Genomic DNA, 57,671 nt, shown 5'->3' with positions numbered 1-57,671 from the left:
ATTATTTGAGCACCCATAATCTTCTTTTGGAATTCCGAAGAAATTAGTATCCATTTTGTTGTTGTCATTTTCATCATGAAAAAATGAAACTGCATATTCACCTTTTGGAATATCTTTTAAAGTATAGGTAACTTTTTTGTTGGTAATTTTTGACATTCCGCCTTTAAAGCCTTTTTTTAAAAACTGACCTTCTTCATTATATAAAGCAATTAAAACTTTTCCTTTGTTAGAGCTTAGTCCAGAAATATTAATGGTTAAATCAAATGTTGTTTCTTGTGCATTGGTTGCGAAAATACCTCCGAAAATAATGGCTAAGGTTAAAAGTAGTTTTTTCATAATTTTTTGTTGTTCTTGTTTGATGATGTAAATATCGTATGTTTTTTAAAAATTAAAACAAATAACATACCGAATTGTAATTTTTAAATGATGAATTGTATTTTTATTAAGTTTCAAAGTTTCAAAGTTTCAAAGTTTCAAAGTTTCAAAGTTTCAAAGTTTCAAAGTTGAAATAAGTCTTTCGTTAATATAATTAGTTAACAAAAAAGGTTAGCCTTGATTGAAACGACATCCTTTTTATGCTGAACTTGATTCAGTATCTGTTACTCTATTTCATTTATTTTTTAAAAAAAGTAAGATGCAGAAATGAATTCAGCATAAAAGATATAGTGGAAAGCAGGAAATAGCTTCAAATAAATATTATAAATTATCTAACTGGTTTGATTTATTATCGTCGCTAATTGTCCAGAAGAAACCTACGAAAAAGAAACTATCTGCATTGGGAATTCTTGCTTGTCTTTCGAAATTTCCATTCATGTTTGGAGTGTTTTTATAGTTATAACCAAAGATGTTTTTTGTGCCTAAAACGTTGTTTACAGAAAAATATAATATTTTTTGTTGGTCTATTAAATATGCCCAATTGAAACTTAAATTGTTGAAATTTTTTGTTTGACTGTTTAAAAAACCTGCTTCGTTCGGGTTTGTGTAATTTCTACCTGAAGCAAATTGATAACTGAAACCAATTTGACTTTTCCAATCTTCAATCCAATGTTTTGTTACAATAGATAAATTGTGTTTTGACGCAAAGTTTGGTTGTGCTGCATTAGGGTAATTTCTATAGTCTCTTTCAGTATCTAGATAGGAGTAAGAAATCCAATAATCTGTATTTTTAATTTTACCATTTTGCCTCCAAAAAACATCTATCCCTTTTGCAAATCCAAATCCATTATTGTTGAATGTTGAATTAAAGTTAGGCTGATTGTCATTAAAACTTGTTGAATTATTATCGAACTTTACCAAGCTATTATAATCTTTATAATAAGCTTCGATTCTGAATATTTGACCCTGTTTTACTGATTGATAATTAGCAATTAAATGTGATGTGTTTTGAGCTTTTAAATTTTGTGTAAATCTTAAAAACTCATTATTTGGATTTTGATAAAACTGACCATATGCCAAAGAAAATTGTGAATTTTTACCTGATTTGTATGAAATTGATGCTCTTGGAGATACTGTAAATTCGTTTAACAATTCAGAATTTTCTGCCCTTACGCCAACTTTTGCAGCCAAGTTTTTAGAGAAGAAAATATCGGTTTCTACAAAAGAGGCAAAAATATTATTATCGAAACCATAATCAAATTTATTGTTGTTAGTTGGTGTGTAACTTTCATCATAATTTGTAATAAAATATTCTGCTCCAAAATTTAAACGAAATCTACTTGAAAAGCGCTTTCTTAATTTTGCTTTAAAATGATATGAATTTTCATTACTTTTAATTTGATCATCTATAACTTTAATGTTAGAATTGTCGTTTGTGTAACTGATAGCAGTTTCATATTTCCAATTATTACCGAATTTATTTTTATAAGAAGCATTAAAATATAAGTTTCTGTTTTGTAAGGCAAAACGTAAACCGTCATCAAAATTAATGTCATCTTGTATCACATCAAAATCTGAATAACTATAAGCACTGTACAATTTTAACATGGAATCGTCTTTAAATTTTTGTCTAAAAACCATTTCGCCATTGGCAGATTGAAAAGGTTTGTTCCAAGTATTTCTGTCTTTAAATACGGCATTATAAGGTGCCAAATTTATATAAGATGTGTTAATACTAAATGAGCTTTTTTTCCATTTTTGAGTGTTTCCAATACCTAAACCAACTGTCATTAAAGAAATATCTGTTTTTTCCTGATCAGGTTCATCAATAGTTGATAATGCTAAAACACTAGAAAGAGCTTGTCCATATTCTGCAGAATAACCACCTGTAGAAAATGTTATTCCTTTGAATAAAAATGGTGAATATCTTCCTCTTGTAGGAATGTTGTTTGTAGTTGGTGTAAATGGCGTAAAAACTCTTGCTCCGTCTATAAAAATTTGAGTTTCCTCAGCTTCTCCACCTCTTACAAATAAGCGCCCATCTTCGGCAACTGCAGCAGTACCTGGTAAAGTTTGTAAAGCGCCAACAAAATCACCTAAAGCACTAGCTGTGGTCACTACATCTAAAGGTTTTAAAACAGTAACTTTTCCTTTTTCTCCAGCTTCAAAAGTTCCTGCATTTATAACTACTGCATCTAAAGAATTTACATCGTCTCGTAATTTTATTTTTAATTTATTGAGTGTTTTTACATTGGCAGTTTTAATATAGGTTTCAAAAGAAATGAAAGAGACTACCAAAGTTTGTGTACCTGTTTCTGCTGTTTTAAAAGTAAATTCTCCTTTTTCGTTTGTTGAGGTTCCATCATAAGTACCATCTAAATACACATTTGCTCCTAAAATAGGAACGTTTTTAGAATCGGTAACTTTTCCTGAAACGGTAGTTTGTGCAATTAAAGAAAACGGGTAAATAGTAAATAGTAAAAATAGAATGCGTTTCATCGTTTTGATTTTTTGATGGTACAAAGATGAAATAGTTTATTACTGAAAAATAAAAACAAATACCGAGTTGTATTTTTTTTGTGATGAATTGTAAATAATAAAAAATCACTTTTTATTTTATTGCTTTTTGCAAAAAAGTATGATTTGTTTTTTATAAAATAGGAATACACAAATCTACAAGAAACTTGTTTTCTGGATGTTCTGTAGCATTATTGTAATAAATTTCAAAAGGTGCAGTTTCCGATTTTTTGTACCCTTTTTCTATCATCCAAGCAAAAGAAGATTCCCAAGCTTGCTGGAATTGAAAAGGAGTAATTTCGAAACGAGAAACAATACATTTAGTAGGTGATAAAATTTTTAAACTAACTTCTCCATCAATTTCTATTGGATCATTTAAAATGATACAAGCACTCATTCTTAAATTATTTGGGTCTGTAATTTTAGGACTATCATGATAAATGGTTAGCATTCGTGTCTCTTCATTTATAAAACCTTTTGGAGTTGCCCATTTTACCAGTTTATTATAAACACTACCAATTGCTTCCATTTTTCCTTTATGAGAAATGTAAGCTACATCTAATCTCGGAATTTTTTTAATCGTTGTTTCTGCATTCATTTGTAACCACTTTAAAGCATTATTAACATTGCAAATGTATTGTTCAAAAGTAACTTTAACTTGTCCGTTTTTGCTTTCGGTTTTGCAAATCTTGCTAAACTTTTCTGGACTTTCTTCTTTAAATTTATTTGGAGAAATGCCATAAAATTTCTTAAAAGCTTTCGAAAATGAAGACAAATTACCAAAACCTACTGCTTCTGCCACTTCCGTAATTGTTTTTTCTTTTTGATGTAATAGAGAGGAAGCTGCACTTTCAATTCTTTTTCTAATGATGAAATTATTCGGAGTTTCTTCTACAACCAAAGAAAATAATCGATGAAAATGAAAGGGAGAAAAATGGGCTTTTTCAGCAATAATAGCTAGAGTAAGTTTAGTGTCTAAATTTTCTTCAATAAATTGAATTGCAACATTTAATCGAGCAATATTTTCTTTCGCAATTTTAGTTGTTTTCAATTTTCTAATTTTTGAAGTTGGTAGAATACAATTCCGCCTGCAAAGTATAAAAGAATATCTATATAGTCTTTGGTATATCTTGCTAAATAATTAGGGAAAACAAATTCAAAAAGTACACTATATAAAAAACAACAGTATACAATGATTAAAAAAGGTATTTTGTAATTTCGGTTGTTTTTAGTTCGTTTTAAAACCTGCAAACAAAGAAATAAAACAATTGGAATGATTAAAAAATCATTCACATAAAAACGAATAAATTGCGGTAATTGAATATTTAAAAAAGAAGAAAAATAAATAAAACTCCCTAAAAGAAAAGATAAAACAACATATTTTAAAAGGACATTGTTCATGTTAACCAGCTGCAACCATTGCAATAAACCAAGCTAAACCAGCACCAATCGCACTTACAACCATAATTGCAGAATACATGATCCAGCCTGCAATTTTATAAATAATATTAGGATGCGCTTTTAATCGTTCAGCTAAATTGGGGTTTTCTTTTTCGTAAATTGCTTTTTCAACTCTTTTTTGCTTTCCAGCTTCAGCTTTAATTTCTTGTTTTTTTTGATGAGAAATTAACGTATTGCAATTTGTACAATATTCCTTATTTGTATTGAAAGTACCACAATTTGTACATTTTATAATTCTTTTTCCGCTCATAATTGTTCTTTGAAAGAATATTTATTTTTCTTTTTATAAGGACGAATAATTAAACGTGTTTCCCTATCAAAACGAATGTAATTATACACCCAATTTAGAAAAACAATGGCTTTATTTCTAAAACCTATTAAAGAAAAAAGGTGTACAAACATCCAAACAAACCAAGCAAAAACTCCTTGAAATTTCCATTTAGGCAAATCTACTACAGCTTTATTACGTCCAATGGTTGCCATAGAACCTTTATCATTATAAACAAATGGTTTTTGTTTTTTGTTGAATAATTTTGCTAAAATATTTTTAGCTACTAATTTTCCTTGTTGAATGGCGGGTTGAGCCATCATTGAATGTCCAAAAGGCGTTTTTTCTGAAGTCATGCAAGCAACATCACCAACTGCATAAATATTATTGTAGTTTAAAACTTTATTGTATTCGTCAACTTTTATTCTTGCTGCTCTTTCTATAATACATTCTGCTTGTAAACCGTCAATCGTTTGCCCTTTAACACCAGCAGCCCAAATAACAGTTTCGGCTTTAAAATGATCTACACCATTTGTAGTCACTATTTTTCCATCGTAATCTAACACACGTAAATTTTTCCAAACATTTACACCCAAATCAATTAGAAAATCTTCTGCTTTTTCTGAGGCTTTTGCGCTCATTCCTTTTAAGATTTCACCAGAACTTTGTATCAGGTTTATTTGCATTTGACGAATGTCTAAGTCTGGATAATCTTTTGGTAGAATTCCTTTTTTCATTTCTGCTAAAGCACCAGCCAATTCAACTCCTGTAGGTCCACCACCCACAATAACAAAGTTCATTAAGGCATTTCTCTCTTCGAAATTAGATGTTAATAAGGCTTCTTCAAAATTCTCTAAAACCAAACTTCTAATATTCAAAGATTGTGGTACAGATTTCATTTCCATAGCATGTTTTTGAATATTGGTGTTTCCGAAAAAGTTCGTTGTAGAACCAGTTGCGATGATTAATTCGTCATATTCTAAATTTCCAATTGAAGTTTCAACTAGGTTTTTTTCAGGATTTATTTTTACAACTTCTGCCAATCTAAAAAAGAAATTATCAACATCGTTAAAACGTTTTCTTAATGGAAACGCAATAGAATCTGGCTCCAAGCCACCAGTTGCTACTTGATATAGTAAAGGTTGAAACGTATGATAATTGTGTTTGTCTATTAAAACAACTTGTAGTTCTTGTTTTTCTAATCCTTTTGCAGCTGCTAAACCAGCAAATCCTCCACCAATAATTACAACTCTTGGAAAACTTGTTTGTGGAATGTTCATATAAGGTTTTGTATTATAGAAATGCAAATTTACTGAAAATGAATTTATTGTTGGGGAAGTTTGACATGGATTTCACGGATTTATAATAATTAGGTTCGCTTTAACTTCTCGATAGAATTTTGATGAAAAATCAAAATCACTCGAAGTGACAGCATGTGCTTACTCTTTCTTTATTACTTGAGAATTATCACTTCGAGTGAAATTCTTTTTTTAAGAATTTTGTATCGAGAAGTCTGTATGAATTTACCTAAATTCCTTCTTAATTTCCTGAAGTGTTTTATCTGAATCTATAAAATCAGTAATAATATTAAAGCGTAATTCTTCAATTTGTGTATCAAAATACTTTGCCCATTTATCATCTTTAAATAAATGAGTTATCTGCTTTACCTTTTGCTGAGTTTCAGCTAATGAAAATAAATGGTTTGTATTTTTCTTTTTTTTAGGTTGAAGTTTCGCAGTTTTTTCTTCAAAATTTACTTCAATATAAAATAATTTTTCAGTGGAATTAATAGGGTAGAAGTCAGCCCATTTTGCAAATCCAATTGCAATATTTTGGTTTTTGTAATTTTTATCAGCTATTAACTTCCATCTACAGTTGGCAACTCTTCCCCAATGATTTGATTTTCTGTAAACTCCTTCATCTGTATAAAAATAGGCACTTTCAGATTTACTTTTATAGTTTGTGTTTTCTGGAAAATGAAAATCATTTACTTGCTGAAACTCACAAAAAGTATGTTTAAAAAAATTGTTTTGGTTGTAGGTTTTCAAATGAAAGTGAATGAAATTAAAAAACGCAACCAAGTTAATGATTGCGTTTTTATTTATAATAGATATTTGAAAATTATTTCACTTCTTCGAAATCTACATCTTCTACATTATCACCACTACCTGAGTTGTCAGATTCTGGTTGACCTTGTTGTTCTGCTCCAGCATTTGCTCCTTCAGCACCACCTTGTGCAGCATACATCTCTTCAGAAGCAGCTTTCCAAGCTTCGTTAATCTTTTCCATTGCAGTATCAATTTGTGCTAAATCTTTAGATTCGTGTGCAGCTTTTAATTCTACTAAAGCAGCTTCAATTGGTTCTTTCTTATCTGCAGATAATTTGTCACCAAATTCTTTTAATTGCTTTTCTGTTTGAAAAATCATAGAATCAGCTCCATTTACTTTTTCAGCAGTTTCTTTTGCAGCTTTATCAGCATCAGCATTTGCTTCTGCATCTCTTTTCATTTTTTCAATTTCTTCTTCAGATAAACCAGAAGAAGCTTCTATACGAATGTCTTGAGATTTTCCAGTAGCTTTATCTGCAGCAGAAACTTTTATGATACCATTAGCATCAATATCAAATGTTACTTCAATTTGTGGTACACCTCTTTGTGCTGGAGGAATATCTGTTAATTGAAAGCGTCCAATTGTATTATTGTCTGCAGCCATCGCTCTTTCACCTTGTAAAACATGAATGTCTACTGAAGGTTGATTGTCTACTGCTGTAGAAAATACTTGTGATTTTTTAGTTGGAATGGTCGTGTTTGCATCAATTAATTTTGTGAAAACATTTCCCATTGTTTCAATACCTAAAGATAAAGGTGTAACATCTAATAATAATACATCTTTTACATCTCCAGATAAAACTCCACCCTGAATTGCAGCTCCTAAAGCAACAACTTCATCAGGATTTACACCTTTACTTGGTGCTTTACCAAAGAATTTTTCAACAGCTTCTTGTACAGCTGGTATTCTTGTAGAACCACCTACTAATACGATTTCATCTATATCAGATTTTGATAATTCTGCATTTTTTAAAGCAGTTTCACATGGCTCAATAGTTCTTTTTACTAAATCGTCAATTAACTGTTCAAATTTTGATCTTGATAAAGTTCTTACCAAGTGCTTTGGTCCGCTTGAAGTTGCAGTTACGTATGGTAAATTAATTTCGGTAGACGTTGAAGAAGATAATTCAATTTTTGCTTTTTCAGCAGCTTCTTTTAAACGTTGTAAAGCCATAGGATCTTCTCTTAAATCCATATTTTCATCTGCTTTAAACTCTTCTGCTAACCAATTGATAATTTTCTCATCAACATCATCACCACCTAAATGCGTATCTCCATCTGTAGCCAATACTTCAAAAACTCCATCTCCTAACTCTAAGATAGAAACGTCATGCGTTCCACCACCAAAGTCAAAAACAACAATTTTTTTATCGTCATTAGATTTGTCTAAACCGTAAGCTAATGCAGCTGCAGTTGGCTCGTTTATAATTCTTCTAACATTTAAACCAGCAATTTCACCTGCTTCTTTTGTAGCCTGTCTTTGAGCATCATTAAAGTATGCTGGAACAGTAATTACAGCTTCAGAAACATTTGCTCCTAAATAATCTTCAGCAGTTTTTTTCATTTTCTGTAGTACCATTGCAGAAATTTCTTGAGGCGTATACAAACGTCCATCAATATCTACTCTTGGTGTATCATTATCTCCTTTAACTACTTTATAAGGTACTCTTTTAGCCTCTTTTGTAGATTCAGAAAACTTGTTCCCCATAAATCTTTTTATAGACGAAACTGTTTTTGTTGGGTTTGTAACAGCTTGTCTTTTTGCAGGATCACCAATTTTACGTTCACCTCCTTCAACAAAGGCAACTATAGATGGTGTTGTTCTTTTTCCTTCTGAGTTAGGTATTACAACTGGCTCATTTCCTTCCATTACAGAAACACAAGAGTTTGTTGTACCTAAATCGATTCCAATTATTTTACTCATAATACTTATTTTATAATTTTTAATTCGTTTTTCAATTTTACAGTTACAATTAGTCAAACTGTGTGCCAACTGTTTTTTCTTAATAAAATGTCAGTTTTTTAAAAAAGAATGATTTTTTTTGTGACATTCTGACATAAATGTGGTCTAAATCATTGAACAGAAGAATATTTGAAATAGCAAAATATTTTCATATATTTGAAATGTTCTTTGGGAATTAAAACATTATATAAATTAATTAAACTAAAAAAAATGAGTAAATTCGACGAAAAAGTAGCATTGTACAAGAAGTTTATGGACGATAGAAACTTGCGTTCTAATACAGAATTATTAGCTGCTGTAACTAAAGGTCTTGGTCCATCAATTTATAAAGCAGATGCAGAAACTGTTTCTGGTTCTGATGCAAAAGAATTAGCGACTGTAAAAAATAATTTTTTAATTAAAAAATTAGGTTTAGCTGATAGTAAGGAGTTAGATGAAGGAATTGAAGAGGTTATGGAAAGAATTGGAAAGTCTGAAAGAAAAAAATACAGAGCAGTAGTTTACTATATGTTAGTTAAAAAGTTTGATAAAGAATCGGTTTACGGAATGTAGAAATAAATTCTTTTTAAATTATATAAAAAAATCCAACTCATTGAGTTGGATTTTTTACATTTACAGTAAATATTTTAATCATTTTTAAGAATGTCACAATTTATTAGTGTTTTTGATATGTTAAAGATTGGTGTTGGTCCATCAAGTTCACACACACTAGGTCCTTGGAGAGCTGCAGAGACTTGGGTAAAAAAAATAAAACAAAATAAAAAGTTTGATGTAATTGACGAAATAAAAGTTGATTTATATGGCTCATTGTCTTTAACAGGTAAGGGACATGCCACAGATTTGGCAATTCTTTTAGGTTTAAGTGAAGCAGATCCAGAATATGTGCCTATTGAAGACGTTTTTATAATTGTAGAGAGAATAAATACACAAAAGGAAATACTTTTTAAAGGAGGAAAAACAGTTGCTTTTCCTGAAAATTCTATTCGTTTTAATCGTGATTTTTTGCCTTTTCATTCCAATGGAATGACGTTCAGAGGTTTTTGTAAGGGAGAAGAAATATCTACACAAACTTATTTTTCTATTGGTGGCGGATTTATTGTTCAAGAAAACGATAATTTGGAAGAAGAAATAGAAATTAATAAAAAAAATTTCCCTTTTCCAGTAAATAAAGCCATTCAGTTAGAAGAATATTGTGAAAAAAATAACTTAATGATTTCTGACATTGTTTTTAAAAACGAATTAGAATTAAGAGAAGCAAAAGAAATTGATTTTGAATTAAACAGAATCTGGGAAACCATGTTAGAATGTATGTACATTGGTTGTCATACAGAAGGGAAATTACCAGGAGGTTTAAATGTGAAAAGACGTGCTTATGACACGCATTTAAAACTGATAAAAGACACAACCTATACAAATCCAAAAGAATGGATAACCTCTATAAGAAGCACAGAAGTAAAATTTCGAGAAATTTTAAAATGGGTAAGTTGTTTTGCACTTTCTGTGAATGAGGTAAATGCTTCTTTAGGAAGAGTAGTAACAGCACCAACAAATGGAAGTGCAGGAGTAATTCCTGCAGTTTTAATGTATTATTTGGTGATAGAAAACCATGATGCAGGTTTTGAACACGTAAAAAAGTTTTTATTAACAGCTGGTGAAATTGGCAGTATTTTTAAGAAAAACGCCACAATTTCTGCTGCAATGGGTGGTTGTCAGGCAGAAATAGGTGTATCTTCTGCAATGGCTGCAGCTGCTTTAACAGAATTATTAGGTGGTACAGCTGCACAATGTTTGGTAGCAGCAGAAATTGCAATGGAACATCATTTAGGGTTGACTTGCGATCCAATTGGTGGTTTAGTTCAGATACCTTGCATTGAAAGAAATGCAATGGGTGCAATTAAAGCAATTAATGCTGCAGAAATGGCTTTAGAAACCGATCCAAAAAATGTAAAGGTTCCTTTAGATAAAGTAATTGATACGATGTGGGAAACTGCAAAAGACATGAATAAAAATTACAAAGAAACTTCGGAAGGTGGTTTGGCAGTTACAGTTAGAATGGTAGATTGTTGATTTTTAAGTAAGCAGTCTTCAGTTGGCAGTTGCAGTCGCAGTTTTCGATCTGGTCGTTATTATTCGAATGCATTAATTTAAATAAATGTTTCGATTATAAATTTTAAACACAATTCAACAGTAAGCTACTAAAAGCTGAATCCTTATTCAATTACTATCTTTTTACCCAAAAATTTTGGCTGAACATTAAATATAATATCAATAAAAACCTTTACTCTTGCTATATATTCTCTTAGCTTAACTTTTAAACCATAATTACCAGAAATGGTTTTGGCATTATAACCAATAGCTTTAATGTTAAAATGTTCCGCTAAGTAAATAGCTCTTTCGTTATGAAACTGTTGAGAGATGATTGTTATGGAGGTTTGTCCGAAAATTTCTTTTATTCGAACAACAGAATCTAAGGTTCTAAAACCTGCATAATCTAAATATATTTTATTTTCTGGAATTCCAGATTTTATCAAATCATTTTTAAAATCTGTAGGTTCATCGTAATTTTTAGTGCTATTATCTCCACTAATTACAATGTATTTGATTTTACCAGAATTGTATAATTTTATAGCAGCATCTAATCTATATTTGTAATATAAATTTATACGACCATCATTTAAGAGTTTAGAAGTTCCTAAAATTAAGCCAACTTTATTACTTGGAATTTTTTTGGTTTCTGAAAATACTTTTTCTTTCGCATTTTCCTCAATGACATAATTTGATAAATAAATGCTTAAAATACAGAAAATACTAAAGTAGAAAATAGCTTTTAAAAAAGTTTTCTTTTTCATCTAACGGATAAAAACCAATTCATTTCCAGACGACATTTCCTCTGAAAAACCATAACCTTCAATATTAAAACCTTTTAATTCATCTAAAGTTTTTACATTATTTTCTATAATGTAACGTACCATAAATCCACGAGCCATTTTAGCGTACGTCATTATAGTTTTGTATTGTCCGTTTTTAAAATCTTTAAAAACAGGAGTTATCATTGGTACTTTTAATACTTTTTTTGGTAGCGCCTTAAAATACTCTGTACTTGCCAAGTTAATTAATAACTCACCTTCTTCTAGTTCTTCATTTAAAGATTTTGCCAAAGTATCATCCCAAAATTTATATAAATTTTCTTTTCTACCAACTTTTAGTTTTGTGCCCATTTCTAATCTGTAAGGTTGAATTAAATCTAAAGGTTTTAACAAGCCATATAAACCTGACAAAATTCTTAAACGTTCTTGTAAAAGTGGTAGTTTTTTTTCATCTAATGTATTTACATCAATTCCTTGAAAAACGGCACCCGTAAAAGCATAAATAGCTTGTTTTGCATTTTTCTCAGTAAAAGGAGTTTCCCATTCTTGATTTCTTTCGTAGTTTAAAGAAGCCAAATCGTTGGAAATTGACATTAAATCTGCTAATTTCTTTTTAGAAAGTGTTTTAAGTTTTTTATTCAACTTTTCAGAAGCCTCTAAGAAACGAGGCTGTGTATGCAAACTTGTGGGTCCTTTACTTTCGAAATCTAAGGATTTTGCAGGAGATATAATTATTTTCATTTTTATAAATTGAAAAAGGATTGTTCTTAATTTTAACCTTAAAAATACAAATGATTGCTTTATTTTTAAAAGAAAAATTGATTTTATATTTATTATTGTATTGATAAAATTTATGTATATTTCTTATCCTCAATTCGATATGAGTTTATGAATAATAAATTGCTAAAATATAAGAAAAGTAAGTTTGGAGTTTTCTTGATAAAGCATAAAAAATATGCGCCTTTATTATTTTTTATTGCTGGTTTTACTTGGGATTCACTCACTTTAGGAAGAATTGACAGGCTTTATGACAATGTTATTTTATGTACTTATATGACATTGCTCACAGTAAGCATTTATTTTTACAATTTGGTAGATAGTGAAAAATGGAAGCATAAATTCATACAACGTTATGGAAAATATTTACCATTGGCAATTCAGTTTTTTTTAGGAGGATTGTCGAGTGCGTACGTTATTTATTTTTCTAGAAGTGTTTCTATTTCTAAAACGGCTTCTTTCTTTTTAATTCTTATTTTTTTGTTAGTTGCAAATGAATTTTTTAAAAAAAGAATTTCAAATAAATACCTTCAGTTTTGCGCTTATTTTTTCGTGAATTTTACTTTTTTGAGCTTTTTTGTTCCTGTTGTTTTAAAGGAAATGAATACCACTATTTTTATAATTTCCGGAATTTTAAGTTTAGTTTCAACTTTACTTTTAATTATTTTGGTTTACAGAAGCAGTCCATCAACAAGAACAGAAATTGTAAAATGGAAAATGTTAGGAATGATTTTAGCCATATATGTATTAATTAATACATTTTATTATTTTAGATTGATTCCTCCAGTTCCATTAGCTTTAGATAAGGGTTTGGTAGCACATAGTATTGCAAAGAAAAACGACAAATATATAGTGACGTATGAGGTAGATGATTGGTATGTTTTTTGGAGAGATCATAAAATAAATTTTAATAGAAAATCTGATCAAAAAGTATATGTTTTTACTTCGATTTTTGCTCCCACAGATTTAAAGAAAAAGATTTATCATGTTTGGAAGTGGTACAATCCAGAAACTAAAGAATGGACTACATTAGATAAAATTGGTTTTGAAATTATTGGTGGAAGAGATAATGGTTATAGAGGTTACAGTTATAAAAGTAACTTGATAAATGGCGAGTGGAAGGTAGATGTAATTACGGAAGAAGATTTAGTTTTAGGGGTAGTAGACTTTACTATAAACACTTTTAAAAGCAAATCAAAACCTCTTATCGTTACAAGAGAATTTTAATGTAATTGTTTTTCAAAATATTTTTTTAAGAACACAAGTTGACATAATAACATGCACCCAAAGAAAAATACGGAGTAAAAAACTGTTTTAGAAATGCTTATGTTTTCAAATAAATTTAAAGCTTGAAATTTTTCTAAAAAAGAAAAATCAAATTTAGAGAAAGAAATTGCGTTTTCTTTATTGTTTTTAAAGGATATGAATAAAACAGTAACTAATGAAGCTGCAATAAAAAACCATGCTTTCTTTGAAATTAATGCTGAACTTTTTAAGGCATTACTGCTTTTTTCTGCAATGATGCTATCCATTACTGATGAAGTAAAATTTGTAGGTGTTTTGTCAATTTTAATTTCTTTTACATACTTTTTTGTAAAAGCATCTAATTCGTCTATGTGTTTATTTTCTCCCATAATGTGCTATAGTTTCAGGTTCGAAAGTATCTTTAACAATAGTTAACAGTTTTTTTCTACCTCTGTGTAATTTTACTTTTATGTTTGCTTCCGATAATGAAGTTACTTCAATAATTTCTTTCAAACTTAATTCTTTATAATAAAATAACCATAAAATAGAGCGCTCTTCTTCAGGTAATTGCAACAAGCATTTATCCATTATTTTGGTACGCTCTTTTCTTTCTAAAGTTTGTAAAGCATTATCAGTTGTTTGTATTAGATTAAGAGTAATTTCATTCAATTCGAAACTGTTTGTATGTTTTTTGTTTTTCTTAAGAGCATCTAAACAAGTATGATACGTAATTCTGTACAACCAAGTAGAAAATTTTGAATCTCCTTTAAATTTACTCAAGTTTTTATATGCTTTCACAAATGTGTCTTGACTTATTTCTTCTGCTTCTTCTCTATTTTTAGTCATTTTTATAGCCAACGAAAACACCAAATCTTTGTAGGTGTTTATCAATTCTGAAAAGGCATTTGTATTTCCTTTCAGTACTTTATTAATAATTAGTTGGTCGTTGTTAGTCATTTTATTCTTTGACTGTACTTTTTAAAAATAGGTTACAATATTTCTTAAAAAAATAAATTTTATTTTTTGTAACCTTTTTTTTAAAGTAATCGTCAAAGCTACAAACACAATAAAATTAATCATTTTAAAACTTAAAACATTAAATTATGGGACCAGGAACAGTATTTATATTTTTATTTGCAGTAGTATTTGGTATTTTCTATTTGTATTTTTCAACTAGAAATAAAGAGCGTTTAGCATTAATAGAAAAAGGAGCAGATGCTTCTATTTTTATGAAAGGTGAACAAAATAGAAAAGCAGCGCCTTTTTGGAAAGTGCTGATTTTAAACCTTGGTTTGTTGGCTATGGGAGTTGGAGTAGGGGTTTTATTAGGAGCTCTTTTAAGTTATAATTTCGGCTATAATGGAGGCTATCAAAACAGACCAAGCAATTATATACAAACCGAAACTTTTTATTTAGCATCTGTTTTTCTTTGTGCTGGTGCTTCTTTATTAATAGGCTTCAATATCACTAAGAATTTAGATAAAGAATAATTGAATTTTAAATATCAATAAAAAAAATCTGCAGTAACTGCAGATTTTTTTATTTAAAAAAGTTTTGTGTAAAATTCAGAGTTACATGTTTCTACGATATTGCCCACCAACTTCAAACAACGCTTCCGTAATTTGCCCTAAAGAACATACTTTGGTTGCTTCCATTAATTTGTCAAATAAATTTTCATTATTTATGGCTGCATCTTGCAAAATGGCAATTTGTTCCACTACTTTATTTGGGTTTGCTTTGTTCAGTAATTCTTTGGTCTGAATTTGGAACTGTTTTTCTTCTTCAGTAGCGCGAATTACTTCAGCAGGTTGTACAGTAGGCGAACCTTTAGAACTTAAAAACGTATTTACACCAATAATTGGAAATTCTCCTGTGTGTTTCAAAGTTTCATAATACAGACTTTCTTCTTGAATTTTAGAGCGTTGATACATGGTTTCCATGGCACCTAAAACGCCTCCACGTTCTGTGATTCTATCAAACTCTTTCAATACAGCTTCTTCTACTAAATCTGTTAGTTCTTCAATGATAAATGCACCTTGAATAGGATTTTCGTTCTTTGTCAATCCTAATTCTTTGTTGATAATTAATTGAATAGCCATCGCTCTTCTTACAGACTCCTCAGTTGGTGTAGTAATGGCTTCATCATATGCATTTGTATGTAAAGAATTACAATTATCGTTTATCGCATATAAAGCTTGCAACGTAGTTCTGATGTCGTTAAAGTCGATTTCTTGTGCGTGTAAAGAGCGACCAGAAGTTTGTATATGATACTTCAACATTTGTGCTCTTGCATTCGCACCATATTTATGCTTCATCGCTTTTGCCCAAATTTTACGCGCAACTCTTCCAATTACAGAATATTCTGGGTCAATTCCATTAGAAAAGAAAAATGATAAGTTTGGTCCGAATTTATTAATATCCATTCCACGACTTAAATAATATTCTACATACGTAAATCCGTTAGATAATGTCAGCGCCAATTGTGTAATTGGATTAGCACCAGCTTCTGCAATGTGATAACCAGAAATAGAAACTGAATAAAAATTACGAACTTGTTTTTCAATAAAATATTCTTGCACATCACCCATCAATCGTAACGCAAATTCTGTAGAAAAAATACACGTATTTTGTGCTTGATCTTCTTTTAAAATATCTGCTTGCACAGTTCCTCTAACTTGTGCTAACGTATCTTTTTTTATTTGTTGATAAACATCAGAGGGTAAAACCAAATCACCAGTTAATCCTAATAACATCAAACCTAAACCATTGTTTCCTTCTGGTAATTTTCCTTGATATGTTGGTCTTTCTAATCCTTTTGCATCGTAAATTTCTTTGAATTTTGCTTCAACATCAGCTTCAAGATTATGTTCTTTGATGTATTTCTCACAATTCTGATCAATAGCAGCATTCATAAAGAAACCCAATAACATTGGTGCTGGTCCATTAATCGTCATAGAAACAGATGTCATATGATGACTTAAATCAAAACCAGAATATAATTTTTTAGCGTCGTCTAAACAACAGATAGAAACGCCTGCATTACCAATTTTACCGTAAATATCTGGTCTGTGTCCAGGATCATTTCCATATAAAGTAACCGAATCAAAAGCAGTAGACAAACGTTTTGCATCCATTCCTAAACTTACATAATGAAAACGTCTGTTGGTTCTTTCTGGGCCACCTTCACCTGCAAACATTCTTGTTGGGTCTTCACCAGTTCTTTTAAAAGGATACAAGCCTGCAGCAAAAGGGAATTCTCCAGGAACATTTTCTTGTAAATTCCAACGTAAAATATCTCCCCAAGCTTGGTATTTAGGTAAAGCTACCTTTGGGATTTGAGAATGCGAAAGCGATTCACTGTGTGTTTCAATTTTTATTTCTTTATCGCGAACTTTAAAGGTGTAAATTGGGTCTTTGTATTTCTGAACTTTCTCTTGCCAATTTAAAATGATTTCCCAATGTAAAGGATTGAAGTTCAATTTCACTTTTTCGAATTGTGCTAAAAGTAATTTGATAAATTCTTTTTCGTTATCTTGAGTTTGTTTCAGGATCTCATCTTCATCTAAACCACTTTTAGTTAATAATGAGGTCTCGACTGCGCTCGACCAGACATTTTCACCTAAAGATAAAATTGTTTGATAAATTCCGTATAATTTTTGAGCAACAACTACTTGTTCATTTACATCTTTATCGTAAGCTCTGTTGTTTTCTGCAATTTCAGACAAATAACGAACTCTTGCAGGCGGAATTACAAAAATCTTTTCAGACATTGCTTCCGAAATTTCCATTTTCGATTTTAAATCAACACCAGTTTTCTCCACTAATTTATCCATAATACGCTTGTACAACGTATTCATTCCAGGATCATTAAATTGTGAGGCAATAGTTCCAAATACAGGTAACTCTTCTTGAGGAATGTCCCATAAATTATTGTTACGCATGTATTGTTTTTTTACATCACGTATAGCATCTAAAGCACCTCTTTTATCAAATTTATTGATGGCAACCAAATCAGCAAAATCTAACATGTCAATTTTTTCTAATTGTGTTGCAGCACCAAATTCAGGGGTCATTACATACAAAGAAGCATCAGAATGTTCTATAATTTCGGTGTCTGATTGTCCAATTCCAGAAGTTTCTAAAATAATTAAATCAAATTCAGCGGCTTTTAAAACTTCAATCGCTTCATTTACATATTTAGAAAGTGCTAAATTAGATTGACGTGTAGCTAAAGAGCGCATATACACACGTTCGTTATTGATGGCATTCATACGAATTCTGTCACCCAAAAGTGCACCACCCGTTTTTCTTTTTGATGGATCCACAGAAATTAATCCGATTGTTTTTTCTGGAAAATCAATTAAAAAACGTCTTACCAATTCATCTACTAAAGATGATTTTCCTGCACCACCAGTTCCAGTAATTCCTAAAACTGGAGTTTTTGAACTCTTATTTTTAGTATGGATTTTATCTAAAGTTTCTTTTGCAACTTCTGGAAAATTTTCTGCAGAAGAAATTACTCTCGCAATTCTTCCACTTTCTTTATTTGATAAATTTTCGATGTCAACATTTAAAGAATCTCCAATAGCAAAGTCAGATTGTTGTACCAAATCATTAATCATTCCTTGTAAACCTAATTCACGTCCATCATCAGGAGAATAAATTCTGGTAATTCCATAATCCATCAATTCTTTAATTTCTTCAGGAAGAATTACACCACCACCACCACCAAAAATTTTGATATGGCCAGCACCTTTTTCTTGTAATAAATCAAACATGTATTTGAAATATTCCATATGACCTCCTTGATATGAAGTCATTGCAATAGCATTTACATCTTCTTGAATAGCACAATTCACTACTTCTTCTACGGATCTGTCATGACCTAAATGAATGACTTCAACACCTGTAGATTGAATAATTCTTCGCATTATATTTATAGCAGCATCATGCCCATCAAAAAGTGAAGCTGCAGTTACAATTCTTACTTTATGTTTAGGTTTGTAAGGAGAAATTTGTTCCATTCGTAATAAATGTTATATTTTAGGTGTGCAATTTACGAAAATCTTAAAAAATATCGATGATGATTAGTAAAGTCTTAATGATTATTTTAACAAGTCCATATTTATTCCGTTTACATAATCAGCAATGATGTTTAATTGTTGTGCAAATTCAAACCCTTCAAAGTTTGTGATATCTTTTATGGAAATGTTTTCATTGTAAAATTCCAAGTAGATTTTAGATAGTGGAGCATAAGACCAATGCCATTTTTCTTCATTATAACCAGTTCTTCCTTTTTCTTTTGATGTATATACTTGGTAAAATCCGAATTTCGAAGCATTTTTTAAAAGCCAATTGTATTCTTTTAAACCTTTTCTGAAAGAAAAATAAGAATTACTTAAACTATTGATATCAATGTCAGTACCCCAATGATGTCTTGAAGTGGATGGCATTCCACTAAATTCTAAAATTCTTTTAGCTCTTTCCAGAGGAGGAAGTTTTTTATATTTCTTATTCCACTTATAATTCCAAATGTTTTTTTGATGCTCAAAATTTCGAGTTCCAGAAATAACTGTAAAAGTGATATTTTCTTTTTCTGCTGCATTTTTCATTGCTAAAAAAGCTGTTAAAACCTCTTTTCGCAAATAAATTTTTTTGTTAGAAATTTCTTTCGGAATCATAACAAAATCATCATTTTTAATATAATCAAACAATCCTAAAACGTATTCTTTAGTTAGGTAATTTGGAAATTTTGAAATGGTATCAGTTTCAGCTTTTATAGTTACTAAGTTTGCTGCAATTTTTTCTTTTTGTTTTTTGCAATTTGAAAAACTTGTCAAAAGAAAAAGATAAAACATAGATTGTACAGACAGTTTTATAAGGCTCAAAATATTTAATTTTTTTGTTTAAAATCTTTTCAATTTATAAATTTTACGATCAATCTAATAAGGTCACTTGCAATATAAATAATTTTTATTTCACATAATGATTACGAAATCAATTTTAAAGGAAAGGAAGAATTAGATGCTCGTAAATATTAATTAGAACATTTTGAATAAAAGAAAAAGTATTATAATCATGTTTTTTTGAGTCTATGTTTTATAAAAATCGAATTTGTTGAATAAAATAAGATTTGGCATATTTATTGATAATATCTTAATATAAAAAACAATTAATTGAAGTTATTTAGTAATAAAATTCATTTTTTTTCTAAATTAAAATCAATAATCTAAAATACATTCATATGAAATTACTAAAACCATTTATTTTAATTTTTGCAGTTTTATTGTCATCATGTAGTTCTGTAAAAGTAGCTACAGATTATGACTCGAAAGTAGATTTTTCGAAGTATAAAACCTTTGCATTCTACAAAACAGGAATTGACAAAGCAGAAATTTCTGATCTGGATAAAAGAAGAATTTTACGTGCAATAGAAACTGAATTAGAGCTTCAAGGTTTATCTAAGTCTGAAAATCCAGATATGTTAGTAAGCATTTTTACAAAATCAAGAGAAAAAGTAAATGTTACTCAAAATAATTTTGGATATGGTTTTGGTTGGGGCTGGAATCCTTGGATGTGGAATGGAATGAATAATAACGTAAATGTTTCGCAATACACAGAAGGTACACTGTTTATCGATTTTATAGATAAAACCAGAAAAGAATTAGTTTGGCAAGGAGTTGGAACAGGAGCTTTGAAAATTAGCAATAGAGAAAAAAAAGAAGAAAGAATTAAAGAATTTGTAAAAGAAATTATTTCTAGATTTCCTCCAGGAAATGAAAAAAAATAAAAATTAGCGTTCTTAGGAACGCTTTTTTTATGCTTTAAAATGATATTTTTGCAATATGTACAATAAAAGAATACCTTTGGAAGAAGGAGACTATTATTTAAATGAACAAGGCTATAAAGTTTTTACCAAACAATTTCATTTAAAAAGAGGTTACTGTTGTAAAAGTGGTTGTAAACATTGTCCTTATGGATATGATAAAAGAACAGACAGTTTTAAATAGGAATAACTTCACTAGATTTAAGTTTCAAAAAATATAAAATTTATAAAAGATGATAAAAAAAGTTTTAGTTTTATTTGTGGTAATTAGTTTGGCAGGATGTGCAGAGTTGCAAAATGTTGTAAATAATTTACCAAATAGCGGAGGTTTAACGCAGGCTCAAATTGGTAACGGATTAAGACAGGCTTTAGATAAAGGCATTAAAAACCAAGTTTCTAAACTAACTTCCACAGATGGTTTTTATCGAAATGAATTAGTAAAAATTTTGTTGCCAGAAGAACTTCAGGCAGTAGATAATGGTTTGCGTAAAATAGGTTTAGGAAACTTAGCAGATGAAGGTATTAAAGCGTTAAATAGAGCCGCAGAAGATGCAGTGAAAACAGCAACACCAATTTTTGTAAATGCTGTAAAAGAAATAACATTTACAGATGCTAAAGATATTTTATTAGGCCAGAACAATGCAGCAACAAGTTATTTAGAGTCAAAAACACAGCAAAACTTATATCAAAGCTTTAGTCCTGTAATTAAAAACTCCTTTTCAAAAGTTGGTGCAGATAAAATTTGGAGTAATTTAATTACAAAATACAACTCAATACCTTTTGTAAAAAGTGTAAACCCAGATTTAACGGATTATGTTACAAAACAAGCATTAGAAGGTGTTTTTACAATGATTGAAGTAGAGGAAAAAGGAATACGTGAAAAAGTTGGTTTAAGAACTACATCACTTTTAAAGCAAGTTTTTGCATTACAAGACAATAGATAATTATTATTTATAATATTTATTCATTATATTTAAATCCCCAAAAATAATATAATGTCTCGTATCAGTCAACTACAAACCTATAAAAAACACTTAGAAGATAGATATTTTAAGTTGTTAGAAAAATCCAATGATTATAAATATATTGACGAATCTAAGAGTGATTCTGCCGCATTTAAGGCAATGAAAATTGGAAATAAATTGAATAAGCTGGTTTTTTTGAATAAAAATGTTAAAACAACATAAAATTTATGATAAAGATATTTTTTATCATAAAATTATGTTAAACTTTATTTTTTTATAAAATTTTCTTCTTTTTACTGCTCTTTTTTTAACATAATTTTTAGATTAGCATTTCAAATTAATTCAACTCAAATATTTATGAAACAAGGTTACAAAAGTTTACTATTGTTATTTCTGTTTTTAGGAGGTTTTACTTCATTAAAAGCGCAGCAAATATCAATAAGCGGAAAAGTGTCAGATGGTTCTGGATCACTACCAGGTGTTAGTGTTATTGTAAAAGGTACTACAACTGGAACAGAAACAGATTTTGATGGAAATTACAAAATTAGTGCAAAAAAAGGTGCGGTTTTGGTATTTAGGTACTTAGGTTACAAAGCTGTTCAGAAAACAGTTGGTAATTCTAATGTTATAAACGTTACTATGAAAGAAGATAGTAGTGTTTTAGACGAGGTAGTTGTTGTTGCTTATGGTACAACAACAAAAGAAGCTTTTACAGGTTCTGCAGACGTAGTAGGAGCTAAAGATTTAGCTTTAAGGAATGTTACATCTCCTATTGCGGCTATAGAAGGTAAGGCAACAGGAGTTCAAATTACAGCAGCTTCGGGTCAACCTGGTTCTTCTCCAGGAATTATAATTAGGGGTGTTGGAACTTTAAATGGTTCTGCTACTCCATTATATATTGTTGATGGTATTCAGTTCGAAGGCTCTTTAAATACAATAAATCAAGAAGATATTGAGTCTATGACAATTTTAAAAGATGCTGCATCTACAGCGCTTTACGGAGCTAGAGCAGCAAATGGTGTTGTTTTAATAACCACAAAATCAGGTACAAAAGGAAAAACTCAAGTTAATGTTTCAACTCAATATGGTCTTGTAACAAGAGGAATTCCTGAATATGATTATGTAACACCGGGTCAATACTACGAATTAATGTGGGAAGCATATAAAAACTCTTTAAGCGGATCAAATGTTGAAGCCAGAGCTTCTGCAGAAATTTACAATAGATTAGGTTACAATCCATTTAATGTGCCAAATGATCAAATAGTTGGAACAGATGGTAAACTAAATCCAAATGCACAAGTAATTTATAAAAGTTTAAATTGGTATGATGTATTAGATCAAGTTGGTACAAGAGTAAATCACTCTGTAAATGTAGCAACTGGAGGAGATAATCATAAAGTATTCTTTTCAACATCTTATTTGGACGAAGAAGGATATGTAATTACTTCAAAGTTTGATCGTATTACAACTCGTATTAATGCAGATTTTGATGTAAATAATTGGTTATCTATGGGAGGTAGCGCCAACATTTCTGTGTCAGAATCTAAAGGGCCACCATCTAGAGGTGGTAGTATTGCAAACCCATTTGGTTTTGCAAAAAGTATTGGTTCAATTTACCCTGTTTATTTAAATGATTTAAATGGAAATTTAATTTTAGATGCAGCTGGTAACCCTATTTACGATGTGGGTGAAGGAGATGTATCTTTAAATATTGGTTCAAGACCATACAATCCAGGACGTCACGCATTAGCAGAAGCAGTTTTAAATGACGAACTAAATAGAAATAATACTTACGGATTTAGATACTATGCCGATTTTAAAATTATGGAAGGTTTAGACCTTAGATTAAATTACGGTAGAGATATTAATGAAGGTATTAATAAAAGCTACGAAAATCCAATTGTAGGTGATGGACAACCAACAGCTAGATATGGAGAAACTAGATTTAGAAGAGATGTTCAAAACTTTTCTCAAATTTTAACGTATAAAAAATCTTTCCAAGATGTTCATAATTTAGACATTACTCTAGGTCACGAAAATTTTGACAGAGCTTTTTCTAACAATAGTGCATTAGCAACAACAGAAACTGCTGCAGGTATTTTTGAATTTGACAACTTTTCTGTTCCAGTAAGTTTAGGAGGTTCAAGTACATTAAAAAGAGTAGAAGGATATTTTGCAAGATTAAACTATAATTTTGATAACAAATATTATTTAAGTGCTTCTGCAAGAAGAGATGGTTCTTCTTCATTTAGTAAAGATGCAAGATGGGGTAATTTTTATTCTGTTGGAGCATCTTGGAGAATAGATCAAGAAAAATTTATGGACGAAGTTTCATTTGTAGATCGTCTTAAATTAAGAGCTTCTTATGGTCAAGTAGGTAACGATAACTTAGGATTTTTCATTTCTCAGGCATTATATTCTATTACATCTAATGCAGGTGCTCCTGGTTTAGTTTTTACAGATCCAGGAAATAATAAATTAACTTGGGAAACTGTAGGTAGTTGGGATGTAGCTTTAGAATTTGGTTTATTCAATAACTTCTTAGAAGGATCTGTTGAATACTACAAGAAAAATTCTACAGACTTATTATACAACTTACCAATTCCTTTATCAAATGGAATTAATTCTGCACCATTTAATATTGCAGATATGTACAACTCTGGTTTTGAAGTAGGTTTAACGGGTCACTTAGTGAATACAAGAGATTTTAAATGGGATTTAACCGTACAAGCTTCTACTTTTAAAAATGAAATTACATCATTACCAGATCCATTTGTTAATGGTTCTAAACTATGGAGAGAAGGAAGATCTAGATACGATTTTTATATTTTTCAATCAGCTGGTGTAGATCCTGCAAATGGTGATGCTCTATACTTTAAATACGAAGATGATGCAGATGGAAATAGAGTACCAGTTTTAGATGCAAATGGAGAACACGAAACCACAAATGATTGGCAAGATGCTGGTAGAGCTTACGCAAACCAAACATCTATCCCAGATCTTTTAGGTTCTGTATCAAATAATTTTAGTTATAAAGGATTTACTTTAGACTTGTTATTTACTTACGGAATTGGAGGAAGCTTTTTAGATGGTGGATATTCTGCAATGATGCACACAGGTAATTATGGTAACTCATATCACCCAGATGCTTTAAACTCATGGAAACAACCAGGAGATATTACAAATGTTCCAAGATTGGAAGTAGGAAATACAGATCAAGTTGTAGGTCAGTCTTCTAGATTTTTAACAGATGCTTCATTTTTAGCACTTAAAAATGCTAATATTGGATATAACTTTAATAAAACAGTTACAGAAAATTTAGGTGTAAACACACTAAAAGTATACGTTTCTGGAGAAAATCTATTTTTGCAAAGTCAAAGAACAGGATTAAATCCTCAATATAACTTAGCTGGAACCACTGCAGGTAATGATTTTAATCCTTCAAGGATAATTACTTTCGGTGTAAACGTATCTTTTTAATAATTAATAATAAAATATAATAATCATGTTAAAAAAAGTAAGTGTACTGTTATTATTGGTGCTAAGCATCACAATAACATCATGTAACGAAGATTATTTAGAAACAAAACCAACAGATGCAATATCTGCTGGAGATGCATTGTCAACTCCAGAAAACATGGCCTTAGTTTTAAATGGACTTCACAGATTAATGTATGCACAACAGGGTATTATACCTGGAGGCTCTAATAGTAGAGCTGGTATGCAATACTGGATACCAATGTTTGATGTAATGTGTGGTGATTTAATTCACACAGCAAGATCAAATGGTTGGATGAGAGCAGAATTACAATGGAATACACACACAGTTGAAACTACAACAACTGTAGAGCAACTTTGGTATCAACGATACCACTTTATTGCTAGTTGTAATGCAATTATAAATAAAGTTGAAGAAGATGGGTTAACTATTGATGCGAATATGAACAATATACTTGGGCAAGCATATGCTTACAGAGCTTGGGCATATCATTCATTAGTTACAACTTATGCAAAAGGATATCTAATAGGTACTCCTTCTACAGATCCTGGAGTTCCATTATTATTTAAAACAGAAGCTCCATATACGAGTGAGCCAAGATCTTCAGTTCAAGTTATTTATGATCAAATAAATGACGATATTAGCAAGTCAATTGATTTTTTCAAAAACGCTTCACAAAGAGTAGATAAGTCTCAATTAGATTTAAATACTGCTTATGGTATTAAAGCTAGAATTGCTTTATCTGAAGGAGATTGGTCAGCAGCTGCAGATGCAGCAGTAAAAGCACGTCAAGGTTATCCATTATTAAATGAAACTGGTTGGAAATCTGGATTCAATACAACTGATCTTTCTGAAGTAATTTGGGGAGGAAGAGTTATCCAGTCAGAAACAACATTTTTCCGTTCTTACTTCTACTACATTTCACCAACTTTTCAGGGAAGTCAAAATAGAGGAAATCCAAAAATTATTAATAAAGAAGTTTATAATATGATTCCTGAAACAGATTATAGAGCTGATTTATTTTTAGCTAAAGCGCCAAATACAAATGGTGCAGCAGCAAATGGAGAAGGTGGTAGTTTTCAAACAGATCCTAATTATTCAGATGCAGCTTCTTTTAACCAAGCAAGAAGAGATAATGAAGCAGCTTGGGGTATTACATCAAGACACAATCAGCATCCTTTCATGCATGTAAAATTTAGACAAAAAAATCCGGGAACTATAGATCCAGATGATGTAATCTATATGCGTGCTTCAGAAATGTATTTAATAGAAGCAGAAGCAAAAGCTATGATGAACGATGTTACAGGAGCTCAAGCAGCTTTAAAACCACTTGGAGAGGAAAGAGATGTAGCTTATGACGTAACAATATTTGATACAAAAGAAAAATTAATGGATCACATTAAATTTCAAAGAAGAGTTGAGTTGTATGGAGAAGGGTTTAGTTGGTTAGACCATATTCGTTGGGATGAAGGTATTGATTTAACAAACTCAGGAGCTTCTCAAGTATTATATCAAGATGGTTTTATGCAAGCAAAACCTTCAGTTAACAATGATTGGATTTGGAAAATTCCACAAGCAGAAATTAATGCGAATCCTAATTTAACAGAAGCAGATCAAAATTAATTTCATTCAAATACTTTTATTGTTTTCATTGACTAAGTATTGAAGTTAATATAAAAGCCATAGTTTTTTAACTATGGCTTTTTTTATTTTATATAATTCTTCATTTGTTGTTGAATCTTCAAAGCTTTTTTGGCTGCCTTTTCAGCAAAATCATTTCCATTAGAAGCATAAATAATTCCTCTAGAAGAATTAATTAGTAAACCAACATTTTCTGATAAGCCATATTTACAAACATCTTGTAAATTTCCTCCTTGAGCTCCAACACCAGGAACTAATAAGAATGAATTTGGTACAATTTTACGTATTTCAGTAAAATATTCTGCTTTTGTAGCACCTACAACATACATTAGGTTTTCAGAATTTTTCCAAGATTTAGAAGTTTCTAAAACGTGCTTGTACAATTCATTATCATCAATTTTTTTTGTTTGAAAATCGAAAGCGCCTTCATTAGAAGTTAAGGCTAACATAATGGTATGTTTATCTTTAAAAGTCAAAAATGGCTCCACAGAATCTTTTCCCATATAAGGTGCAACAGTAACAGAATCAAAAGCTAAATCTTCGAAAAAAGCTTTTGCATACATAGTTGATGTGTTTCCAATATCGCCACGTTTTGCATCTGCAATTGTAAAAATTTCTGGATAATTTTCATTCAGATAATGAATGGTTTTTTCTAAAGATTTCCAGCCTTTTAAACCATAAGCTTCGTAAAAAGCAGTGTTGGGTTTGTAAGAAACACAAAGATGATGTGTTGCGTCTATAATTGCTTTATTAAAAGCAAAAATAGGGTCTTCCTCTTTTAATAAATGAGATGGAATTTTATCTAAATCTACATCTAAACCAATGCATAAAAAAGATTTTTTCTTTTGAATTTGAGCTACTAATTCTTTTGTGGTCATAATTTTTATATAGTTCCACAAAAATACTTAATTTAGATTTTAATTTGTAAGTTTTTAAAGTCAAAGAAGACAAATTTTTTGAAATCACATTAATTTCATAATGAAAAAAATAGTTCTAATATTTATAATTTTAGTAACCAGTTGTACTTTCGAAAAACCTACAGAATTTTCCGAATTAGCTTTAAAAGATAAAGCATATTCTTTATCTGATGAACAAATTTCTATTCAAGAAATCCTTGATAAATACAAAGGAAAAAAGATTTTAATTGATGTTTGGGCTTCTTGGTGTGGAGATTGTGCTAAAAGTTTACCGAATGTAAAGAATCTTCAAAAAGACTATCCAGAAGTGGTTTTTTTATTTTTATCTGTTGATAAAAGTAAAAGAGCCTGGAAAAACGGAATTACAAGATTCAATTTAAAAGGAGAACATTATAATTTAAGAAAAGGGATGAAAGATGGCGAATTCGTAGATTTTTTAAATTTAGGTTGGATTCCCAGATATTTAATAGTTGACAAACAAGGAAAAATCCAGTTACATAAAGCGACAAGAGCATCAGATCCAGCCATTGTTGAAGCTTTAAAATAACCCTTATAAATCGTTTTAGTAACTATTTCTATTTCCTGAAATATTTTAAAGATGATTTCTTAAATTTACCACTTAGAATTTAATAACAAACTTCTGTAAAAAGAACCAAATTTATACACATGAGAACTAAGATTGTAGCAGGAAACTGGAAGATGAATAATGATAAAGAGCAGAGTAAAAAATTGATCAAAAGCTTAAAAAAATCAATTAAAAAAATGCCTCTTAAAAATACGAGAGTAATTGTTGCTCCAACATTTGTAAACCTTTCTTCTTCAGTTAAAAAAGCAAAAAAATCTAAGATAGAAGTGGTTGCACAAAATATGCACCAAGCTACCAATGGAGCTTACACAGGTGAAATTTCTGGAGATATGTTAAAAGCAATTGGTGTAGAAACTGTTATTTTAGGACACTCAGAAAGAAGAACTTATTTTGGAGAAACAGATGAGAAATTAGCAGAAAAAGTAAACACAGTTTTAGAAAAAGGAATGGAAACAATTTTCTGTTTTGGAGAATTGTTAGAAGATAGAAAGTCAGACAATCATTTTGCTGTAGTAGAAAGCCAACTAAAAAATGCATTATTTCATTTAGAAGCAAAAGATTGGAAAAGCATTATTCTAGCATACGAACCGGTTTGGGCAATTGGAACAGGAGAAACTGCGAGTCCAGCACAAGCACAAGAAATGCATGCTTTTATTAGAAGTATTATCGAGAAAAAATACAATGCAAAAGTAGCAGAGCAAGTATCAATTTTATATGGTGGAAGTGTAAAACCAACAAATGCTGAAGAAATTTTTTCTAAGCCAGATGTAGACGGAGGTTTAATTGGTGGAGCAGCTTTACATGTAGATGATTTCACAGCAATTATTGCAGCTATTTAGTAGTTATAAAATCAAAAGAAAACAATAAATTTGCATCGAGATTTTATTCTCGATGCATTTTTTTTGAAATAGATTTATGGATAATATTTATATTGAGTACAATTTTACGGTAAGCCCTAAAGAACCCGCAACCGAAATTTTAATTGCAGAATTAGGTAACGTTGGTTTCGAAAGTTTTGTTGAAAATGAAACAGGTGTAACCGCATACATTCAAAAATCAGATTGGAATGCAGCTATTTTGCAATCTATTTTCGTATTAAATTCAGATGAATTTTCAATAGAATTCAATCAGAAAGAAGTAGCACAAACCAATTGGAATGCAGAGTGGGAGAAGAACTTTGAGGCAATTCAAGTAGATGATTTGGTAAGTGTTCGTGCACCTTTTCACGAGAATCCAAATTTAAAATACGACATTGTTATCGAGCCAAAAATGAGTTTTGGAACAGGACATCATGAAACAACACATATGATGATTCAACATTTGTTACAATTAGATTTACAAGATAAAAAAGTGTTAGATATGGGTTGTGGTACTGGAATTTTGGCAATTTTTGCTGAAATGAGAGGAGCAAAACCATTAGATGCCATTGATATTGATTATTGGTGTTACGAAAATTCATTAGAAAATGTAGCACGTAATAATTGTAGTAATATTTCCGTTTATGAAGGAGATTCCTCTTTATTAATCAATAAAAAATATGATGTAATTATTGCAAACATCAACAGGAATATTTTATTGCTGGATATGAAAATATATACAAATTGTTTAAAAGAAAATGGAGTTTTGTTATTGAGTGGTTTTTATCAAGAAGATATTCCAATCATAGATGCAGAGGTTTCAAAATACAATTTAAGTTTAGATACATTTATAGAGCGTAATAATTGGGTTGCGTTAAAATATATAAAATAATAAATAATATTTTTTATTTTTATAGCATGAGTACAAAAGAAAAAATACAAGAAGAGGTTGATATTTTAGAAAAAGAAACAAATCAACATGAAATCGTTTTACATAATGATGAGGTAAATACTTTTGATTTTGTAATAGACTCTTTAATAAATGTTTGCGACCACACTCTAGAGCAAGCAGAACAATGTACAATTTTAGTTCATTATAAAGGAAAATGTACAGTAAAATCTGGAGAGTATAAAGATTTAGAGCCAAGGTGTTCTAAATTATTACAACTAGGTTTATCTGCAGAATTAATTTAATTATGGATAATGTACTAGATTATTTTGAGTTTTCAAGTTTTTTTAAAGATACCTCTAATAGTTTTTCAGGAAACGATATTGCCTTTAGAGAGCTTAATGAAACACATTTTTTAATTTTTGAAAAAAATGATTTAAAATATAATTTATATGTTTCTAAGTTTGCCCATAAAAATGATATTGGAAAAAAGAAACCTGATATACTTGAATTAGTAGTTAGAGACTACGATAAAAGCATTTCAGAACATAGAATTGCATTAAGACAGTATTTAGAGTAAACTTGCAAAAAAATGCAAGTTTTTTTATTTTTAAAAAAACCATGTGACTTTTTTTTACGTAAGTGTCTTAAAAGAGAGAACAATAAACAATGAGCATTAAAAAAATATTTTTAATAATTATATTAATAATTCCGTTTACGGGTTTTGGACAAATTGTGCCACCACCAGTGCCACCTCCACCACCTCCAGGATTACCTATTGATGGTTTTACAGGTGCTTTATTTTTACTTGGAGTAATTTATGGAATACATAAAAAAATAAAAACATAGTAGTAGTTAGTATTTTATACTAAAGTTTGGTTAGACGAAAAAACCTTAAGCAATCGCTTAAGGTTTTTTTTATTCAAAAAAAGCCCGCCTTAAAAATAAGACGGACCTTCACTTGCGGGGGATTTAGGGTGTACTACAAGTGATTTGATTATTTTTTATGAATTATTTTTCTTAAAATAATTTGTTCATTTTTTGTTAATGGACTTTTTTTTACAACCTCTAATAACTTTAAAATTTTATCAAAAGAATATTCCGGAATATCTTCTACCTCAAAATTTATTTTTAAAAGAATGTTCTTAAGAGAAATAACAGCATCCAATAAGCTTTTTTCACTAGCAATTTTTTCCTCTAAAGAATTTTCAATCTCTTTTAATTTGTATAAAAACACAATTGATTTATTAATACTGCAAATTTATTTTAAAAATTTGAAGTAAATTAAGACATACAATGTCATTGAGTTTCATTTTTTTATATTTACTTTTTAATTATTAATATGAAAAAATACAATTCTTTAGGAGCATTATTTTCTGACTACCGTAAATTTTATAAGATATCTCAAAATGAATTTGCAAATGAAATTAATGTAGATTTGAGAACCATACAGCGTTGGGAAAAAAACTTAACATTGGTAAAATCCGAAAAAGAAGAAGACATTGTTTTGGTAACTTTAATGCCTTATCAATTAATTCATAACCTGAATGGGGCAGTACCAATACCTACATATTATGACTTTAATACTCGGAAATATTCCTTATTTCAACAATCAAATGAATTGCCAAAACTAAGCTGGTTTTTAGATCAAATTGATTTGGTTTCTGAAAACATTAGGACTATTGATTTTGACTACGATATAAAATATTTAGAGCAATTTATAGACACACAAAAAAGAGATGCTTCTTACGTAAATACTGATTTAATTAAGAAGGCTATTGAGCTTTTACCAGAATTAAATTTTATTTCTGTTGGAAAATCAGGTTACTACTCAGGGCATTGTGTTGTTTTACCAATAAAAAATACAACTTATAAAAAACTTAGAAGTAAAGAAATTTCTAATAAAGATTTAAGGCCTGAGCATTTAATAAATTATCAATCTGAAGAATTGCCAATATTTTATAGATATGATATTACTGGTGATTCTAACGAAACTATTTTTTATATAATGGGACGTTTTTTTAGATTTTTTCAAAACCTAAATACAGCATATTTAATGTGTGGTTACACAGAACGAGATGATAATTATCAACTTAATAAAGAAGTTGGCTTAAATGTTGTTTGGGAAGACAAAGAACTACAAAATAAGTTGAAATTAAAATACCCACCACGATTTTTTGAAGGAGACTTTAAAAAATTCTTATCAAAATAAAAACAATAAAAAAACTCATCTAAATTTAGATGAGTTTTTTGTGACCATGCTAGGATTCAAACCTAGAACCTCTTGAGCCGTAATCAAGTGCGCTATTCAGTTGCGCCACATGGCCTTTTTGCGGGTGCAAATATAATAGCATTTTTTCAAACTAAGAAATCTAAATAAACTTTTTATGAATTTATTTCTTCTTTATACAAATCAACAATTGGTTGTGTCTTTTCAATATCAGATTTTAAGATAAGTAATTCTATAGCAGATCTATGTTCTCCAAAACCTCCTAGTCTAGCAGATTCTACTCTGTCTTTAATAATAGAGCTTATATTATTTTCTTCTAATCTAACTTGTAGTCCTTTAACGATTATAGAAGATCCTGAAAATATTGTTATGTGTTCTGTTTTCATAATGTTTTGTTTTAGTCTAATGAATTTTGTGTCACAAAAGCCCTCCAACCAATTATTGCTAATTGTAATTTAGACGCTTTAGAAATATCCAATCCTTTTTTTGTGTAAGATGGTAAAATAGCTTTATTAATTTTAGCAAGAACTTTAAAAAATTGTTTTTTCATTTTTAAATATATTCTATACCAAATTTAAGAAAAATAAACAACTCTCTTTCAAGAGTTGTTTAATAATAGTTGGTTAGAATATAATAGTAAAAATAATTTCAGAAATATCTTTAATAATTTTAATTGCCATAGTAGTCATAATTTTGTGTTTTTTAGTTAGTAAATTCAATCAATTTCGAAATTGTTTTATCAATATAATATCATAGAAACTACTCCACCAAACACTTTTAAACTTATTAATTAAATTGATTTAACTTTTATAACTAAAAAAGTAATATTTGTTATAAAATAAAACCACATACACTACAATTTAGTTAATAAATACATATATTTTATCTTTTACTGTTTCATTTTTAAATAAAGTAAAGGAATGTTTTTTTTAGAAATTGAAAAGTAAAGGAAATACCATCTTTTAAAATCCTATTTTATTCATTATCATCTTTTTCTTTTTTCAAAAGTTCATAAAAATGTATCTTCGTGAAAAAATATTTTTTATGAATTTTTTATTAATTGCTGGAGGATTGGTATTACTTATTTTAGGTGGAAATTGGTTGTTAAAAGCATCCGTAGCTTTATCTTTAAAGTTAAACATTCCTAAAATAGTTATTGGAATGACGGTTGTTTCTTTCGCAACTTCTGCTCCAGAATTAATTGTAAGTATTAATGCTGCTTTAGATGGTTTTCCAGATTTGTCTTTAGGAAACGTTGTGGGTTCAAATATTGCAAATTTAGGTTTGGTGTTGGGTATTACGCTTTTATTGGGCTCTATGGAGATTCAAAAAGCATTTTACAAAACTGATTGGCCAATAATGATGGTTGCATCAGTTTTATTGTATTTCTTTATAAAAAACGATAATCAAATTGTTTTTCATGAAGGATTAATCATGTTTTTAATTCTAGTTGTTTTTATTATTTATTTATTAAAGTTTCAAGATAAAAACGCAGTTTTTGATGAAATGCCAGAAGATGATAAGCCTCTATCAGTATTACATATACTATTTTTCTTATTAATTGGTGGTGCAGGGTTGTATTTTGGCTCTGAACTATTAATTAATGGTGCAACATCCATGGCAGAAGAATTTGGCGTTAGCGATAGAGTTATTGGTGTTACTGTAGTTTCTATAGGAACTAGTATACCAGAACTAGCAGCATCTATAATTGCGGTAATTAAAAAAGAAAAAGCAATTTCTTTAGGAAATTTAATTGGCTCAAATGTATTTAATATTTTGGCTGTTTTAGGAATTACCTCTATGATTACACCAATTAAATTAATAGATAAGGGGTTGTTGAATAACGATATTTTTTGGATGTTGGCTATTTCATTTATGGTGTTGCCAATGGTTTTCTTTCCAAAAGGAATGCGTTTAAATTGGAAGAATGGACTTATTCTTTTAGGGTGTTATTTTGGTTTTATTTATGTAACTATATTTTAGACTTGTAAATTTTTAACATAAAAAAAGCTCGCAATTTGCGAGCTTTTTTTTTTTAAGAAATATCTTTTAGCTGATATTAGCAGACTTTACAGTCTTAATAATTCTACCAGCAATTTTATATGGGTCTCCATTAGAAGCAGGTCTTCTGTCTTCTAACCAACCTTTCCAACCTTTTTCTACAGTAATAATTGGAATTCTAATAGAAGCTCCTCTATCTGAGATACCGTAAGAGAAATCGTTAATAGATGCAGTTTCATGATCACCAGTTAAACGTTGGTCGTTAAACTCACCATAAACAGCAATATGTTCTTTAACAACTGGTCTAAACGCCTCACAGATTTTCTCATAAGTTTCACGAGAACCACAAGTTCTTAAAACTGTATTAGAGAAGTTTGCGTGCATTCCAGAACCATTCCAATCCATATCTTTACCTAATGGTTTTGGGTGGTACTCAATATAATAACCATATTGTTCTGTTAATCTATCTAATAAATAACGTGCAATCCAAATTTCATCACCCGCTTTTTTTGCACCTTTTGCAAATAATTGGAATTCCCATTGTCCAGAAGCAACTTCTTGATTAATTCCTTCAAAATTTAAACCAGCATCAATACATAAATCAGCATGCTTTTCAACAAGTAATCTACCATGAGTGTTTTTACCACCAACTGAACAGTAGTACATTCCTTGTGGAGCAGGATAACCTCCAATAGGGAAACCTAATGGTAATTGTGTTTTGGTATCCATAATAAAATACTCTTGCTCAAAACCAAACCAGAAATCATCATCTTCATCATCAATAGTTGCTCTTCCGTTAGAAACGTGTGGAGTACCATCTGCATTTAAAACTTCTGTCATTACCAAATATCCATTTCTTCTTGCAGGATCTGGATAAATTGCAACAGGTTTTAATAAACAGTCAGAAGAACCTCCTGAAGCTTGTCTAGTAGATGAGCCATCAAAAGACCACATACCTAATTCTTCAACAGTTCCTTGAAAGTTTTCATGTTCTTCAACTTTGGTTTTACTTCTCATATTCTGAGTTGGAAAATAACCATCTAACCAAATGTATTCTAATTTAATTTTTGCCATAATAAATTTATAAGTGATATTATACATGCAAAAATGAAATTTTTTCTATACATATCAAAAAAAATAGGGGTTAAATGTTTAAATTTGCATAAAAATAATTTTATCCCTAATTTCTAAGGGGTGTAATTAATTATAAGTAAAAAAATACTAGTAAAAATTAATAATATGTCAAAGATTAGATTTAATGCGCTGAAAGAGACTATGAATAGAAAGCCTAATAAGGTTTCTAAAACTGAAAAAAGATCTACATTGTTTGGAAAAAATGTGTTTAATAAATACGCTATGCAACAATATCTTACAAGAACTGCATATGAAAGTGTTATGAATGCAATAGAACATGGAACTAAAATAGATAGAAAAATTGCAGATCAAGTTGCGGTAAGTATGAAAGATTGGGCCATTTCAAAAGGAGCCACTCATTATACACACTGGTTTCAACCATTAACTGGTGCAACAGCCGAAAAACATGATGCTTTTTTTGAATCTATCAATGGTAGTTTGGCTATGGAAAAGTTTGATGGAGAGCAATTAGCACAACAAGAACCAGCAGCATCTAGTTTTCCAAACGGAGGAATAAGAAATACCTTTGAGGCAAGAGGTTATACAGCCTGGGATCCAACTTCACCAGCATTTATATATGAAACTACCTTGTGTATTCCAACAATTTTTGTGGCTTACACAGGTGAAGCATTAGATAACAAAACTCCTTTACTAAGAGCATTGCAAGCAATAGATACACATGCAACAGCAGTTTGTAAATATTTTGATAAAAACGCTTCTAAAGTAAGCGCGACTTTAGGTTGGGAGCAAGAATATTTTTTAATTGATGATGCTTTGGCAAATTCAAGACCAGATATTTTGTTAACTGGAAGAACTTTGGTGGGACATTTTTCAGCAAAAGGACAACAACTGGGTGATCATTATTTTGGTACTATACCTGCAAGAGCAATGAGTTTTATGCAAGATTTAGAACAAGAATGTATGTTGTTGGGTATTCCTGTAAAAACTAGGCACAATGAAGTAGCTCCTAATCAATTTGAAATAGCACCTATTTATGAAGAAGCTAATTTGGCAGTAGATCATAACTCCTTATTAATGGATGTGATGGAAAAGGTTTCTAAACGTCATAAATTTAAAGTTTTATTTCATGAAAAACCATTTGAAGGCATTAATGGTTCTGGAAAACACAACAATTGGTCTTTATCAACTGCAGACGGAACAAACTTGCTAAGTCCTGGTAAAACACCTATGAAAAATCTACAGTTTTTAACCTTTTTTATAAACACTATAAAAGCCGTTTATGAAAATGAAGAACTGTTAAGAGCTTCAGTCGCATCTGCAAGTAATAACCTTAGATTGGGTTCTAATGAGGCACCACCTCCAATAATTTCTGTGTTTATTGGAAATCAATTATCAGCAGTTTTAGATGAGCTAGAAAATGTAACCAAAGGAAAATTATCTCCACAAGAAAAAACCGATTTAAAACTGAATATTATTGGCAAAATTCCAGAAATTTTATTGGATAATACAGATAGAAATAGAACTTCTCCATTTGCATTTACAGGCAATAAATTCGAATTTAGAGCAGTTGGTTCTTCTGCAAATTGTGCCATTCCAATGACAGTGTTAAACACAATTGTTGCAAAGCAATTAAAAGAATTTAAAGTTGAGGTAGATAAATTAATTGACACTAAAAACCTTAAAAAAGACGAAGCGGTTTTTAATGTTTTAAGAGAATACATAAAAGCTTCTAAAAAAATTAGGTTTGAAGGTGATGGTTATGCCGAAAACTGGGAAAAGGAAGCAAAAAAACGAGGACTAAGCAATAATAAACCTGCACCAGAAGCACTTAAAGTGCAAGTTTCTAATAAGGCAATAGCACTTTATGAAGAAATGGGAGTAATGAGCAAAATAGAAATTGAGGCTCGTTATGAAATTGCTTTAGAAGAATATACAAAACGCTTACAAATAGAAGGAAGAGTTTTAGGCGATATGGCTCGAAATCATGTGATACCTACAGCAATAATTTATCAAAATACATTGTTAGAAAACACTAAAAATTTAAAAGAAATATTTGGTGACGATTATAAAAATATAGCTAAAGAACAAATAGAATTAATTATGATTATTTCCAATCATATTACAGAAATAAATGCTTTGGTTATAAAAATGGAAGAACAACGCTCAAAAGCAAACAAGCAAAAAGCAGTAAAATCGGCAGAAATGTATTGCAACAATGTAAAACCATATTTCGAAGAAATCCGTTATCATTGCGATAAGTTAGAAACCATGGTAGATGATAATTTATGGCCACTAACCAAGTATAGAGAGCTTTTGTTTACAAAATAAAATTATTTGGGCGTTTTAACGGGCTTTCCATTATATCTTTTTTTTACCAAAAAAAGGATGCCATTGCAATCCCTAACGCAAATAGCAAAACCGAAAAGGAAGTTTTTAAAAACAACAAAATTCGTTATAATTTTCCACTGTTTTTTTTAATCAAAAGCCTAAATTTGCAAACACAACACAACAACATGAGTCAAGAAGTTTCTAAAAGATACGCACAAAGAGGCGTTTCTGCATCCAAAGAAGATGTACACAATGCTATTAAAAACATAGACAAAGGTTTGTTTCCAAAAGCATTCTGTAAAATTGTACCAGACTATTTAACAAATGACGATGATTATTGTTTAATAATGCATGCAGATGGTGCAGGAACAAAATCGTCTTTGGCATATATGTATTGGAAAGAAACTGGTGATATTTCCGTTTGGAAAGGTATTGCACAAGATGCTTTAATTATGAATATTGACGATTTGTTGTGTGTTGGAGCAACAGACAATATCATGCTATCATCTACCATTGGTAGAAATAAAAGTAAAATTCCTGGAGAAGTTTTATCAGCAATTATAAATGGTACTGAAGAGTTGATTGAAGACTTAAAAAAGTTTGGAGTAACCATTCATTCTACAGGAGGTGAAACTGCAGATGTTGGCGATTTAGTTCGTACAATTATTGTAGATTCTACAGTAACTGCACGTATGAAACGCTCTAATGTTATTGATAATGCGAACATAAAAGCAGGTGATATAATTGTTGGTTTAGAATCTTTCGGACAAGCAACTTATGAAACTGAATATAATGGAGGTATGGGTTCTAACGGATTAACTTCTGCAAGACATGATGTTTTTCATAACTATTTAGCAAAAAAATATCCAGAAAGTTTTGATGCTGCAGTTCCTGCAGATTTGGTGTATTCTGGAAACACAAAACTGACAGACGAAGTAGAAAATTCGCCAATTGATGCTGGTAAATTAGTATTATCGCCAACAAGAACGTATGCACCAATTATTAAAGAAATTTTATCGAAATTTAATTCTGATAAAGTTCACGGAATGATACATTGTTCTGGAGGCGCACAAACAAAAATTTTACATTTTGTAGACAATTTACATATTGTAAAAGACAATTTATTTCCAATTCCACCATTGTTTAAGTTGATACAAGAACAATCAAAAACAGATTGGAAAGAAATGTACCAAGTTTTTAATTGTGGACACAGAATGGAAATTTACGTTTCTCCAGAAATTGCTGAAAACATCATTGCTATCTCAAAATCTTACAATGTAAATGCACAAATTGTGGGTAGTGTAAAAGCTGCTGATACAAAGAAATTGACTATTAAAAGTGAATTTGGCGTTTTTGAGTATTAATTTTTTTAGTTTCGCGAATAGTTTTGTATAAACGTCTGTTACGGGTTAATATGTGTTATTTTTCGATTTAGAACTGACGTTAGCAATTCCGAGTGGATTCGGATGTGGTCGAATCCGCCGTAATTGTGGTTATACAGTGTTGGCAACTGGCTTTATTAAATATAGATTATCAATACTTCATAACATTTAAAAAATGCTAATTATTTTTGAAGGCTTATTCTTTATTTAAATAGCTATTCCTTATTCCATTCATCAAACCATTCGCTGCCATAAATTTTAGCTGCCACTATAAGTTTGTTTTTATAAACCCAACTCCAAGCTTCTGGAAAACCTTGAATATTAATTCTCCATTCGGTTTGATTAAAGTTAGGTTGACCAAAAAGAAGAGTAGCAGCCTTTTTAGCTTGCTCTTTGTTTTGATAATTTATGACTATCTCATACAGTGGTTTGTTTTGTTCATTATCAAAGTAATAAAATACGATTGGGATTTCAGGTATTTTAGTTTTTTGCGAGTATACAATCCTAAAATCAGTAACGTTGTTCGATTCTAGTACCAGATTGCTTCCTATTAAATTCTTGAAATCAGCCAAATTCATTCCAAAGTATATTTCCGAATTTATTTCGGGCGGTAATATATTAATAGCATTACTAGTTTTGTTTTGAGCTATAATTGAGGTATTATATAAAAAAAATGAGATGAACAAAAGATATATGATAGTATTATGTTTTTTTTTCATTTTTTGGTTTTAACTTTAAGATTAATGTACATAATTGTTTTTTCGTTCTGTATTGCATGCAGCTTGTTGCCAATAACACGATTATGACGTCTGTTTTAAAGATTTATAATCGGTGTTAGCGAAGTTATATTTTTTTAAGTTTAGAAACAAATTAAATTATTTTACACTCTCAAAAACAAAATCAATACTAAAATCATCATTAGAAACGAATGCTTTTAACTGCTTGTTTTCTATGTAATATTTTATTTTGGTAGGAAATTCATTTTGTGCATTTTCACATACAAAAGAAGTATCTGTTTGTGATGTAAATTTAAAAAAAGTGGCGGTTTCATTTACACCTTCTACTTTTAATTGAAACGTATCATTTACAGATACAATACTCATAATTTCTTTAAATGTGGTGTCTTTATTTTTTAGTGTGTAACCTACTCCTGTAAAATTGGTATTCCAATTCTCGTAAGTTTTATATCCTTCTTTGTCGTTTAAACGAATCCATTTTCCAATGATAAAAGTTGGTTTGTTCACGTTTTCTGTTTCTGTTTTACAAGAAATTATCAATAAAAAAGAACAAATGAGCAGAAAATATTTCATAACAAGTACGTTTTAATTATTCAAATATACTCAAAACGAAACATTTAAATTTCCGATAAATATTGTAAATTCGCAGTACAAGAAAAGAGTATCAAATGTTAGAAAAAATAAGAATTGTAAAACAACGTTATGATGAGGTTTCGGATTTAATTATTCAACCTGATGTAATTACAGATCAAAAACGGTATGCGCAATTAATGAAGGAGTACAAAGATTTAGGTGATGTTGTTAAAAAAGGAGATGAATACCAACAATTAATAAATAATATAGAAGAGGCAAAAGAAATTATTGCTGATGGTTCTGATGCAGAAATGACAGAAATGGCAAAAATGCAATTAGAGGAAGCCAATACTAGAATACCTGAATTGGAAGATGAAATTAAGTTTTTGTTAATACCAAAAGATCCAGAAGATTCTAAAAACGCAGTGGTAGAATTACGTGCTGGAACTGGTGGAGATGAAGCTAGTATTTTTGCAGGAGATTTGTTTAGAATGTATTCTAAATACTGTGAAAGTAAAGGTTGGAAAGTTTCTACGGTAGATTATTCTGAAGGTACAAATGGTGGTTTTAAAGAAATTCAGTTTGAAGTAAATGGTGATGACGTTTATGGGATTTTAAAGTTTGAAGCTGGTGTACATCGTGTACAAAGAGTTCCGCAAACGGAAACTCAAGGTCGTGTGCATACTTCTGCAGCTACTTGTATGGTTTTTCCGGAAGCAGAAGAATTTGATGTGGAAATAAATCCAAAAGATGTAAGAATCGATTTTTTCTGTTCATCAGGTCCTGGAGGTCAATCTGTAAACACGACTTATTCCGCAGTTCGTTTAACACATATTCCAACTGGTTTAGTAGCGCAATGTCAAGATCAAAAATCACAACATAAAAATAAAGAAAAAGCATTTAAAGTATTGCGTTCACGTTTGTATGATATGGAGTTGGCAAAGAAACAAGCTGAAGATGCTTTAAAGCGTGGTTCAATGGTTTCTTCTGGAGATAGAAGTGCAAAAATTAGAACTTATAATTATGCTCAAGGTAGAGTTACAGACCATAGAATTGGATTGTCATTATATGATTTGCCAAACATTATGAATGGTGATATTCAAAAAATTATTGACGAATTGATGTTGGCAGAAAATACAGAGAAGTTAAAAGAATTAGGAGACGGAATTTAAACAGTCATTTCCTTACAAATAAAAAAACCTCTAAATTAAATATTTTGAGGTTTTTTTATTTGAGTTAGTTTTTCAATGATATGAATTAACTTATAAATTGTTTTGATTGTATTTTTGAATTGAGAAAGAAATAAAAAATGATTGCTACTAAAATTTTAGGACTCAGTAAATTTTTTACCAAGAGTAAAAAAATTAAAATTGCCATTTTACTATTGGAAGTAGCAATTCTTACATATGCATACAACAATAGTAAAAAAGAAGAGAAAGAAAAATTAGAATTGGAAAAAGAAAAAAACAACAAATTGCTTGAAAAGGAATAACTTTAAATTGCTATTGAAAAAAGTTAAAATTACTATTAAAAACTTAAAAATCGACCAAAATTCAAATGAACTTTAGTCGATTTTTTTTTATTTAAAAACTGAATTTTATTTATTTACCAAATAAATGTAATTCTGTAAACTCTTTATTAATAGTTATAGAATGAGATTCTAAATTAATACTTTCCAGAGCAATTTCTACATTATCTACTTGTACAGTAGTTACAGTAAATGGTAAATTATGAAACACAATATGGAATTTTGTATAATTAGCATCGTAATCACCACGTTTGTGTTGTTGTAAAATAAATTCTTCTTTTTTACCAGTTGTTTTAAAAGTACGTAAGCTAAATCTTCCTTTTTTATAGTCATACCCATCATGTGCGTCATCATACAATGTTGAAGATTCTTTTCCTTCTTTGTAATAAATATCTAAGGTAATTTCATCAAATTCTTTTTCGCCAACATATTGTTGTACAGGATATTTAGGGATAACAGCACCTTCTTTAATAAAAATTGGTAAACTATCTATATCTGCATCAACCCACATTTCTTTTCCACCTTCTACAACTTCATCAGTCCAGAAATTATACCATTTACCTCTAGGAACGTACATTCTACGTCCTTTTGCATTTGGTTCTATAATTGGACAAACTAAAATTTGTTCTCCGTACACAAATTCATCACTTCTGTAATGTGTTTGATGATCTTCTTGGTCGTATAAAACTAGTGATTTTAAAATAGGAGTTCCATCATTAATATATTTCCAGAAAGCAGTGTATAAATAAGGTAACAATTGATATCTTAATTCTACGAACTTTCTTACAATGTCAGTAATTTCTTCACCAAAAACCCATGGTTCTTGATCTCCATGATCTCCAGAAGAATGTACTCTACAAAAAGCATGAAACACACCTAATTGAATCCATCTTGCAAATAATTCACCTTGAGGTTGCTCTGCAAAACCACCAATGTCAGATCCTGCAAATGAAAAACCAGACATTGCCATTCTTTGAGCTTGATTGTTTGCAATAGCTAAATGTTCCCAAGTTGCAACATTATCTCCCATCCAAGTAGAAGTATATCTTTGAGCACCAGAATAAGCAGAACGCGTAATTACGAAAGGCCTTTTTGGATATGCATATTTTTTTAAACCATGGTAGGTTGCACGTGCCATTTGTGTTCCGTAAATATTATGAGCTTTTCTGTGAGAACAAGGATTTCCATCATAATCATGACGAACATCGTTTGGAAATGATTTGTTTGGAACATCCATTACTGCAGGTTCATTCATATCATTCCACACACCTTTTACTCCAATATCTTCAATTAATTCTTTAAATAAACCAGACCACCAATCTCTAACTTCTGGTTTTGTATAATCTGGAAAATAACATTCCCCAGGCCAAACTTTACCTTTCATATAAGGGCCATCTGCACGTTTACAGAAATAATCTTTATCTAAAGCTTCTTTAAAGACATCGTATTCTAAATCAATTTTAATTCCTGGATCTATAATAACCACAGTTTTAAAACCATCATCTTCCAATTCTTTTACCATTCGTTTTGGATCAGGAAAATGATTTTTATCCCAAGTAAAACAACGGAAACCATCCATATAATCAATGTCTAAATAAATAGCATCACATGGTATTTTTAAATCTCTAAAGGTATTTGTTACTTGTTTAACATTTGCCTCTGGATAATAACTCCATTTACATTGATGAAACCCTAAAGCCCATAATGGAGGTAATGCATGAGGTTTTCCTGTTAAATCGGTATAATTTCTAACAACATCATTCATTTCTGGACCGTAAATGAAATAATAATTCATTTCACCACCTTGTGCCCAAAAACTGGTTACATTTCTTCGCTCACAAGCAAAATCGAAATGTGTTTTAAAGGTGTTGTCAAAGAAAATACCATACGACTTATTGTCTTGAATAGCTGTATAAAATGGAATAGCCTTGTAAATTGGGTCTGTATTTTTACCAAAAGCGTAAGAATCTGTTGCCCAGTTCTCGAAACGCTTTCCTTTCATATTTACATCTACAGGTTTATCACCCAAACCATAAAAGCTTTCTGCTTTTTGACAGGTTTTACTCATTTTAACGATGTCTCCACCATATTCGTAACTTTCTTCCCAGTGGAAACCAATTTCATCTTCATTAATCAATTTTGAGTCTAAAGCGTCATACAAACTAACTTGCATGCTTTGTTTTTCTACTTTACAAATTAATTTTGAAGTTGTAATTATATAATGTGTTTCATCTTCACTAATTTTTAAGAAGCTATAACCTCTACTTGCGTGAATAGTTACTCCGTAAGAAAAATCGTTTTCAAATTTTCCTGTTGTGGAATAACGAAAACGAATTACACTATCTCTAATAACGGTAACTTGTAAAACAACATTGTTTTTTGTTGTAAAGTATAAAGTATCTACGTCTTTTTTATATTTTACTATTTCTGAAGGAAATAGATTTCCTTTTTGTTCTAATTCAGTATTAACAATCATAATTGTTTGCTTGTTTTTAATCTTGTAAATTTCGTAAAAGTTTGTAATAGAACCTTCTGTAAATTCTTTTTTTTACGATAACGTTTTAGTTTATTTTATCATAAACTTAGTGCTAAAATACTATAAATAAAGGAATAAAGTTGAAGTATATCTATTATTCAGAATACAATAAAAATAGTTATTGTTTTTTTTGAAGAATAGAAAAATAGCTTGTAATTTTTACAAATACGATAGTAAAAATTACAAGCTATTTTATTTAAGTTTATTGATATTTAAAAGCTAACATTGCTAACGGTGGTAAATCTAATTCGATAGAATTTTTTCTGTTATTCCAAATTTTAGATTCTGATGTAACTGTTTTGTTTTTATACTGGTTTGTTCCATTAAACTTTTTATCATCACTATTAAAAATTTCTTTTAATTTACCTGCTTTCGGTAAACCAATTCTGTATTTTTCTCTTGGAACAGGAGTCATATTTAATACTATAATGATATTGTCTTTTTCATTTTCTCCTTTTCTCATATAAGATAATACTGAGTTTTGATGATCTCCATGATCTATCCATTCAAAACCTTCGTGAGAAAATTGTTTTTGATGTAATGCTTTTTCTTTTTTGTAAAACTTATTTAATTCTTTCACCAAAGTTTGTGCTCCTTTATGCACATCGTATTGCAATAAATGCCAGTCTAAACTTCCTTCAAAATTCCATTCGGAAGTTTGTCCGAATTCTCCACCTTGAAATAATAGTTTTGTTCCTGGATGTGTAAACATATAACTGTACATCAATCTTAAATTTGCAAAACGTTGCCACTCATCTCCAGGCATTTTAGAAACGATGGATTTTTTTCCATACACAACTTCGTCATGAGAAAGAGGTAACATAAAATTTTCTGTAAAAGCGTAATTTAAACTAAAAGTTAAATCGTTTTGATGATGTTTTCTATATAGTGGTTCTTTGGCAAAATACTCTAAAGTATCGTGCATCCAACCCATCATCCATTTCATACCAAAACCTAAACCACCATCGTAAATTGGTCTTGAAACTTTTGAAAAAGAGGTTGATTCTTCTGCAATGGTTTGTACATCAGGAAAAGCTTCGTAAACAGCCATATTCATTTCTTTAATAAAATCGATAGCTTCTAAATATTCATTTCCACCATACATATTTGGTTCCCATTCTCCATCTTCTCTAGAATAATCTAAAAACAACATAGATGCTACAGCATCTACTCGTAAGCCATCTGCATGATATTGATCTAACCAAAAAATAGCATTACTAATTAAAAACGCTTTTATTTCATTTCTACCATAATTAAATATCAAACTTTTCCAATCTTGATGATATCCTTTTCTTCTATCTGGATGTTCGTATAAATGAGAACCATCAAAAAACCCTAAACCATGATCGTCTGAAGGAAAGTGAGAAGGTACCCAATCTAATAAAACGCCAATTCCGTTTTCGTGGAATTTATCAACTAAAAATTTAAATTCATCAGGATAACCAAAACGAGATGTTGGTGCAAAATATCCAGTTAATTGATATCCCCAACTTGGGTCGTAAGGATATTCCATAATTGGCATAAATTCTACGTGCGTAAAATTCATGTCTTTTACATATGCAACTAGCTCATCTGCTAATTCATTGTAGCTTAAAAAACGGTTTTCTTCAATTTGTTTTTTCCAAGAACCTAAATGAACTTCATACACAGAAAAAGGCGCATCTAATGCGTTGTTTTTTTTTCTGTTTTTCATCCATTTTTTATCATTCCAAGTATAATCATCTTCCCATACAACAGATGCTGTTTTTGGAGGATGCTCACATCTTCTTGCAAAAGGATCTGCTTTTTCCGTAATTACATTATTGCTAGAATTGCGAATTTTGTATTTATAAATTGCTCCTTTGCCAACATTTGGAATAAAACCTTCCCAGATTCCACTTCCATCCCAACGTACGTTTAAGTGGTGCTCACCTTCTTGCCAAAAATTAAAATCACCAATTACAGAAACTGCTTTTGCGCTTGGTGCCCAAACAGCAAAATAGGTTCCTTCAACACCATTTACGGTGGTAATATGTGCTCCAAATTTTTCGTATAAACGATAATGTTTTCCTGCTTTAAATAAATCAATGTCAAAATCTGTAAAAAGACTGTGTACTATTGTTTGTGTCATAGTTTTATGAATTCAATATGTTAGCAATACCTTTTAATGGAATAATAGTCCATTTTGGTCTTGAATTGAGTTCGTAGCCCAATTCGTAAATTGCTTTTTCTAATAAGCAATATTTTAATAAAAATCTTCTTTCGTTTCTGTAACCTATATGTAGGTTTGCTTCTTTTGTTGTTGCTACATAGGTTTCCATGAAAATTGAAACCATGTATTTGTATAGTAATTCGCCATATTCAAAAAGTTCTTCTCTACTTTTTGAATATTCTTTTTCGTTATTAAATATAGTTGAATAGATAGCGTAATGAAAAGAGCGAAATAAACCAGCTACATCTTTTAAAGGTGGTTGTTTTACTTTTCGGTCTCTAATTGTGCTTTCTGGTTCTCCTTCAAAATCTAAAATGCAAAAATTATCTTCTTGAACTAAAATTTGCCCTAAATGATAATCGCCATGAATTCGAATTCTTTCACCTTTTAATTTTGTCCAATCGAAATTAACCAAACGTTTTCTAATTTCATTTTTTCGTTCTAAAAAGTCTTTGGCAAGTTCTAAAGAATAGCCTTCTAATTTGTGAAAATTATTTTCTGTTAAATTTAACCTGTTTTGAAATTGATAGGTTAATCTGTTTTTTAACCAAACAGAATAATCACCATTAAACCTAGTTGGAGTGAAGGCAGTATCTGCAAATTCAGAGCCTAAAGCAACATGCATTTCAGCAGTTATTTTTGCTATTAGTTTTACTTTGTTTAAAATATTTAGTCCTAACCAATCAATTATTTGTGGAGCAACTTCTGTAATTTTTAAACGGTCGTATAATGTTACGTCTGGTAAATTAGTATATTGAATATTTTTCGTATCAATATTTTTATAAATTTTATGAATTTCTTTTAAAAAATATTCCCAAGCATCTCCTTTGTTTGGTACTAATTTTTGCATTAAGCCAATTGTAATGTTTACATCATCAGAATCAATAATATTAATGCTTCCCAAATATGGAGGTGTATTTTTAAATTCTTTTGTTTCTGATAAAAAGCGACTCATTTCATAATCTGGATTTTTATCAGCATAAATTCTTCTAAAAAACTTGAGTATAAAAGCATTATTGTAAATAATAGAAGTGTTGCTTTGTTCTACACCCATAAATTTTGAGGTTTCGTAGTTTGGAAACTTAAAACCTTCTGATTTATGATATTGTACAGGTGTTTTATCTATTGGTAAAGCTGTACAAATTCTTTCATATACTACTTTTCTAAAGCCTTCTAAAAAAATAGCATCTACAATAAACCCTTTTTTATTATTTAATTCAATTGGTAAAATTCTACTTTCTTGAGTGGCACTTTCATTTGGAACAAATGCAATAGGTAAAAAATAATGATGGTAAAATGCCTCTACAAAATTTACTTCTAAAATTAGACCAAAATAAATTTCTCCATCTTGTTGAATTTTAAAATACTCACTTAATTCTATGTATTTTAATTGACTTGATTTTCCTCCAAACCAACGTTGTTTTTGAATATAATCTTCTAAAACTTCAGATAAAAAAACAGCAGGAAATTTTGTATCCGTCATAATTTCTTCCCAGTTTTTATTGGAAGAAAACATCGTGGTTTTTGAATTTTCTGCTGTTTTGTTTAACATTATTATTTGTTGATTTTAAATATATGAAAAGGAATAAATGGATTTAATTCAACATAATTCCATTCATTATACCAATTGTAAGAATTGTTTGTGATTAAATCTTGTACTTCAATTTTTTGTCCTTCATGTATGTTTAATTGGTGTAAAGGAACTTGAACAGAACCAGACTGTGTATGATAGGCATCTAAACTAATAACGGTTAGTGTTTCATTGGTTTTGTCTTGATTCCACTTATAGAAAGCGATTAAATTATCATTTCCTGTTTCACAAAATTGAATGTTATTTGTTTGCTGAAAAGATTCGTTATTTTTTCTGATAGAATTAATTAATGAAATAATGGTTGTTAATCTATTTTCTTTGTTCCAGTCATAATGGCAAAGTTGAAACTTTTCAGACATATAATATTCTTCTTTTCCATTAATTGGCTGACTAATCATTTGTTCAAAAACTGGCCCGTAAATACCTATGTTGGAGCTTAAAGTAGCCGCTAAAGCATAACGTAAAAGAAATTTTGCTTCAGGTGCATTTTGCAAATGAAACGGATTAATATCTGGCGTATTTGGCCAAAAATTAGGTCGCATATATTCCTTTTGATCGGTTTTTGTTAACTCGTTCATATACTCGATAATCTCGTGTTTTGATTCTCGCCAAGTAAAATAAGTATACGATTGTGTGTAACCTTGTTTTGCTAGTTGTTGCATTATTTTTGGACGTGTAAACGCTTCTGCTAAAAATAATACATCTGGATGTTTCTTCTTTACTTCAGTAATTATCCAACCCCAAAAATAGTAAGGTTTTGTGTGTGGATTGTCTACTCTAAATACATTAATTCCACAATCTATCCAGTAAAATAAAGTGTCTAAACACTCTTGCCAAAGGTTTTTATAATCTGCAGTTTCCCAATAAATTGGTAAAATATCTTGGTATTTTTTTGGAGGATTTTCTGCATATTGCACAGTTCCATCTGGTCTCCATTTGAACCAATCTGGATGATCTTTTACCCAAGGATGATCTGGAGCTGCTTGTAAGGCATAATCCATCGCAATTTCAATACCTTGCTTTTTTGCATCTTTTATCAATTCTTTAAAATCTTCTAAAGAACCTAATTCTGGATGAATATCTTTATGTCCTCCGTGTTTAGAACCTATTCCCCAAGTAGAACCAACATCATTTTTTTCTGCTACAGTAGTATTGTTTTTTCCTTTTCTGTTTACTTCTCCAATTGGATGAATAGGAGGGAAGTATAAGGTGTCAAATCCCATTTTTGCAACTCTAGGTAATAATCTATGACAATCTTTAAAAGTACCATGTTTACCTTCAGTTTCAGAGGCTGATCTTGGAAAAAATTCGTACCAAGTGCTAAAACGTGCCTTTAATCTGTCTACATAAACAGGTAAAGATTTGCTTTCCTGCGCCAATTGCTTTATAGGATATTTGATTAAAGTTTCTTTTAATTTGTTAGAAACTGCTTCTTTTATTGCTTTAGCATATTTAGTTTCGTCTTCAAAAATGGCAATTAAACTATTTAAATATTTTTTTTCTTCTGTAGTTGCTTTTTTAACAATAGGTTTTAATAGTTCTGCACCTTCTAAAAGCTCGGATTTTACATGCTGGTAATCATCAATTTTTCTGCCAATACCATGTTGCCAGTTTAATGGATAATCTACCCAACCTTGTAATTTGTACTCATAAAAACCTTGTTTTGTTACTTGAAAACTTGCAGTGTATCCATCATTATTTGTTGGATGCATTCTTGTTTCTTTCCAAGTTTTTTCACTTTTATGTTTGTATAATAAACTTGCTTGAATTACATCATGTCCGTCTACTAAAACATCTGCAGTTACAGTTACAATTTCGTTAATTACGCGTTTTATAAAAACAGCTCCACAGTTTAATTGAGGAGCTATATTTTCAATTACAATTCTACTTTGATTTTGCATTCTACTATTTTTCTTTTTATTTTAAAGAATTAAAAATTAGTCCATCCCAATTTTAGTTCCTTTGGGTATTACAGCTTCTTTTTTAATAACTACAATTCCGTCTTTAATAAAGTAAGTATCTGTTTCAGTATCTTCTAAATGAGGACCTCCGTTAATTTTAGTATCGTCACCAATTCTACAATTTTTATCTATAATACAATTATTGATGTGACATCTATCACCAATTCCCATCATGATTTCTATTTTATTATTGGCAACTTCCTCTAAGGTTTCAAAACTATCATTACCCATCATATATGTGTTTGAAACTACTGCTTCTTTACCTATTCTAGATCGAATTCCAATAACACACGTGTCTATTTTAGCAGCATTTATAATACAACCTTCTCCAATTACGGCTTTGTGCAGCATTGTTCCAGAAACTTTTGAGGTAGGTAATATTCTTGCTCTAGTATATATTCGATTTTCTTCGTCGTATAAATTAAATTTTGGGACTTCTTCTGCTAAGCCCAAATTTGCTTCAAAGAAAGAATCTATATTTCCGATATCTGTCCAATATCCTTCATATTGGTAACTTAAAGTTTTGTGCTCACCAATTGCTTGTGGTATAATTTCTTTTCCAAAATCAACGGTATCTGGATTGTTCATTAATTTCACTAAAAGGTCTCTATTGAAAATATAAATTCCCATAGATGCTAAATAGTGTCTCTCTTCATTTTTCATTTGGTCACTAACATCTGAAGTCCAATCAGGCAATAAATCTGCATCTGGTTTTTCTATAAAAGAGGTGATAATATTTTCGTCATTTGTTTTTAAAATTCCAAAAGAAGTTGCATCTTTTGCGTTTACTGGGTAAGTTGCAATTGAAATTTCTGCGTTACTTTCTCGATGTTTTTTAATCATATCATTAAAATCCATTTGATATAACTGATCCCCAGAAAGTATTAAAGCATACTCGAAGTCATTTTGAAGGAAATGATGCATACTCTGTCTTACAGCATCTGCAGTACCTTGAAACCATTTATCACTATGTATGGTTTGTTCTGCAGCTAAAACATCTACAAATGCTGTACTGAAAAAACTAAAATGATAGGTGTTTTTTATATGTTGATTTAAAGATGCAGAATTAAATTGTGTTAATACATACATTCTTTTAATATCGGAATTTATACAATTTGAGATAGGAATATCTACCAACCTATATTTTCCTGCAATTGGTACTGCTGGTTTAGATCTGTCTTCTGTTAATGGATATAATCTAGATCCTTGTCCTCCTCCTAAAATTATTCCTAATACTTTGTCGTTTATCATCTGATTATTTTTTTAATGATTCGTATAACTTTTCTACTTGTTTGGCAATTGAAACCCAGTCAAAATGATCTTCAACTCTTTTTCTACTTTTTTCTGCCATTTGATTTTTCAAAGTAGGGTTATTAATTATTTTATTAATTCCATTTGCCAAATCTCTTGCAAATTTATCTGGATTTTCAGGTTCAAAAGGTGCTTCTTTTTGTTGTTCAACAGGAATTAAAAGACCGGTTTCATTATGAACAACAACTTCTTTAATGCCTCCAACAGCGCTTGCAACAACAGCTGTTTTACAAGCCATGGCTTCAATATTAATAATTCCAAAAGGCTCATAAATAGAAGGGCAACAAAAAACGTCTGCATGTGAGTACAATTGAATAACTTCTTTTTTGGTAACCATTTTATCAATCCAAATAACGTTATCTCTGGTTTTTTTTACTTCATTTACGGCATTTTCCATTTCAATACCAATTTCCTTTGTGTCTGGAGCACCTGCACAAAGTACTATTTGTGTTTCTTTATCAATATATTTTATTGCATTTACTAAATGAATAATTCCTTTTTGCCTTGTTATTCTTCCTACAAAAAGTACGTAAGGTTTTGATTTATCTATATTATATTCTTCTAAAGTCGAAGTTTCTTTAGTAACTACGTATTCTTTTAAATTAATTCCGTTATAAATCACCTTTACCTTACTCTCATCAACATTAAAATGTTTTAGTACATCTACCTTAGTTTCTTTTGAAACGGCAATAATAGCGTCTGCCATTTCTATTGCAGTTTTTTCAATCCAAGAGGATGCTTCGTATCCGTTTCCTAATTGTTCGCGTTTCCAAGGTCTTAGTGGTTCTAATGAGTGAGTTGTAATAACTAATGGAATGTTGTAGCAAAGTTTGGCTACAATACCTGCAAATTGAGCATACCAAGTGTGGCAGTGTACAACATCTGCATTTATAGTTTTTGCATTCATTTGAATACAAGTACTTAGTGTTTTTAGAACTGCTTTTAATTTATCATCTGATTCGTCGAAAATAATATTTTCAAACGGATAGCCTTTTACAGATAGATTGTCATTTTTTAAATCTTGATCACCAAAACACCTCACATCAACTTCCATTAATTTAGCAAGTTCATTTGCTAAATATTCGACATGAACTCCAGCCCCACCATATACGTACGGAGGAAATTCTCTTGTAAAAAAAAGTGCTTTCATAAGTTTAAAAGATAGTTTAAAGTTTAGTGAACTTTGTTAATTAGATAATTAACGACGTTAAATTAACAAAAAAAAATCAGGTATACCTATGAAAGCAACATTATTATTACTTTAATAATATAAAAAGAGAATATCAATAACTTAATACATATTTAATAGTAGTTTGAAATTTTGTTTGCTATATCTGCAAGAAAAAAAACATGAATTTAATTATTGCGCTGCTTATTAATTTCATCTTGGAGCTGTCTTCTTAACTTTTGTTCTTTCTCCAATGATTTTTTTCTATGCAGTTCGTATTCTTGTTCAATTTCTAATAAGTTATTTTGCGCTTCTTTAGTAATAACATTGCTTTTAGAAAATTTGTAAGCAAAGTATAATAAAGTTAATGTTAGTATAAAAACAAGCCCCCATAAAATAAGGTTATACGTAGTTTTGTTTAGTTGTAAACCAAATAAAGAAATAGAATTTTCTTTGTTTGTTGATGTTTTTAAATCAAACTGAGTTTTAGAAAGATCTTTTTGTATTTTTTCGATGTTTTCTCTTTCCGTTTTAAGTAATCTTTCTTTTTCTGAAATAAGTTTTTGAGACGCCTTTATTGAGTCTAACACATCTTGTTTTAGTTTCTGAAATTTGTCTTTACTAATCACCTTATAATTTTGATATGAGGTGGAAGTTCTATATATATCGTCAAATTGAGTTTCTAAAGAAATTGTTTCATTTTGTGATTCTTGAGAGTAAATAATTGACGTTAAAAAGGTGAAAAGAATTGTAATTTTTAAAAGTTTCATGTATCTGTTTTTTTTGTAAACGATTTTTTTTTCAAAAGAATAAATGTACTAAAAAAACCCAAACGAAATCGTTTGGGTTTTATTATAAGCAAGTAATTTATATTTATTTAATTTTCTCTACAACTGCCTTAAAAGCTTCTGGGTTGTTTACAGCTAAATCTGCTAAAACCTTACGGTTTAATTCGATGTTATTAGCTTTTACTTTTCCCATAAACTGAGAGTAAGACATTCCATTTAAACGAGCTGCAGCGTTAATACGTACAATCCATAAAGAACGGAAGTTTCTCTTATTGTTTTTACGGTCTCTATATGCATAAAGCATACCTTTTTCAACCGCATTTTTTGCTACTGTGTAAACGTTTTTTCTACGTCCGAAGTAACCTTTTGCTGCCTTCAAGATTTTTTTTCTTCTTCTTCTTGAGGCTACTGAATTTACTGATCTTGGCATAATTTCAATGTGTTTTGTAATGAGCGACGTTACAAACGTACTTTTAATTAAATATGATTTTAATTGCTACATTACATGGTTAATAATAAAATTCCCTGTTATTAAACTTATTTTAAGTTTAATTGCAATTTAATGTTTGGCTCATCTGCTTTGTGTACCAAAGTATCATGAGTTAACTTTAACTTACGTTTTTTAGACTTCTTTGTTAAGATGTGACTTTTAAACGCGTGCTTTCTTTTAATTTTTCCAGAACCAGTAAGTTTAAATCTTTTTTTGGCGCTAGATTTGGTTTTCATTTTAGGCATTTCTCCTTCGTTTTAACTTGCTTAATATTATTATTTACAAAATTAACATCTAAAATGTTGTGATGTTTTTTTTTGTAATTATTTTACTTTTTTTGGAGCAATAAACATAATCATACGTTTACCTTCTAATTTTGGTAATTGCTCAACTTTACCATACTCTTCTAATTCTTGAGCTAACTTTAATAATAGAATTTGTCCTTGTTCTTTAAAGATGATTGAACGTCCTTTGAAAAATACAAATGCTTTTAATTTAGCTCCATCTTGTAAGAATTTTATGGCATGTTTTTTCTTAAATTCATAGTCATGCTCATCTGTTTGAGGTCCAAAACGTATTTCTTTAATGGTAACTTTAGTAGCTTTAGATTTTAAAGCTTTTTCACGTTTTTTTTGCTCATACAAGAACTTCTTGTAATCAATAACTTTACAAACAGGTGGTTTTGCTTTTGGAGATATTTCTACCAAATCCAACTCTTGTTCTTTGGCAATTTCTTTAGCTTTTGCTAATGGATATACACCAATTTCTACATTATCACCTACAAGGCGAACTTCGTCAACATATTTTATTTTTTCATTAATTCTATGTTGATCTTCTTTGATTACTCTCAACGGTCTTCTTGACCTACTTCTACGTATTGCTATGACTTAAAATTTTTAAATTTAACTTATGGTTTTATACAAACCTTTTTATTTTATTGAATTTCAAAATTAACTAAAATTTTTTCAATGTTTTACTTTCTTCTTCTTTAATTAAAGAAATAAATTCTTCAATGGTAAATGTTCCAATATCACCTTCACCATGTTTTCTTACAGAAACCGTGCCATCTTGCTCTTCTTTTTCACCAACAATTACCATAAATGGTACTTTACTAACTTCTGCATCTCGTATTTTACGTCCGGTTTTTTCACTTCGGTTGTCTACGAGGGCGCGAATTTCGGAATTTTCTAACGATTCTAAAACTTTTTCTGAATATTTTTGATATTTGTCACTGATTGGCAATAAGATAACTTGATCTGGTGTTAGCCAAAGTGGGAAATTTCCACCTGTATGTTCTAGCAATACTGCAATAAATCGTTCCATGGAACCAAATGGCGCTCTATGAATCATTACAGGTCTGTGAGATTGATTATCTGAACCTGTATAGGTCAAATCAAAACGTTTTGGTAAATTATAATCAACTTGTATGGTTCCTAATTGCCAACTTCTGCCTAGTGCATCCTTCACCATAAAATCTAATTTAGGGCCATAAAAGGCAGCTTCACCCTCTTCAACAACAAAATTTAAACCCTTATCTGTTGCTGCATTAATAATTGCTTGTTCTGCAATTTCCCAAGTTTCTGTGTCTCCTATATATTTATCAGGATTATTTTTATCTCTAATAGAAACTTGTGCTGTAAAATCTTCGAATCCTAATGATCCAAACACATATAATACTAAGTCTATTACGTTTTTAAACTCTTGATCTAATTGTTCTGATGTACAGAAAATATGAGCATCATCTTGCGTAAAACCTCTAACACGTGTTAATCCATGTAGTTCTCCACTTTGTTCATATCTGTATACAGTCCCGAACTCTGCAAAGCGTTTTGGTAAATCTTTATAAGAATGTGGTTTAAAGTTGTAAACCTCACAGTGATGTGGGCAGTTCATTGGTTTTAACAAAAACTCTTCATCCATTTTCGGAGTTTTAATGGCTTGGAAACTGTCTTCACCATATTTTTCATAATGTCCAGAAGTAACATATAGTTCTTTCTGACCAATATGAGGTGTCATTACCATTTCGTATCCTGCTTTTTTCTGCGCCGCTTTTAAAAAATCTTCTAAACGAGCTCGTAAAGCAGCTCCTTTTGGTAACCACAAAGGCAAACCTGCACCTACTTTTTGAGAAAAAGTAAACAGTTCTAATTCTTTTCCTAACTTTCTGTGGTCTCTCTTTTTAGCTTCTTCTAGCAACTCTAAATATTCAGTCAACATTTTTTGCTTTGGAAAACTAATTCCATAAACACGAGTCAACTGATTATTCTTTTCGTCACCACGCCAATAAGCACCAGCAACATTCATTATTTTTACAGCTTTTATAATTCCAGTATTTGGAATGTGCCCCCCTCTACATAAGTCAGTAAAATTACTGTGGTCACAAAAAGTGATATCACCATCCGTCAAGTTTTCTATCAACTCAACTTTATATTCATTATTTTCTTCTTTATATAAAGACAAAGCATCTGCCTTAGAAACCGAACGCATAGAAAATTCATGTTTTCCTCGAGCAATTTCTAAAAACTTCTTTTCTAACTTACCAAAATCATTTTCAGAAAGTACTTCTTCTCCTAAATCAACATCGTAATAAAAACCATTATCAATTGCAGGTCCTATTGTTAACTTCGCATTCGGATAAAAACTTAAAATAGTTTCAGCCAAAACATGTGCAGAGGAATGCCAGAAAGCTTTCTTCCCACCATCATCATTAAATGTAAATAAAACTAAAGAACCATCTTTGGTAAGTGGAGTAGTGGTTTCAACAGTCGTTCCGTTAAAACTTGCAGATATAACGTTTCTAGCGAAACCTTCACTAATGCTTTTTGCAACATCCATAGGAGTGCTATTTATTGCAAACTCCTTAATACTTCCGTCAGGTAAAGTAATTTTAATCATTTAAAATATAATTTTGAGATTGCAAAGATATTAGAAAACAATTTTTTACACAATATATATATGTACTTATTATAGTAATCTTTATTTGGGTGTTTCCGCGCAAAAAAAGCGCGACCGGGCTTTCCGCACTTGCTTTTTATTTGCTTTATATTGCAAATAAAAGAGCTCAAACAAATGCTTCAATCCCTAACACAAGCACCTTTATGAAGTATTTGTAGTAGTAAAAAGTATTAGCAACAAATTAAATTGTAAAAGATAATGCTGTTATTCTGTGGTATCTTATCTCCAAGATATAGATAAAATTATTCAGTAGTTTTGGTTTTTGCTATTAGAAATAAAAAAGATTCAAAAAACTTTTGGTTCTAACTTTCGTGTTTTCAATGGGTTAAAGTTTTAGAAGAAATAAAACAGAAAAGAATTTGTAAAAAGGGTTGTGAGAGTAAAAAGGAGTTGTATATTTGCACCCGCTAACGGAAAAACAGTTACGTTAGTAGAGTTCATTGAGGTGTTGTTTTTGTATTATTAGTTTGTTTTAGTTGATTTGTTTTTTTGGAGAAAAAAAGATTAAAAAAAAACGAAATTAAATTAGGTTGATAATTAAAAAACATTGTATCTTTGCCGTCCGATTTATCGGGGAGTAAGGTTCATTTTTTTAGAGGGTAAAAAAGATTTAAAAAAAATAATTATTTTACTTGTCAATTTAAAAATAAGTTTTAAATTTGCACCCGCTAATGGAAATAGCAAAACGATCAAAGAGATTTTGGAATAGTAATTTAGAGTAATTATTAGTTAGTTCGATTCTAGCGTTTCTACAAATTAGGATTTATAACGATTGTGAAAGCAAGAGTGCGATACCCTAAAAGTTCATTGAAAATATTGAAATTGACAGCGTAAACAAAGAGTAGAATAACCGCATTATTTATAATGTAAATTCTTTTGAAACTTATTCATTCATATTATTTAAGATATACAATGAAGAGTTTGATCCTGGCTCAGGATGAACGCTAGCGGCAGGCCTAACACATGCAAGTCGAGGGGTAACATTGGTGCTTGCACCAGATGACGACCGGCGCACGGGTGCGTAACGCGTATAGAACCTACCTTT

Annotated in this window: 53 protein-coding genes, 1 tRNA gene and 1 rRNA gene (1 of these 55 running past the window's edge); 23 read left to right on the top strand and 32 right to left on the bottom strand. The window is 30.1% G+C overall.

All coding sequences use genetic code 11. The annotated features are described in order from the left end of the window. From FDT66_RS09850 to dnaK, 7 genes are all read right to left on the bottom strand, one after another. Nucleotides 1-336 carry the 5' portion of a DUF2141 domain-containing protein gene (locus FDT66_RS09850; protein WP_138536049.1) on the bottom strand. Its footprint begins 84 nt before the window's first position, so 336 of the gene's 420 nt are visible here — the first part of the coding sequence; it begins with the start codon at nucleotides 334-336; its stop codon lies beyond the left edge, outside the window. A 360-nt stretch (nucleotides 337-696) separates the two neighbouring features. After that, a complete protein-coding gene (locus FDT66_RS09845; protein ID WP_138536048.1) occupies nucleotides 697-2,874 on the bottom strand; it encodes a TonB-dependent receptor in 2,178 nt (725 codons plus the stop codon). A 151-nt stretch (nucleotides 2,875-3,025) separates the two neighbouring features. Next, a complete protein-coding gene (locus FDT66_RS09840) occupies nucleotides 3,026-3,943 on the bottom strand; it encodes an AraC family transcriptional regulator (RefSeq protein WP_138536046.1) in 918 nt (305 codons plus the stop codon). Between the two features lie 351 nt (nucleotides 3,944-4,294). Further along, on the bottom strand, nucleotides 4,295-4,603 hold the full coding sequence (locus FDT66_RS09835; RefSeq protein ID WP_138536044.1) for a hypothetical protein: 309 nt from the start codon (nucleotides 4,601-4,603) through the stop codon (nucleotides 4,295-4,297). Next, nucleotides 4,600-5,901, bottom strand: coding sequence for an NAD(P)/FAD-dependent oxidoreductase (locus FDT66_RS09830; protein WP_138536042.1), 1,302 nt, complete (start codon nucleotides 5,899-5,901; stop codon nucleotides 4,600-4,602). Before FDT66_RS09830 ends, FDT66_RS09835 begins: the two co-directional genes overlap by 4 nt. A 243-nt stretch (nucleotides 5,902-6,144) precedes the next feature. Then, nucleotides 6,145-6,669: a hypothetical protein gene (locus FDT66_RS09825; protein WP_138536040.1), complete on the bottom strand. Its 525-nt coding sequence runs from the start codon at nucleotides 6,667-6,669 to the stop codon at nucleotides 6,145-6,147. 73 nt (nucleotides 6,670-6,742) lie between these two features. Next, a complete protein-coding gene (gene dnaK, locus FDT66_RS09820) occupies nucleotides 6,743-8,653 on the bottom strand; it encodes a molecular chaperone DnaK (RefSeq protein ID WP_138536038.1) in 1,911 nt (636 codons plus the stop codon). A gap of 249 nt (nucleotides 8,654-8,902) precedes the next feature. Here dnaK and FDT66_RS09815 point away from each other — a divergent pair, with 249 nt between their 5' ends. Further along, nucleotides 8,903-9,244 carry a DUF2853 family protein gene (locus FDT66_RS09815; RefSeq protein WP_138536036.1) on the top strand — a complete coding sequence of 114 codons (342 nt, stop codon included), beginning with the start codon at nucleotides 8,903-8,905 and terminating at the stop codon, nucleotides 9,242-9,244. A 90-nt stretch (nucleotides 9,245-9,334) separates the two neighbouring features. Continuing rightward, complete coding sequence (locus FDT66_RS09810; RefSeq protein WP_138536034.1) at nucleotides 9,335-10,759, top strand: L-serine ammonia-lyase; 1,425 nt, start codon at nucleotides 9,335-9,337, stop codon at nucleotides 10,757-10,759. A gap of 143 nt (nucleotides 10,760-10,902) precedes the next feature. Here the strand turns inward: FDT66_RS09810 and FDT66_RS09805 are convergent, their stop codons facing one another. Next, complete coding sequence (locus FDT66_RS09805; RefSeq protein ID WP_138536032.1) at nucleotides 10,903-11,541, bottom strand: SanA/YdcF family protein; 639 nt, start codon at nucleotides 11,539-11,541, stop codon at nucleotides 10,903-10,905. Continuing rightward, nucleotides 11,542-12,300 carry a peroxide stress protein YaaA gene (yaaA, locus tag FDT66_RS09800; protein ID WP_138536030.1) on the bottom strand — a complete coding sequence of 253 codons (759 nt, stop codon included), beginning with the start codon at nucleotides 12,298-12,300 and terminating at the stop codon, nucleotides 11,542-11,544. It abuts the gene before it with no gap. Nucleotides 12,301-12,447: 147 nt separating this feature from the next. Between yaaA and FDT66_RS09795 the strand changes: the two genes are divergently transcribed. Further along, nucleotides 12,448-13,563, top strand: coding sequence for a DUF2914 domain-containing protein (locus FDT66_RS09795; RefSeq protein ID WP_138536028.1), 1,116 nt, complete (start codon nucleotides 12,448-12,450; stop codon nucleotides 13,561-13,563). On the opposite strand, the gene FDT66_RS09790 is transcribed toward FDT66_RS09795, so the two are convergent. Together FDT66_RS09790 and FDT66_RS09785 are read right to left on the bottom strand one after the other, a co-directional pair. Next, nucleotides 13,560-13,970 (bottom strand): hypothetical protein, encoded by a 411-nt coding sequence (locus FDT66_RS09790; protein WP_138536026.1) that lies wholly within the window; start codon nucleotides 13,968-13,970, stop codon nucleotides 13,560-13,562. The genes FDT66_RS09795 and FDT66_RS09790 overlap by 4 nt on opposite strands. Then, entirely contained in the window at nucleotides 13,957-14,538 is a 582-nt protein-coding gene (locus tag FDT66_RS09785; protein WP_138536024.1) for an RNA polymerase sigma factor, read from the bottom strand. The genes FDT66_RS09790 and FDT66_RS09785 overlap by 14 nt, the downstream gene beginning before the upstream one ends. A gap of 146 nt (nucleotides 14,539-14,684) precedes the next feature. Between FDT66_RS09785 and FDT66_RS09780 the strand changes: the two genes are divergently transcribed. Continuing rightward, nucleotides 14,685-15,071, top strand: a complete 387-nt coding sequence (locus tag FDT66_RS09780) for a DUF6249 domain-containing protein (protein WP_138536022.1) — start codon at nucleotides 14,685-14,687, stop codon at nucleotides 15,069-15,071. Between the two features lie 81 nt (nucleotides 15,072-15,152). Here the strand turns inward: FDT66_RS09780 and FDT66_RS09775 are convergent, their stop codons facing one another. Beyond that, nucleotides 15,153-18,605, bottom strand: coding sequence for a methylmalonyl-CoA mutase family protein (locus tag FDT66_RS09775; protein WP_138536020.1), 3,453 nt, complete (start codon nucleotides 18,603-18,605; stop codon nucleotides 15,153-15,155). A gap of 81 nt (nucleotides 18,606-18,686) precedes the next feature. Further along, nucleotides 18,687-19,421 (bottom strand): M15 family metallopeptidase, encoded by a 735-nt coding sequence (locus FDT66_RS09770; protein ID WP_246034834.1) that lies wholly within the window; start codon nucleotides 19,419-19,421, stop codon nucleotides 18,687-18,689. Between the two features lie 404 nt (nucleotides 19,422-19,825). Between FDT66_RS09770 and FDT66_RS09765 the strand changes: the two genes are divergently transcribed. The 6 genes from FDT66_RS09765 (at nucleotide 19,826) to FDT66_RS09745 (ending at nucleotide 26,494) form a co-directional block, all read left to right on the top strand. Continuing rightward, nucleotides 19,826-20,371 carry a DUF4136 domain-containing protein gene (locus FDT66_RS09765; protein WP_138536016.1) on the top strand — a complete coding sequence of 182 codons (546 nt, stop codon included), beginning with the start codon at nucleotides 19,826-19,828 and terminating at the stop codon, nucleotides 20,369-20,371. A gap of 55 nt (nucleotides 20,372-20,426) precedes the next feature. Next, nucleotides 20,427-20,591 (top strand): DUF5522 domain-containing protein, encoded by a 165-nt coding sequence (locus FDT66_RS14040; protein ID WP_171032365.1) that lies wholly within the window; start codon nucleotides 20,427-20,429, stop codon nucleotides 20,589-20,591. 49 nt (nucleotides 20,592-20,640) lie between these two features. Next, nucleotides 20,641-21,351 (top strand): DUF4197 domain-containing protein, encoded by a 711-nt coding sequence (locus tag FDT66_RS09760; RefSeq protein WP_138536014.1) that lies wholly within the window; start codon nucleotides 20,641-20,643, stop codon nucleotides 21,349-21,351. Nucleotides 21,352-21,402: 51 nt separating this feature from the next. Then, nucleotides 21,403-21,594: a hypothetical protein gene (locus FDT66_RS09755; RefSeq protein ID WP_138536012.1), complete on the top strand. Its 192-nt coding sequence runs from the start codon at nucleotides 21,403-21,405 to the stop codon at nucleotides 21,592-21,594. Between the two features lie 135 nt (nucleotides 21,595-21,729). Next, the gene (locus tag FDT66_RS09750; protein WP_138536010.1) at nucleotides 21,730-24,852 is read left to right on the top strand and encodes a SusC/RagA family TonB-linked outer membrane protein; all 3,123 of its coding nucleotides are present in this window, start codon (nucleotides 21,730-21,732) and stop codon (nucleotides 24,850-24,852) included. Nucleotides 24,853-24,877: 25 nt separating this feature from the next. Beyond that, a complete protein-coding gene (locus FDT66_RS09745) occupies nucleotides 24,878-26,494 on the top strand; it encodes a RagB/SusD family nutrient uptake outer membrane protein (protein ID WP_138536008.1) in 1,617 nt (538 codons plus the stop codon). A gap of 83 nt (nucleotides 26,495-26,577) precedes the next feature. Here the strand turns inward: FDT66_RS09745 and pyrF are convergent, their stop codons facing one another. Then, a complete protein-coding gene (gene pyrF, locus FDT66_RS09740) occupies nucleotides 26,578-27,390 on the bottom strand; it encodes an orotidine-5'-phosphate decarboxylase (RefSeq protein WP_138536006.1) in 813 nt (270 codons plus the stop codon). A 100-nt stretch (nucleotides 27,391-27,490) separates the two neighbouring features. Here pyrF and FDT66_RS09735 point away from each other — a divergent pair, with 100 nt between their 5' ends. From FDT66_RS09735 to FDT66_RS09710, 6 genes are all read left to right on the top strand, one after another. Continuing rightward, nucleotides 27,491-27,976 (top strand): TlpA family protein disulfide reductase, encoded by a 486-nt coding sequence (locus tag FDT66_RS09735; RefSeq protein ID WP_171032364.1) that lies wholly within the window; start codon nucleotides 27,491-27,493, stop codon nucleotides 27,974-27,976. A 119-nt stretch (nucleotides 27,977-28,095) separates the two neighbouring features. Then, the gene (gene tpiA / locus FDT66_RS09730; protein ID WP_138536004.1) at nucleotides 28,096-28,854 is read left to right on the top strand and encodes a triose-phosphate isomerase; all 759 of its coding nucleotides are present in this window, start codon (nucleotides 28,096-28,098) and stop codon (nucleotides 28,852-28,854) included. Between the two features lie 76 nt (nucleotides 28,855-28,930). After that, complete coding sequence (prmA, locus tag FDT66_RS09725) at nucleotides 28,931-29,764, top strand: 50S ribosomal protein L11 methyltransferase (protein ID WP_138536002.1); 834 nt, start codon at nucleotides 28,931-28,933, stop codon at nucleotides 29,762-29,764. Nucleotides 29,765-29,790: 26 nt separating this feature from the next. Further along, nucleotides 29,791-30,066 (top strand): ATP-dependent Clp protease adaptor ClpS, encoded by a 276-nt coding sequence (locus FDT66_RS09720; protein ID WP_138536000.1) that lies wholly within the window; start codon nucleotides 29,791-29,793, stop codon nucleotides 30,064-30,066. Nucleotides 30,067-30,068: 2 nt separating this feature from the next. Further along, the gene (locus FDT66_RS09715) at nucleotides 30,069-30,341 is read left to right on the top strand and encodes a hypothetical protein (protein WP_171032363.1); all 273 of its coding nucleotides are present in this window, start codon (nucleotides 30,069-30,071) and stop codon (nucleotides 30,339-30,341) included. An 89-nt stretch (nucleotides 30,342-30,430) separates the two neighbouring features. Further along, nucleotides 30,431-30,610, top strand: a complete 180-nt coding sequence (locus tag FDT66_RS09710) for a PID-CTERM protein-sorting domain-containing protein (protein ID WP_138535997.1) — start codon at nucleotides 30,431-30,433, stop codon at nucleotides 30,608-30,610. A gap of 148 nt (nucleotides 30,611-30,758) precedes the next feature. Here the strand turns inward: FDT66_RS09710 and FDT66_RS09705 are convergent, their stop codons facing one another. Further along, nucleotides 30,759-30,998: a hypothetical protein gene (locus FDT66_RS09705; RefSeq protein WP_138535995.1), complete on the bottom strand. Its 240-nt coding sequence runs from the start codon at nucleotides 30,996-30,998 to the stop codon at nucleotides 30,759-30,761. Nucleotides 30,999-31,103: 105 nt separating this feature from the next. On the opposite strand from FDT66_RS09705, the gene FDT66_RS09700 reads away from it, so the two are divergent. After that, entirely contained in the window at nucleotides 31,104-31,973 is an 870-nt protein-coding gene (locus FDT66_RS09700) for a helix-turn-helix domain-containing protein (RefSeq protein WP_138535993.1), read from the top strand. 41 nt (nucleotides 31,974-32,014) lie between these two features. Here the strand turns inward: FDT66_RS09700 and FDT66_RS09695 are convergent. The 3 genes from FDT66_RS09695 to FDT66_RS09685 form a co-directional block, all read right to left on the bottom strand. Further along, nucleotides 32,015-32,088 (bottom strand) — tRNA-Arg (locus FDT66_RS09695). 58 nt (nucleotides 32,089-32,146) lie between these two features. After that, nucleotides 32,147-32,377, bottom strand: a complete 231-nt coding sequence (locus FDT66_RS09690) for a DUF2007 domain-containing protein (protein WP_138535991.1) — start codon at nucleotides 32,375-32,377, stop codon at nucleotides 32,147-32,149. 11 nt (nucleotides 32,378-32,388) lie between these two features. Further along, entirely contained in the window at nucleotides 32,389-32,541 is a 153-nt protein-coding gene (locus FDT66_RS09685) for an SsrA-binding protein (RefSeq protein WP_138535989.1), read from the bottom strand. A gap of 494 nt (nucleotides 32,542-33,035) precedes the next feature. Between FDT66_RS09685 and FDT66_RS09680 the strand changes: the two genes are divergently transcribed. Beyond that, nucleotides 33,036-33,974 carry a calcium/sodium antiporter gene (locus FDT66_RS09680; protein ID WP_138535987.1) on the top strand — a complete coding sequence of 313 codons (939 nt, stop codon included), beginning with the start codon at nucleotides 33,036-33,038 and terminating at the stop codon, nucleotides 33,972-33,974. Between the two features lie 66 nt (nucleotides 33,975-34,040). Here FDT66_RS09680 and FDT66_RS09675 read toward each other — a convergent pair whose 3' ends face one another. Beyond that, a complete protein-coding gene (locus FDT66_RS09675; RefSeq protein ID WP_138535985.1) occupies nucleotides 34,041-35,066 on the bottom strand; it encodes a glutamine synthetase beta-grasp domain-containing protein in 1,026 nt (341 codons plus the stop codon). Between the two features lie 165 nt (nucleotides 35,067-35,231). Between FDT66_RS09675 and FDT66_RS09670 the strand changes: the two genes are divergently transcribed. Both FDT66_RS09670 and FDT66_RS09665 read left to right on the top strand, forming a co-directional pair. Next, nucleotides 35,232-37,415 (top strand): glutamine synthetase III family protein, encoded by a 2,184-nt coding sequence (locus FDT66_RS09670; protein ID WP_138535983.1) that lies wholly within the window; start codon nucleotides 35,232-35,234, stop codon nucleotides 37,413-37,415. A gap of 185 nt (nucleotides 37,416-37,600) precedes the next feature. Beyond that, on the top strand, nucleotides 37,601-38,779 hold the full coding sequence (locus FDT66_RS09665; RefSeq protein WP_138536563.1) for an AIR synthase related protein: 1,179 nt from the start codon (nucleotides 37,601-37,603) through the stop codon (nucleotides 38,777-38,779). A 233-nt stretch (nucleotides 38,780-39,012) separates the two neighbouring features. Here FDT66_RS09665 and FDT66_RS09660 read toward each other — a convergent pair whose 3' ends face one another. Together FDT66_RS09660 and FDT66_RS09655 are read right to left on the bottom strand one after the other, a co-directional pair. Continuing rightward, nucleotides 39,013-39,516, bottom strand: coding sequence for a hypothetical protein (locus FDT66_RS09660; RefSeq protein ID WP_138535982.1), 504 nt, complete (start codon nucleotides 39,514-39,516; stop codon nucleotides 39,013-39,015). 156 nt (nucleotides 39,517-39,672) lie between these two features. Further along, nucleotides 39,673-40,107, bottom strand: a complete 435-nt coding sequence (locus tag FDT66_RS09655) for a DUF6265 family protein (RefSeq protein WP_138535981.1) — start codon at nucleotides 40,105-40,107, stop codon at nucleotides 39,673-39,675. A gap of 95 nt (nucleotides 40,108-40,202) precedes the next feature. Here FDT66_RS09655 and prfA point away from each other — a divergent pair, with 95 nt between their 5' ends. Both prfA and FDT66_RS09645 read left to right on the top strand, forming a co-directional pair. Then, nucleotides 40,203-41,279 carry a peptide chain release factor 1 gene (prfA, locus tag FDT66_RS09650; RefSeq protein ID WP_138535979.1) on the top strand — a complete coding sequence of 359 codons (1,077 nt, stop codon included), beginning with the start codon at nucleotides 40,203-40,205 and terminating at the stop codon, nucleotides 41,277-41,279. A 137-nt stretch (nucleotides 41,280-41,416) separates the two neighbouring features. Beyond that, nucleotides 41,417-41,599 carry a hypothetical protein gene (locus FDT66_RS09645; RefSeq protein ID WP_138535977.1) on the top strand — a complete coding sequence of 61 codons (183 nt, stop codon included), beginning with the start codon at nucleotides 41,417-41,419 and terminating at the stop codon, nucleotides 41,597-41,599. A 109-nt stretch (nucleotides 41,600-41,708) separates the two neighbouring features. Here FDT66_RS09645 and FDT66_RS09640 read toward each other — a convergent pair whose 3' ends face one another. The 11 genes from FDT66_RS09640 to thrS all read right to left on the bottom strand — a co-directional run bounded on the left by FDT66_RS09640 (nucleotide 41,709) and on the right by thrS (nucleotide 56,566). Then, nucleotides 41,709-44,111: a glycoside hydrolase family 31 protein gene (locus FDT66_RS09640; protein WP_138535976.1), complete on the bottom strand. Its 2,403-nt coding sequence runs from the start codon at nucleotides 44,109-44,111 to the stop codon at nucleotides 41,709-41,711. 262 nt (nucleotides 44,112-44,373) lie between these two features. Next, nucleotides 44,374-46,281 (bottom strand): 1,4-alpha-glucan branching protein GlgB, encoded by a 1,908-nt coding sequence (glgB, locus tag FDT66_RS09635; protein ID WP_138535975.1) that lies wholly within the window; start codon nucleotides 46,279-46,281, stop codon nucleotides 44,374-44,376. A gap of 4 nt (nucleotides 46,282-46,285) precedes the next feature. Continuing rightward, nucleotides 46,286-47,914 (bottom strand): trehalose synthase, encoded by a 1,629-nt coding sequence (locus FDT66_RS09630; protein ID WP_138535974.1) that lies wholly within the window; start codon nucleotides 47,912-47,914, stop codon nucleotides 46,286-46,288. Nucleotides 47,915-47,916: 2 nt separating this feature from the next. Further along, complete coding sequence (locus tag FDT66_RS09625; RefSeq protein ID WP_138535973.1) at nucleotides 47,917-49,854, bottom strand: alpha-1,4-glucan--maltose-1-phosphate maltosyltransferase; 1,938 nt, start codon at nucleotides 49,852-49,854, stop codon at nucleotides 47,917-47,919. A gap of 36 nt (nucleotides 49,855-49,890) precedes the next feature. After that, nucleotides 49,891-51,165, bottom strand: coding sequence for a glucose-1-phosphate adenylyltransferase (locus tag FDT66_RS09620; protein WP_138535972.1), 1,275 nt, complete (start codon nucleotides 51,163-51,165; stop codon nucleotides 49,891-49,893). A gap of 4 nt (nucleotides 51,166-51,169) precedes the next feature. Next, nucleotides 51,170-52,375 carry a glycogen synthase gene (gene glgA, locus FDT66_RS09615; RefSeq protein ID WP_138535971.1) on the bottom strand — a complete coding sequence of 402 codons (1,206 nt, stop codon included), beginning with the start codon at nucleotides 52,373-52,375 and terminating at the stop codon, nucleotides 51,170-51,172. 206 nt (nucleotides 52,376-52,581) lie between these two features. Next, nucleotides 52,582-53,163: a hypothetical protein gene (locus FDT66_RS09610; protein ID WP_138535970.1), complete on the bottom strand. Its 582-nt coding sequence runs from the start codon at nucleotides 53,161-53,163 to the stop codon at nucleotides 52,582-52,584. Nucleotides 53,164-53,266: 103 nt separating this feature from the next. After that, nucleotides 53,267-53,611 (bottom strand): 50S ribosomal protein L20, encoded by a 345-nt coding sequence (gene rplT, locus FDT66_RS09605; RefSeq protein WP_138535969.1) that lies wholly within the window; start codon nucleotides 53,609-53,611, stop codon nucleotides 53,267-53,269. A gap of 107 nt (nucleotides 53,612-53,718) precedes the next feature. Continuing rightward, nucleotides 53,719-53,916: a 50S ribosomal protein L35 gene (gene rpmI, locus FDT66_RS09600; RefSeq protein WP_138535968.1), complete on the bottom strand. Its 198-nt coding sequence runs from the start codon at nucleotides 53,914-53,916 to the stop codon at nucleotides 53,719-53,721. Between the two features lie 78 nt (nucleotides 53,917-53,994). Beyond that, complete coding sequence (gene infC / locus FDT66_RS09595; protein ID WP_171032362.1) at nucleotides 53,995-54,522, bottom strand: translation initiation factor IF-3; 528 nt, start codon at nucleotides 54,520-54,522, stop codon at nucleotides 53,995-53,997. Nucleotides 54,523-54,625: 103 nt separating this feature from the next. After that, nucleotides 54,626-56,566, bottom strand: a complete 1,941-nt coding sequence (gene thrS, locus FDT66_RS09590; RefSeq protein WP_138535967.1) for a threonine--tRNA ligase — start codon at nucleotides 56,564-56,566, stop codon at nucleotides 54,626-54,628. Nucleotides 56,567-57,535: 969 nt separating this feature from the next. Here thrS and FDT66_RS09585 point away from each other — a divergent pair. Then, nucleotides 57,536-57,671 (top strand): 16S ribosomal RNA (locus FDT66_RS09585); the annotation flags it as partial.

Source organism: Polaribacter aestuariivivens (assembly GCF_005885675.1).
Taxonomy (GTDB): domain Bacteria; phylum Bacteroidota; class Bacteroidia; order Flavobacteriales; family Flavobacteriaceae; genus Polaribacter; species Polaribacter aestuariivivens.
The sequence above is the reverse complement of the archived record's forward strand: the minus strand, read 5'-3'. Positions and strand labels throughout refer to the sequence as shown.

Bases quoted from the DNA above. Each gene is read 5' to 3' on its own strand.
- FDT66_RS09660 (WP_138535982.1), bottom strand. From the start codon at position 39,516: ATGAAAAAAAAACATAATACTATCATATATCTTTTGTTCATCTCATTT.
- prmA (WP_138536002.1), top strand. From the start codon at position 28,931: ATGGATAATATTTATATTGAGTACAATTTTACGGTAAGCCCTAAAGAA.
- FDT66_RS09625 (WP_138535973.1), bottom strand. From the start codon at position 49,854: ATGCAAAATCAAAGTAGAATTGTAATTGAAAATATAGCTCCTCAATTA.
- dnaK (WP_138536038.1), bottom strand. From the start codon at position 8,653: ATGAGTAAAATAATTGGAATCGATTTAGGTACAACAAACTCTTGTGTT.
- yaaA (WP_138536030.1), bottom strand. From the start codon at position 12,300: ATGAAAATAATTATATCTCCTGCAAAATCCTTAGATTTCGAAAGTAAA.
- FDT66_RS09620 (WP_138535972.1), bottom strand. From the start codon at position 51,165: ATGATAAACGACAAAGTATTAGGAATAATTTTAGGAGGAGGACAAGGA.
- FDT66_RS09680 (WP_138535987.1), top strand. From the start codon at position 33,036: ATGAATTTTTTATTAATTGCTGGAGGATTGGTATTACTTATTTTAGGT.
- FDT66_RS09720 (WP_138536000.1), top strand. From the start codon at position 29,791: ATGAGTACAAAAGAAAAAATACAAGAAGAGGTTGATATTTTAGAAAAA.
- FDT66_RS09775 (WP_138536020.1), bottom strand. From the start codon at position 18,605: ATGGAACAAATTTCTCCTTACAAACCTAAACATAAAGTAAGAATTGTA.
- rpmI (WP_138535968.1), bottom strand. From the start codon at position 53,916: ATGCCTAAAATGAAAACCAAATCTAGCGCCAAAAAAAGATTTAAACTT.
- FDT66_RS09670 (WP_138535983.1), top strand. From the start codon at position 35,232: ATGTCAAAGATTAGATTTAATGCGCTGAAAGAGACTATGAATAGAAAG.
- FDT66_RS09785 (WP_138536024.1), bottom strand. From the start codon at position 14,538: ATGACTAACAACGACCAACTAATTATTAATAAAGTACTGAAAGGAAAT.
- FDT66_RS09630 (WP_138535974.1), bottom strand. From the start codon at position 47,914: ATGTTAAACAAAACAGCAGAAAATTCAAAAACCACGATGTTTTCTTCC.
- FDT66_RS09645 (WP_138535977.1), top strand. From the start codon at position 41,417: ATGATTGCTACTAAAATTTTAGGACTCAGTAAATTTTTTACCAAGAGT.
- FDT66_RS09805 (WP_138536032.1), bottom strand. From the start codon at position 11,541: ATGAAAAAGAAAACTTTTTTAAAAGCTATTTTCTACTTTAGTATTTTC.
- FDT66_RS09780 (WP_138536022.1), top strand. From the start codon at position 14,685: ATGGGACCAGGAACAGTATTTATATTTTTATTTGCAGTAGTATTTGGT.
- FDT66_RS09760 (WP_138536014.1), top strand. From the start codon at position 20,641: ATGATAAAAAAAGTTTTAGTTTTATTTGTGGTAATTAGTTTGGCAGGA.
- FDT66_RS14040 (WP_171032365.1), top strand. From the start codon at position 20,427: ATGTACAATAAAAGAATACCTTTGGAAGAAGGAGACTATTATTTAAAT.
- FDT66_RS09750 (WP_138536010.1), top strand. From the start codon at position 21,730: ATGAAACAAGGTTACAAAAGTTTACTATTGTTATTTCTGTTTTTAGGA.
- FDT66_RS09655 (WP_138535981.1), bottom strand. From the start codon at position 40,107: ATGAAATATTTTCTGCTCATTTGTTCTTTTTTATTGATAATTTCTTGT.
- FDT66_RS09810 (WP_138536034.1), top strand. From the start codon at position 9,335: ATGTCACAATTTATTAGTGTTTTTGATATGTTAAAGATTGGTGTTGGT.
- FDT66_RS09715 (WP_171032363.1), top strand. From the start codon at position 30,069: ATGGATAATGTACTAGATTATTTTGAGTTTTCAAGTTTTTTTAAAGAT.
- FDT66_RS09830 (WP_138536042.1), bottom strand. From the start codon at position 5,901: ATGAACATTCCACAAACAAGTTTTCCAAGAGTTGTAATTATTGGTGGA.
- FDT66_RS09835 (WP_138536044.1), bottom strand. From the start codon at position 4,603: ATGAGCGGAAAAAGAATTATAAAATGTACAAATTGTGGTACTTTCAAT.
- thrS (WP_138535967.1), bottom strand. From the start codon at position 56,566: ATGATTAAAATTACTTTACCTGACGGAAGTATTAAGGAGTTTGCAATA.
- FDT66_RS09690 (WP_138535991.1), bottom strand. From the start codon at position 32,377: ATGAAAACAGAACACATAACAATATTTTCAGGATCTTCTATAATCGTT.
- FDT66_RS09665 (WP_138536563.1), top strand. From the start codon at position 37,601: ATGAGTCAAGAAGTTTCTAAAAGATACGCACAAAGAGGCGTTTCTGCA.
- pyrF (WP_138536006.1), bottom strand. From the start codon at position 27,390: ATGACCACAAAAGAATTAGTAGCTCAAATTCAAAAGAAAAAATCTTTT.
- FDT66_RS09755 (WP_138536012.1), top strand. From the start codon at position 21,403: ATGTCTCGTATCAGTCAACTACAAACCTATAAAAAACACTTAGAAGAT.
- FDT66_RS09700 (WP_138535993.1), top strand. From the start codon at position 31,104: ATGAAAAAATACAATTCTTTAGGAGCATTATTTTCTGACTACCGTAAA.
- FDT66_RS09765 (WP_138536016.1), top strand. From the start codon at position 19,826: ATGAAATTACTAAAACCATTTATTTTAATTTTTGCAGTTTTATTGTCA.
- FDT66_RS09790 (WP_138536026.1), bottom strand. From the start codon at position 13,970: ATGGGAGAAAATAAACACATAGACGAATTAGATGCTTTTACAAAAAAG.
- rplT (WP_138535969.1), bottom strand. From the start codon at position 53,611: ATGCCAAGATCAGTAAATTCAGTAGCCTCAAGAAGAAGAAGAAAAAAA.
- FDT66_RS09745 (WP_138536008.1), top strand. From the start codon at position 24,878: ATGTTAAAAAAAGTAAGTGTACTGTTATTATTGGTGCTAAGCATCACA.
- glgA (WP_138535971.1), bottom strand. From the start codon at position 52,375: ATGAAAGCACTTTTTTTTACAAGAGAATTTCCTCCGTACGTATATGGT.
- FDT66_RS09845 (WP_138536048.1), bottom strand. From the start codon at position 2,874: ATGAAACGCATTCTATTTTTACTATTTACTATTTACCCGTTTTCTTTA.
- FDT66_RS09735 (WP_171032364.1), top strand. From the start codon at position 27,491: ATGAAAAAAATAGTTCTAATATTTATAATTTTAGTAACCAGTTGTACT.
- FDT66_RS09685 (WP_138535989.1), bottom strand. From the start codon at position 32,541: ATGAAAAAACAATTTTTTAAAGTTCTTGCTAAAATTAATAAAGCTATT.
- FDT66_RS09795 (WP_138536028.1), top strand. From the start codon at position 12,448: ATGAATAATAAATTGCTAAAATATAAGAAAAGTAAGTTTGGAGTTTTC.
- glgB (WP_138535975.1), bottom strand. From the start codon at position 46,281: ATGACACAAACAATAGTACACAGTCTTTTTACAGATTTTGACATTGAT.
- FDT66_RS09815 (WP_138536036.1), top strand. From the start codon at position 8,903: ATGAGTAAATTCGACGAAAAAGTAGCATTGTACAAGAAGTTTATGGAC.
- FDT66_RS09610 (WP_138535970.1), bottom strand. From the start codon at position 53,163: ATGAAACTTTTAAAAATTACAATTCTTTTCACCTTTTTAACGTCAATT.
- FDT66_RS09640 (WP_138535976.1), bottom strand. From the start codon at position 44,111: ATGATTGTTAATACTGAATTAGAACAAAAAGGAAATCTATTTCCTTCA.
- FDT66_RS09675 (WP_138535985.1), bottom strand. From the start codon at position 35,066: ATGGCAAAAATTAAATTAGAATACATTTGGTTAGATGGTTATTTTCCA.
- prfA (WP_138535979.1), top strand. From the start codon at position 40,203: ATGTTAGAAAAAATAAGAATTGTAAAACAACGTTATGATGAGGTTTCG.
- FDT66_RS09710 (WP_138535997.1), top strand. From the start codon at position 30,431: ATGAGCATTAAAAAAATATTTTTAATAATTATATTAATAATTCCGTTT.
- tpiA (WP_138536004.1), top strand. From the start codon at position 28,096: ATGAGAACTAAGATTGTAGCAGGAAACTGGAAGATGAATAATGATAAA.